Source organism: Azorhizobium sp. AG788 (assembly GCF_004364705.1).
Taxonomy (GTDB): Bacteria; Pseudomonadota; Alphaproteobacteria; order Rhizobiales; family Xanthobacteraceae; genus Azorhizobium; species Azorhizobium caulinodans.
Genome location: NZ_SOBM01000005.1, coordinates 55794 through 113464, shown reverse-complemented (window position 1 = coordinate 113464; position 57671 = coordinate 55794). Strand labels below are relative to the sequence as shown.

General features: G+C 67.3%; 48 protein-coding genes (2 of these 48 cut by a window edge). 21 read left to right on the top strand and 27 right to left on the bottom strand.

The window, feature by feature from the left end:
- The 3 genes from DFO45_RS14105 to DFO45_RS14095 form a co-directional block, all read left to right on the top strand.
- Positions 1-671, top strand: partial view of a Na/Pi symporter gene (locus tag DFO45_RS14105; RefSeq protein WP_133865370.1) — the 3' portion only. 943 nt of this gene lie to the left of the window's left edge; only the last 671 of its 1614 coding nucleotides appear in the window; its start codon lies beyond the left edge, outside the window; its stop codon occupies positions 669-671.
- Between the two features lie 87 nt (positions 672-758).
- On the top strand, positions 759-1970 hold the full coding sequence (locus DFO45_RS14100; protein ID WP_133865369.1) for a putative DNA modification/repair radical SAM protein: 1212 nt from the start codon (positions 759-761) through the stop codon (positions 1968-1970).
- Between the two features lie 7 nt (positions 1971-1977).
- Positions 1978-3396 carry a UdgX family uracil-DNA binding protein gene (locus tag DFO45_RS14095; RefSeq protein WP_133865368.1) on the top strand — a complete coding sequence of 473 codons (1419 nt, stop codon included), beginning with the start codon at positions 1978-1980 and terminating at the stop codon, positions 3394-3396.
- A 2-nt stretch (positions 3397-3398) separates the two neighbouring features.
- Here DFO45_RS14095 and DFO45_RS14090 read toward each other — a convergent pair whose 3' ends face one another.
- Complete coding sequence (locus tag DFO45_RS14090) at positions 3399-4094, bottom strand: ABC transporter ATP-binding protein (RefSeq protein WP_012171529.1); 696 nt, start codon at positions 4092-4094, stop codon at positions 3399-3401.
- Positions 4095-4213: 119 nt separating this feature from the next.
- Here DFO45_RS14090 and DFO45_RS14085 point away from each other — a divergent pair, with 119 nt between their 5' ends.
- Positions 4214-5611, top strand: a complete 1398-nt coding sequence (locus DFO45_RS14085; RefSeq protein WP_133865367.1) for an FkbM family methyltransferase — start codon at positions 4214-4216, stop codon at positions 5609-5611.
- A 38-nt stretch (positions 5612-5649) separates the two neighbouring features.
- Here the strand turns inward: DFO45_RS14085 and DFO45_RS14080 are convergent, their stop codons facing one another.
- The 6 genes from DFO45_RS14080 to DFO45_RS14055 form a co-directional block, all read right to left on the bottom strand.
- Positions 5650-6411 carry an ABC transporter ATP-binding protein gene (locus tag DFO45_RS14080; protein ID WP_133865366.1) on the bottom strand — a complete coding sequence of 254 codons (762 nt, stop codon included), beginning with the start codon at positions 6409-6411 and terminating at the stop codon, positions 5650-5652.
- Complete coding sequence (locus tag DFO45_RS14075; protein WP_012171526.1) at positions 6408-7292, bottom strand: branched-chain amino acid ABC transporter permease; 885 nt, start codon at positions 7290-7292, stop codon at positions 6408-6410. Before DFO45_RS14075 ends, DFO45_RS14080 begins: the two co-directional genes overlap by 4 nt.
- On the bottom strand, positions 7292-8158 hold the full coding sequence (locus tag DFO45_RS14070) for a branched-chain amino acid ABC transporter permease (RefSeq protein ID WP_043879447.1): 867 nt from the start codon (positions 8156-8158) through the stop codon (positions 7292-7294). Before DFO45_RS14070 ends, DFO45_RS14075 begins: the two co-directional genes overlap by 1 nt.
- Positions 8159-8438: 280 nt before the next feature.
- Positions 8439-9659 carry an ABC transporter substrate-binding protein gene (locus DFO45_RS14065; protein WP_133865365.1) on the bottom strand — a complete coding sequence of 407 codons (1221 nt, stop codon included), beginning with the start codon at positions 9657-9659 and terminating at the stop codon, positions 8439-8441.
- A gap of 38 nt (positions 9660-9697) precedes the next feature.
- The gene (locus DFO45_RS14060; protein ID WP_133865364.1) at positions 9698-10930 is read right to left on the bottom strand and encodes an amidohydrolase family protein; all 1233 of its coding nucleotides are present in this window, start codon (positions 10928-10930) and stop codon (positions 9698-9700) included.
- A 20-nt stretch (positions 10931-10950) separates the two neighbouring features.
- Positions 10951-11670 (bottom strand): TetR/AcrR family transcriptional regulator, encoded by a 720-nt coding sequence (locus tag DFO45_RS14055; protein ID WP_133865363.1) that lies wholly within the window; start codon positions 11668-11670, stop codon positions 10951-10953.
- 344 nt (positions 11671-12014) lie between these two features.
- On the opposite strand from DFO45_RS14055, the gene DFO45_RS14050 reads away from it, so the two are divergent.
- The 8 genes from DFO45_RS14050 (at position 12015) to DFO45_RS14015 (ending at position 21185) form a co-directional block, all read left to right on the top strand.
- The gene (locus DFO45_RS14050) at positions 12015-12914 is read left to right on the top strand and encodes a MurR/RpiR family transcriptional regulator (protein ID WP_133865362.1); all 900 of its coding nucleotides are present in this window, start codon (positions 12015-12017) and stop codon (positions 12912-12914) included.
- Positions 12911-14797, top strand: coding sequence for a dipeptide ABC transporter ATP-binding protein (locus DFO45_RS14045; RefSeq protein WP_133865361.1), 1887 nt, complete (start codon positions 12911-12913; stop codon positions 14795-14797). The genes DFO45_RS14050 and DFO45_RS14045 overlap by 4 nt, the downstream gene beginning before the upstream one ends.
- 40 nt (positions 14798-14837) lie before the next feature.
- The gene (locus tag DFO45_RS14040; RefSeq protein ID WP_012171519.1) at positions 14838-16364 is read left to right on the top strand and encodes a glutathione ABC transporter substrate-binding protein; all 1527 of its coding nucleotides are present in this window, start codon (positions 14838-14840) and stop codon (positions 16362-16364) included.
- A 177-nt stretch (positions 16365-16541) separates the two neighbouring features.
- Complete coding sequence (gene gsiC, locus DFO45_RS14035; protein ID WP_012171518.1) at positions 16542-17462, top strand: glutathione ABC transporter permease GsiC; 921 nt, start codon at positions 16542-16544, stop codon at positions 17460-17462.
- A complete protein-coding gene (locus tag DFO45_RS14030; RefSeq protein ID WP_133865360.1) occupies positions 17459-18352 on the top strand; it encodes an ABC transporter permease subunit in 894 nt (297 codons plus the stop codon). The genes gsiC and DFO45_RS14030 overlap by 4 nt, the downstream gene beginning before the upstream one ends.
- 1 nt (position 18353) lies before the next feature.
- Entirely contained in the window at positions 18354-19400 is a 1047-nt protein-coding gene (locus DFO45_RS14025; RefSeq protein WP_133865359.1) for a P1 family peptidase, read from the top strand.
- Positions 19401-19426: 26 nt separating this feature from the next.
- Complete coding sequence (locus DFO45_RS14020; protein WP_133865358.1) at positions 19427-20245, top strand: M55 family metallopeptidase; 819 nt, start codon at positions 19427-19429, stop codon at positions 20243-20245.
- 10 nt (positions 20246-20255) lie between these two features.
- The gene (locus DFO45_RS14015; protein WP_133865357.1) at positions 20256-21185 is read left to right on the top strand and encodes an isoaspartyl peptidase/L-asparaginase; all 930 of its coding nucleotides are present in this window, start codon (positions 20256-20258) and stop codon (positions 21183-21185) included.
- 221 nt (positions 21186-21406) lie between these two features.
- Here DFO45_RS14015 and DFO45_RS14010 read toward each other — a convergent pair whose 3' ends face one another.
- From DFO45_RS14010 to DFO45_RS13985, 6 genes are all read right to left on the bottom strand, one after another.
- The gene (locus DFO45_RS14010; protein ID WP_133865356.1) at positions 21407-22462 is read right to left on the bottom strand and encodes an aldo/keto reductase; all 1056 of its coding nucleotides are present in this window, start codon (positions 22460-22462) and stop codon (positions 21407-21409) included.
- A 114-nt stretch (positions 22463-22576) separates the two neighbouring features.
- Positions 22577-23851, bottom strand: coding sequence for an ABC transporter permease (locus DFO45_RS14005; RefSeq protein ID WP_133865355.1), 1275 nt, complete (start codon positions 23849-23851; stop codon positions 22577-22579).
- A gap of 7 nt (positions 23852-23858) precedes the next feature.
- The gene (locus DFO45_RS14000) at positions 23859-24524 is read right to left on the bottom strand and encodes an ABC transporter ATP-binding protein (RefSeq protein WP_133865354.1); all 666 of its coding nucleotides are present in this window, start codon (positions 24522-24524) and stop codon (positions 23859-23861) included.
- 3 nt (positions 24525-24527) lie between these two features.
- Complete coding sequence (locus DFO45_RS13995; protein ID WP_208299797.1) at positions 24528-25010, bottom strand: hypothetical protein; 483 nt, start codon at positions 25008-25010, stop codon at positions 24528-24530.
- Between the two features lie 171 nt (positions 25011-25181).
- Positions 25182-26924, bottom strand: a complete 1743-nt coding sequence (locus DFO45_RS13990) for an alkaline phosphatase (RefSeq protein WP_133865353.1) — start codon at positions 26922-26924, stop codon at positions 25182-25184.
- 104 nt (positions 26925-27028) lie between these two features.
- Complete coding sequence (locus tag DFO45_RS13985; protein WP_012171508.1) at positions 27029-27652, bottom strand: flavin reductase family protein; 624 nt, start codon at positions 27650-27652, stop codon at positions 27029-27031.
- A gap of 253 nt (positions 27653-27905) precedes the next feature.
- Here DFO45_RS13985 and mgtA point away from each other — a divergent pair, with 253 nt between their 5' ends.
- A complete protein-coding gene (gene mgtA / locus DFO45_RS13980) occupies positions 27906-30509 on the top strand; it encodes a magnesium-translocating P-type ATPase (protein ID WP_133865352.1) in 2604 nt (867 codons plus the stop codon).
- A 5-nt stretch (positions 30510-30514) separates the two neighbouring features.
- Here the strand turns inward: mgtA and DFO45_RS13975 are convergent, their stop codons facing one another.
- Entirely contained in the window at positions 30515-30751 is a 237-nt protein-coding gene (locus tag DFO45_RS13975) for a hypothetical protein (RefSeq protein ID WP_133865351.1), read from the bottom strand.
- Positions 30752-31269: 518 nt separating this feature from the next.
- Between DFO45_RS13975 and DFO45_RS13970 the strand changes: the two genes are divergently transcribed.
- Positions 31270-32967 carry a HAMP domain-containing methyl-accepting chemotaxis protein gene (locus tag DFO45_RS13970; protein WP_133865350.1) on the top strand — a complete coding sequence of 566 codons (1698 nt, stop codon included), beginning with the start codon at positions 31270-31272 and terminating at the stop codon, positions 32965-32967.
- A 120-nt stretch (positions 32968-33087) separates the two neighbouring features.
- Positions 33088-34341 carry a tetratricopeptide repeat-containing protein gene (locus DFO45_RS13965; protein ID WP_208299796.1) on the top strand — a complete coding sequence of 418 codons (1254 nt, stop codon included), beginning with the start codon at positions 33088-33090 and terminating at the stop codon, positions 34339-34341.
- A gap of 58 nt (positions 34342-34399) precedes the next feature.
- Here the strand turns inward: DFO45_RS13965 and DFO45_RS13960 are convergent, their stop codons facing one another.
- Both DFO45_RS13960 and DFO45_RS13955 read right to left on the bottom strand, forming a co-directional pair.
- Positions 34400-35275 carry a hypothetical protein gene (locus tag DFO45_RS13960; protein ID WP_133865349.1) on the bottom strand — a complete coding sequence of 292 codons (876 nt, stop codon included), beginning with the start codon at positions 35273-35275 and terminating at the stop codon, positions 34400-34402.
- Positions 35276-35787: 512 nt separating this feature from the next.
- Positions 35788-37095 carry an MFS transporter gene (locus DFO45_RS13955; protein ID WP_043879442.1) on the bottom strand — a complete coding sequence of 436 codons (1308 nt, stop codon included), beginning with the start codon at positions 37093-37095 and terminating at the stop codon, positions 35788-35790.
- Between the two features lie 239 nt (positions 37096-37334).
- Here DFO45_RS13955 and DFO45_RS13950 point away from each other — a divergent pair, with 239 nt between their 5' ends.
- The gene (locus DFO45_RS13950; protein ID WP_012171501.1) at positions 37335-37760 is read left to right on the top strand and encodes an organic hydroperoxide resistance protein; all 426 of its coding nucleotides are present in this window, start codon (positions 37335-37337) and stop codon (positions 37758-37760) included.
- Positions 37761-38015: 255 nt separating this feature from the next.
- Here DFO45_RS13950 and DFO45_RS13945 read toward each other — a convergent pair whose 3' ends face one another.
- From DFO45_RS13945 to DFO45_RS13920, 6 genes are all read right to left on the bottom strand, one after another.
- The gene (locus DFO45_RS13945) at positions 38016-38555 is read right to left on the bottom strand and encodes a hypothetical protein (protein ID WP_012171500.1); all 540 of its coding nucleotides are present in this window, start codon (positions 38553-38555) and stop codon (positions 38016-38018) included.
- A 279-nt stretch (positions 38556-38834) separates the two neighbouring features.
- Entirely contained in the window at positions 38835-39143 is a 309-nt protein-coding gene (locus DFO45_RS13940) for an SCP2 sterol-binding domain-containing protein (protein ID WP_012171499.1), read from the bottom strand.
- A gap of 59 nt (positions 39144-39202) precedes the next feature.
- Positions 39203-40993: an acyl-CoA dehydrogenase C-terminal domain-containing protein gene (locus DFO45_RS13935; protein ID WP_133865348.1), complete on the bottom strand. Its 1791-nt coding sequence runs from the start codon at positions 40991-40993 to the stop codon at positions 39203-39205.
- A gap of 201 nt (positions 40994-41194) precedes the next feature.
- Complete coding sequence (locus DFO45_RS13930; RefSeq protein WP_133865347.1) at positions 41195-43519, bottom strand: 3-hydroxyacyl-CoA dehydrogenase/enoyl-CoA hydratase family protein; 2325 nt, start codon at positions 43517-43519, stop codon at positions 41195-41197.
- A gap of 14 nt (positions 43520-43533) precedes the next feature.
- Entirely contained in the window at positions 43534-44670 is a 1137-nt protein-coding gene (locus DFO45_RS13925; protein ID WP_133865346.1) for a thiolase family protein, read from the bottom strand.
- 82 nt (positions 44671-44752) lie between these two features.
- Positions 44753-45235: a MerR family DNA-binding transcriptional regulator gene (locus DFO45_RS13920; RefSeq protein WP_133865345.1), complete on the bottom strand. Its 483-nt coding sequence runs from the start codon at positions 45233-45235 to the stop codon at positions 44753-44755.
- 445 nt (positions 45236-45680) lie between these two features.
- Here DFO45_RS13920 and DFO45_RS13915 point away from each other — a divergent pair, with 445 nt between their 5' ends.
- The 4 genes from DFO45_RS13915 to DFO45_RS13900 all read left to right on the top strand — a co-directional run bounded on the left by DFO45_RS13915 (position 45681) and on the right by DFO45_RS13900 (position 51515).
- Positions 45681-47012, top strand: a complete 1332-nt coding sequence (locus DFO45_RS13915) for an outer membrane protein transport protein (RefSeq protein ID WP_166657130.1) — start codon at positions 45681-45683, stop codon at positions 47010-47012.
- Positions 47013-47186: 174 nt separating this feature from the next.
- Entirely contained in the window at positions 47187-48836 is a 1650-nt protein-coding gene (locus DFO45_RS13910) for a long-chain fatty acid--CoA ligase (protein WP_133865343.1), read from the top strand.
- Between the two features lie 86 nt (positions 48837-48922).
- Positions 48923-49921: an AI-2E family transporter gene (locus DFO45_RS13905; RefSeq protein WP_133865342.1), complete on the top strand. Its 999-nt coding sequence runs from the start codon at positions 48923-48925 to the stop codon at positions 49919-49921.
- Between the two features lie 223 nt (positions 49922-50144).
- Positions 50145-51515, top strand: coding sequence for a glutamate--cysteine ligase (locus tag DFO45_RS13900; protein ID WP_133865341.1), 1371 nt, complete (start codon positions 50145-50147; stop codon positions 51513-51515).
- Between the two features lie 36 nt (positions 51516-51551).
- On the opposite strand, the gene DFO45_RS13895 is transcribed toward DFO45_RS13900, so the two are convergent.
- On the bottom strand, positions 51552-52433 hold the full coding sequence (locus DFO45_RS13895) for a LysR substrate-binding domain-containing protein (RefSeq protein WP_012171490.1): 882 nt from the start codon (positions 52431-52433) through the stop codon (positions 51552-51554).
- Between the two features lie 172 nt (positions 52434-52605).
- Here DFO45_RS13895 and DFO45_RS13890 point away from each other — a divergent pair, with 172 nt between their 5' ends.
- Positions 52606-52935 carry a DUF1127 domain-containing protein gene (locus tag DFO45_RS13890; RefSeq protein WP_158304124.1) on the top strand — a complete coding sequence of 110 codons (330 nt, stop codon included), beginning with the start codon at positions 52606-52608 and terminating at the stop codon, positions 52933-52935.
- Between the two features lie 99 nt (positions 52936-53034).
- On the opposite strand, the gene DFO45_RS13885 is transcribed toward DFO45_RS13890, so the two are convergent.
- From DFO45_RS13885 to DFO45_RS13870, 4 genes are all read right to left on the bottom strand, one after another.
- A complete protein-coding gene (locus tag DFO45_RS13885) occupies positions 53035-53967 on the bottom strand; it encodes a DUF937 domain-containing protein (protein ID WP_133865340.1) in 933 nt (310 codons plus the stop codon).
- A gap of 46 nt (positions 53968-54013) precedes the next feature.
- Positions 54014-55432, bottom strand: coding sequence for an MATE family efflux transporter (locus tag DFO45_RS13880; RefSeq protein WP_133865339.1), 1419 nt, complete (start codon positions 55430-55432; stop codon positions 54014-54016).
- A gap of 135 nt (positions 55433-55567) precedes the next feature.
- The gene (locus DFO45_RS13875) at positions 55568-57406 is read right to left on the bottom strand and encodes a monovalent cation:proton antiporter-2 (CPA2) family protein (RefSeq protein ID WP_043879439.1); all 1839 of its coding nucleotides are present in this window, start codon (positions 57404-57406) and stop codon (positions 55568-55570) included.
- Between the two features lie 235 nt (positions 57407-57641).
- Positions 57642-57671 carry the 3' portion of an invasion associated locus B family protein gene (locus tag DFO45_RS13870; RefSeq protein ID WP_245518094.1) on the bottom strand. Its footprint extends 513 nt past the window's final position, so only the last 30 of its 543 coding nucleotides appear in the window; its start codon lies beyond the right edge, outside the window; it ends in the stop codon at positions 57642-57644.

The following is a 57671-nucleotide window of genomic DNA, read 5'->3' as shown; positions in this document are numbered from 1 at the left end:
CCGAGACGGCGCAGGAGGCGCTCGGCAAGCCGCGCTACATCCAGTTCAACGACGCCGTGGAGCCGCTGGCCGCCATCGGCATGGTGGAGCAGGAGCAGATGCGCTTGCTGCGCCGGCTGCCCTTCTTCCTTTCCAAGGTGCGCAGCGAGAAGGATGACGATCTGGAGGGTGTCGAGCCGCAGGTGGTGGGCGCCTCGCCCAAGGTACTCAAACAGGCGGGACAGGAACTGACCGCCACCATCGACAGCTTCCTGAAGAAGCGGCTCCAGATGCCCGGCGATCAGGAGCAGCTCGATGAGCTCATGCGGCTATGGAACGCCAACCAGATCCTCAAGACCCTGAACGACAGCCTCGCCGCCCTGGCGCAGGGGCTCTCCGGCCTCAAGGCGGCCCCCGCAGCCAAGGGCTTTGCCGGTGCGCTGGCGGAGAGCGCCCATGCGCTGACCGCGACGGTCGTCACCGAGGCTGAGAGCGTCGATGCCGACACGCTGGAGACCCTTTCGACCCTGACAGGCGATCGCTCGGCGCTGATGAAGAAGCTGCGCGAGGATCTCTGGACCCGCGCCCCGGACCTGTCCGCTGCCGACCGGCAGGCGGTCTGGTCCACCGCCAACATGTTCGAGCACGCCGTCTGGCAGCTCAATCACTATGTGGGCAACCTCGCCCGCTGAGCTTGCCTAGCGAATTCTCCCACCCATCGCAGCGCCGGGTCATCCGGCGTTGTTGCATATGGAACAAAACGTGAACATACTATCCGCATGGATCTCCGTCGCAAGCTTTCCATTCTCGCGGATGCGGCCAAATATGACGCCTCCTGCGCCTCCAGCGGCACCACTCGCCGCGATTCCCTGTCCGGGCGCGGCATCGGCTCGACGGAAGGAGCGATCTGCCATTCCTACGCCCCTGACGGGCGCTGCATCTCGCTGCTCAAGATCCTGCTGACGAACGCCTGCGCCTTCGACTGCCTTTATTGCGTGAACCGCTCGTCCTCCAACGTTCCGCGCGCCCGCTTCACGGTCGCGGAGGTGGTGGACCTCACCCTCGACTTTTATCGCCGCAACTATATCGAGGGTCTGTTCCTCTCGTCCGGCATCATCCGCTCGCCGGACTACACCATGGAGCAGGTGGTGGCGGTGGCGCGCACGCTGCGCATGGAGCACGACTTCCGCGGCTACATCCATCTGAAGACCATTCCCGATGCCAGCCCGGAACTGCTGGCAGAGGCGGGCCTTTATGCGGACCGGCTCTCCATCAATATCGAGCTGCCGTCCGAGACCAGCCTGAAGACGCTGGCGCCAGAGAAGGACGTGCGGGCCATCCGCCGCTCCATGGGGCGCATGCGGGCGCGCATCGAGGAGGCGCAAGCGGAAAAGCGCGCGCCCGCCTTCGCGCCCGCCGGCCAGAGCACGCAGATGATCGTGGGCGCGGACGGCATGGACGACCGCACCATCCTCGCCACCAGCGCCAATCTCTATGGCGCCTACCGCCTCAAGCGGGTCTATTATTCCGCCTTCAGCCCCATTCCCGATGCCAGCCGCCTCTTGCCGCCGGAGCCGCCGCCTCTCGTGCGCGAGCATCGACTCTATCAGGCGGACTGGCTGATGCGCTTCTACGGCTTCGAGCCGAAGGAGATCGTGGCGGAGGGAGAGGGCAACCTGCCGCTCCACATGGACCCCAAGCTCGCCTGGGCCCTGCGCAACCGCGCGCGGTTTCCCCTCGACGTGAACCGGGCGGAGAAGGGCGAACTGCTGCGCGTGCCGGGCTTCGGCCGCACGGCGGTGGAACGCATTATCGCCGCCCGGCGCGTGCGGGCGGTGCGGCTGGAGGATCTGACGCGGCTCAAGGTGCCGCTCGCCAAGGCCATGCCCTTCATCATCTGCGCTGACCATCGGCCCGGCGCCCTTCTGGACCGGACGGATCTGGAAGTCCGGCTCGCGCCGAAGCCGCGCCAGCTCGAGCTCGCCTTGTGAGGCGGCGATGATCCATGTGCGACTGGAGAGCGAGACGGATTTCGCCGGTTGGCGGAAGGCGGCGCGAACCCTCATCGGTGCGGCCGTTGCGCCGCGCGACGTGGTGTGGAGCGTCGGCGGGGCGGCGGACCTGTTCGGCGCGGGCGCCCCGCTCCCCGATGACACGCCTGTCGCCCAGTTCACCGTGCCCCGCGGCTTCCTGCGGCTGGCGGAAACCGCCTTCCTGCACCGGGACCGGGAGCGCTTCGGACTGCTCTATCGCCTGCTGGTGCGCCTGCGGGCTGAACCTGGCCTGCTCTCCATCGCCATGGACAGCGATGTGGCGCGGGTGGAGGGCATGGCGAAATCCGTGCGGCGCGACATTCACAAGATGCGCGCCTTCGTCCGCTTCCGGCAGGTGGAGGTGGCGGGGGCGGAGTGGTTCGTCGCATGGTTCGAGCCTGAGCATCACATTCTGGAAACCAACGCCCCCTTCTTCCAGCGGCGGTTCGCCGGCATGAAATGGTCGATCCTGACGCCGGAGGCGAGCGCCCATTGGGATGGCGAAACGCTCACCTTCGGTCCCGGCGGCACGCGGGCCGAGGCGCCGGCGGACGATGCCATGGAGACGCTGTGGCGGGATTATTACGCCAGCATCTTCAATCCGGCCCGGCTGAAGATCAGCGCCATGAAGTCCGAAATGCCGGTGAAATACTGGCGCAACCTGCCGGAGGCCGCGCTGATCGCCCCTCTCATCGCCGATGCCGAGCGCCGGGCGGGCGAGATGATTGCCCATGCTGCGACACCCGCCAACCCGCGCCCCCACCGCCTCGAAAAGGCGGCCTCCGATGCGGCACCAGCCGATGACCTTGAGGCGCTGAAGGCGCAGGCGAGCGGCTGCCGGGCCTGCCCGCTCTGGGCGCCGGCGACGCAGACGGTCTTCGGCGAGGGGCCGGCCGATGCGCCGGTGATGTTCGTGGGCGAGCAGCCGGGCGATCAGGAGGATCTGGACGGGCGCCCCTTCGTCGGGCCGGCCGGGCGGCTGTTCGATCAGGCCCTGCAGGATGCTGGGCTGGAGCGGGCGCGGGCCTATGTCACCAATGCGGTGAAGCACTTCAAGTTCGAGCCGCGGGGCAAGCGGCGCCTCCATCAGTCGCCCAATCCCGTCGAGATCCGCGCCTGCAACACGTGGCTCGCGCGGGAGATCGCTCTGGTGCGGCCGCGCCTTGTGGTGGCGCTGGGCGCCAGCGCCGCGCAGGCGGTGTCCGGCCGCGCGGTGCGCGTGGGCGAAAGTCGCGGGCGTATCATGCCACTTGAGGGGCGGGACGCGCTGGTGAGCGTTCATCCCTCCTATCTGCTGCGCCTGCCGGATGCGGAAGCCCGGGCGCGCGAATATGACCGCTTCGTCGCGGACCTGCGTCTGGCGGCGCCCTATCTCGCCGGCTGAGATCAGCCGTGGCCGAGATAGAGCTTGGCCGCCCGCTCGTCCGCCAGCAGGCTCGCCGCATCGCCGGAGAGTGCCACCTTTCCGCCGTCGAGGATGGCGCCCCGGTGGGAAATGGCCAGCGCCTGCCGCGCGCGCTGCTCGATGAGGAAGACGGCGGTGCCGGTCTTCGCCAGCGCCGCGATCCGCTGGAAGCTCTCGTCCACCTTGGCCGGGGACAGAGCGGCCGTGGGCTCGTCCAGCACGATGACGCCGGGCCGCGTCATCAGCGCGCGGGCAAAGGCCAGTTGCTGGCGCTCACCGCCCGAGAGGCTGCCCGCCCGCGAACGGCGCCGCTCGGCAAGCGCAGGAAACATCTCCATCATTTCGGCAATGCGCGCGCCCTTGTCGGCCACGCCCTCCACCACGGCGAGATTGTCGTGGATCGAGAGGGAGGGGAAGACGTTCGCCACCTGCGGCACATAGCCGATGCCGGCCCGCGCCCGCTGCTCGGCGGGCATGAGGGTGATGTCGCGCCCCTCCAGCAGCACCTTGCCGGTCACGCGGGGCAAGAGCCCCACCACCGCCTTGGCGAGCGTGGACTTGCCGGCTCCGTTGGTCCCCGCCACCGTCAGGATCTCTCCCGCCGAAAGGGTGAGATCGATGCCGTTGAGGATATTCACTTCGCCATAGCCGCCGGCGAGCGTTTCGATGGTGAGCATGTGCGTTGATCTTCCGGAAGCTTGCTGCGGTGCGGGGCAAAACGGGTTCGGGCTTAAGTCTTTGCGGCCAACCTGCCCCGTTGACTCCGTGCCGGACTGTGGCCTTTCTGTGTTGCAGAGTGACGCTGGGGCGGGCTCGTCGCGTTGGAGTGGGGGTGGGTATGTCGCTCGTGTCGTTGGCGCAGAACTTCGAAGACGTCATGCTGTGGCGGGCCCTGCGCGACGTGAGCGAGGGCTTCTACATCGACGTCGGCGCAAACGACCCGTTGATGCACTCCGTGACGCATGTCTTCTATGCGCGCGGCTGGCACGGCATCAATGTGGAGGCCAATCGCGGCTATTTTGACCTGCTGCAGAAGGAGCGGACGCGCGACATCAACATCCACGCCGCCGCGACCAATTATGATGGCCGCATCCAGTTCTTCGACATTGACGATACCGGCCTTTCGACGACGGACGCGGAGGTGTGTGAAGCGCACGCGCGCATCGGCTTCTTCGGCTCGGCGGTTGAAGTCGAAGCACTGACGCTGGCCAGCATCTGCCGCGCCCATGTCACGGGCGACATCCACTTCCTCAAGATCGACGTCGAGGGCGGTACGCGCGCCGTCATCGAGGGCATGGATTTCGCAGCATTCCGGCCGTGGATCGTGCTCTGCGAGGCCACAAAGCCCATGACGCAGGAGCAGGATTTCGCCGACTGGGAGGGCCTCCTGCTGGAGGCTGGATACCAGTTCGTCTATGCGGACGGCCTCAATCGCTTCTACCTCGCAAATGAGCAGGCGCATCTGCGGGGGCGCTTCGAATACCCGCCCAACGTCTTCGACGGCTTTCAGTATGGGACCGGCAGCGAGATTTCCGCCCGCGTCCTCGACGCCGAGCGCGAGCAATTTCGGGCGCGGGCCGAGAGCGCGGAGGCGCACGCCGCGCACCTGCAGGCGTTCGCCACCCATGTGCAGGGCGCCCTCGACGCCCAACTGCAGGCCTATGCCGAGCGCGACGCGACCGCGCGCGGTCTTGAGGCGGAGCGGGACGCGCTGCGCTCGGCGCTGATCGAGGTGACCCGGGCAAGTGAGGAGCGCGCTGCGGCCCGTGAAGCCGAGAGCGGCCGCCTGCGGGCCATGCTCGACGAACAGGCAGGCTTCCTCGCTGCCACCCGCCAGCAGGTGGATGCGCTGTCTGTCAGCCTGCAAGCGGCGGAACAGCAGCGCGACACGCTTCAGCAGCAGCTCGAAGTTTCCACCGGCCGCCTTGCGGAGGAGACGGCGGCCCTGGTCCGCGAGCGAGCCGCATTCGAGCAGGAAACGGCCGTGCTGCTGGCGGACAAGGCGCGATTGCAGGCGGAAAAGTTCGCCCTCGAACAGGACAAGGTCCGCCTGGAGGTCGCCGGCGCAGAAATAGCCGATCGCGCCGCGCGAGCCGAGACTCATGCGGCGCGGCTGGAAGCGACGCTCCGGCGCATCACGTCGAGCCCCGCGTGGCGTATGACGGCGCCCTTCCGTGCGCTGAGCCGCGGCTAGCGCAGAATGGCGTCGGGAAACGGCGCCGTCCGCCCCCATCAGGCCGCCGCGCCTCCGAGATAGGCATCGCGCACGCGCGGGTTGGCGAGCACCTCGGCGGGCGTGCCGGAGGCAATGAGCTGGCCTCGGTCCATCACGTGAAGCGTCGAGACCAGCTTGTTCAGGGCCGGCAAGTCGTGTTCGATGATGAGGAAGCCGATGCCCCGCGCATTGAGTTCGCGGATGCGCACGGACAATTCCTCGATCAGGACCGGATTGACGCCCGCGAAGGGCTCGTCGAGCAGGATCATGCGTGCGCCAGTCATCAGCGCGCGCCCGAGTTCCACCAGCTTTTTCTGTCCGCCCGAGAGGCGGCCGGCGGGCACATCGGCCACCTTCTGAAGCCGCAGGAAGGCGATGGTCTCCTCCACCTCGCGGGCGATGGCGGCTTCCTCGGCCTTCACCCGGCCGGGACGAAAGAAGGTGTCGATGAGCCGCTCGCCCGACTGCTTGGGATAAGCGGCCATCAGATTCTCGCGCACGGTCAGGTGGGAGAATTCGCGCGGCACCTGGAAGGTGCGCACCATGCCCGCGCGCGCCCGCTCCATGGGGCTCGCCCGGCCGAGGGCGCGGCCCTCGAAGGCGACGTTGCCGCCATCGGCAGCGAGGAAGCCTGTGATGAGCGAGAAGAGCGTGGACTTGCCGGCGCCGTTGGGGCCGATCACGCCCACGAGCGCGCCGGAAGGCACCTCGAAGCGCACCTCGTCCACCACGCGCAGGCCGCCATAGGCCTTGGTCAGTCCTTGGATCGAGAGGGTCATTTGCGGGTGAAATCCCCCATCAGGCCCTGCGGGCGGTACATGGTGAAGAGGATGAGTGCCAGACCCACCACGCCGAGCCGGACGCTCGCCATGGAGACTTCCGAGATGAAGGGCAGGAGATCGCGCAGGAAGCGCGAGCCCTCCAGGAAGAACATCAGGATCACCGCGCCAACCAGCGCGCCGGAGATGCGCCCCACGCCGCCCATGATGATGGCCATCCAGATCTGGAAGGTCATGAGCGGGACGAACTGCTCGGGCGCGATGAAGCCGATGTAATGGGCATAGACCGCGCCCGCGATGCCCGCGAGGCCGGCGCCCAGCACCAGAACCTGGATCTTGAAGCCGGCTGGGTCCTTGCCCAGCGCCTTCACCGCCTCCTCATTGTCGCGGATGGCCTCGATCATGCGCCCGAAGGGCGAGCGCACGATGCGCCACATGGCGGCGATGGCGATGAGGTTCAGCACCACCAGAAGCCCGAGCACCGCCAGAGCCTGGGGCGTGCCGGTGAGCATGCCAAACATCTTGGGGATGCCGGCGATGCCCTGCACGCCATTGGTCAGCCAGCGCTCGCTGGTCGCGACGAGCCGCACCACTTCCGAGAAGCCGAGCGAGACGATGGCAAAATAGTCTTCCCTGAGGCGGATGCTGACGAGCCCCAGCGGCCAGGCGGCCAGCATGGCGAGCAGCGCCGCGAGCGGGAATGTCACGACCATCGGCACACCGTGCTCGCACAGGATGGCGGTGGTGTAGGCACCCACGCAGAAGAAGCCCACATGGCCGAAATTGACGATGCCGGTGAGGCCGTACTGGAGGTTCAGTCCCAGGGCCAGCAGCACGTAGAGCGCGCCGATGATGGCGATGGCGATGAGATAGGCGTCCATCAGCGCACCCCCTCCACGCGGCCGAACAGGCCCTTGGGCCGCACCAGCAGCACCACCAGCAGGATGACGAAGGCGAGCGCCAGCTTGTAGGTGAAGCCCACATAAGGCGTGGCGATCTCCTGCAATACGCCGAGCATGACGCCGGCCAGCACCGCGCCCACCGGGTGGCCGATGCCGCCGAGAACGGCGGCGGCGAAGACCGGGATGAGCATCTCCCAGCCCATCTCGGGCGAGACCACGGTCTTGATGCCGAGCAGCACGCCGGCGAGGGCGGCCACGGCGCCGCCCAGCGCCCAGAGCGCCAGCATCACCTGACGGGGCGCGATGCCGGAGACGCGGGCCAGCATCGGATCGTCGGCGACCGCGCGCATGCGCCGGCCGATGGGGGTGGCGTGGAGGATGAGAAAGACCGCGACAAGGACCGCCAGCGCGGTGATGCCGATCTTCAGGTCGTTGGGCTGGATGCGCAGGTCGAAATAGCGCCAGGGGCGCACCAGCGGCAGCTGGAACACCTGCTGGCCGTGGCCATAGAAGAGACCGAGCACCGCGCGGATGAAGAAGCCGACGCCGATGGAAGCGAGCAGGGCCGAGACGGAGGGACGTCCCTCCAGCTTGCGGAACACCAGCAGATAGGAGAGGACGCCCGCAATGGCGCCGGCCGCGAGGCCCGCAATGCCGCCCACGACGATGGAGCCGGACGCGGCAAAGCCGGCCAGTGCCGCATAGGCGCCGCAGGTCATGAAATCGCCGGTGGCCGCATTGGCGAAACGGGCGACGCCGAAGACCAGGGTCAGCGCCAGCGCCGCAAGGCCGATGACCAGCCCGGACATGAGGCCGCTGATCGCGAGTTCCAGAAACGCGCTCATGCGAACCTCCCGGAGCGGGCGGGCGGCAGCGCCATGTGGCGGAAAGGTGGGGGCACGAGCGTCACGTTTGTCTGGTCCTCTGCCGTCGCCAAAGGCGGGCGGGGAAGGGCGGTCTTCGCCCCGGAGGTGATCGGCCTCCCGGCATGGGCCGGTGGATCGCAGATGGGTTGTCCCGCCCGGCGGGGAGACCGGGCGGGACGTCACCGGCCCGGTCCTGCCGCCGCCCGGGGAGAGGGAGAGGGGCGGCGGCGGAACGGACCGGCGACGTTCGGGATCGTGGTCAGAGCTTCACGATATACTTGCGGTCGAACTTGCCCTTGTTGATGAAGGACACCGCGAAGTCCGGGGTCACGTCGCCATACTGGTCGAAGTCCAGGATGGAGGAGGCGCCCTGGTAGTCGATCTTGCCGGACTTCAGCGCCGCCTTGCCTTCGGCGAAGGTGGAGACCGTCTTGCCACCGGGACCCGCGACTTCGCGCAGCTTGGCGGAGATGGCGGCAACGTCCGCATTGGGGCCGGCGGCCTCCATGGCGAGGGCCAGCACCACCACCATGTCCCAGGTCATGGCCGCATAGACATTGTTGAGGCCGGACTGGCCCATGGCCTTCTGGTAGGCCGCATCGAACGACTTGAAGGCGTCCGAGCCTTCGTTGGAGATGCTGTCCACCGAGATGATGCCTTCCGTCACCTCGGGGCCGAGGGCCTTCACGAGGTCCGGATTGGCGGCCCAGGCGGGAATGATGAATTTGGTGGTCTCGCCGGTCTGGAACCACTCGCGCAGGATGATGGTGGTGTCGGCGAGATAAGAGCCCATCACGATCACGTCGGGCTTCGCCGCCAGCACCTTCTGCAGCTCCGCGCGATAGCTCGGCTGGTTGGGCTCATAGACCACGTTCTCGACCACCTTGCCGCCCTTGGCCTCCCACGCCTTGCGGAAGCCCTCGGTGTTGCCGATGCCCGAGGCGTTGTTGAAGGCCATGGTGGCCGGGCGCTTGAAGCCTTCCTTCTGCGCGATCTCCGCGAAGGCGCGGCCGAAGCGGTCGTTGGTTGCCTGGAAGCGGTAGAGCAGGCCCTTGGCATTGGCCGGCGGCACGGAGAGGGCGGGCGCGCCGGAGGTGTGCATCAGGAGGATGCCGGCGTCATTGGTGAGGGGGGCCACGGCGAGCGAGACGCCCGAGGCCCAGGTGCCGAGGATGGCCTGCACCTTGTTGACCTCGATGAGCTTCTTTGCGGCGAGAACCGCCGCCTGCGGCTGGGTCTGGGTGTCCTCGGCGGAGACCTCGAGCTTGCGGCCGCCGGCGCCGCCGTCCGCATTCACCATCTCGGCGGCGGCGAGGATCATCTTCTGCATGCCGGTGCCGTAAGGCGCGCCGGCACCGGTGATCGGGTTCAGCGCGCCGATGCGGAAGGTCGCCGTCTGGGCGAGGGCCTCGCGGGAAAGCGTGGGCAGAAGCAGGGCTCCGGCAAGGCCGGCGAGCGTCTGGCGGCGGGAGAGGGTCACGGCTTCGATCCCTTCGGTCTGGAGGTTGTGCTTGTTTTTCAGTTGAGCGCGGTACGCTTCACGCAGACGCCGCCCTTCATGATGAGCGGCATGTGCTGGCCCTGGCCCGTGAGCAGGGACAGGTCCTTCAGGGGATCGCCATCGACGGCGATGAGGTCGGCGAAAGCGCCGGGGGCAACGGTGCCGATCTGGCCTTCCATGCGCAGCAGCCTGGCGGCGATGGTGGTGGCGGAGGCGATCACCTCATGCGCCGGCAGCACACGGCCGCGGATGACGAACTCCTCCGACTGGTGGCGGTGCATTTCGCCCAGCAGATCCGAGCCATAGGCCATGGGCAGGCCGGCGGCGCGCATGACGGCGATGGATTCCATGCCGGCGAGGCGGACGTTGTCGATCTTGGCCACCGAGCCCGCGGGGAAGCCCATGGCGGCGCCCTCGCTCGACAGCTTGTCGTAGGTCACGAGCGTCGGCACGGCGATGGCGCCCTGTTCGGCAGCGAACTTGGCGGTGTCGGCCTTGATGAGGTTGCAGTGCTCCAGCGAATGGACGCCGCATTCCACCGCACGGCGGATGCCTTCATCCGTGTAGAGATGGGCGGAGACATAGGTGCCGGCGTTCTGAGCCTCTTCCACCACGGCGAGGAGTTCCTCGCGGGCGAAGCCGAGGAAGTGGATCGGATCGGTCGGCGAGGCGACGCCGCCATTGGCCATGATCTTGATGAAATCCGCCCCGCCCTTGATCTCTTCGCGGGCGGCGCGGCGCATTTCCGGCACGCCGTCCACCACCCGGCCGAGGGCGCCGAGGCGGAAGCCGGTGCGGGTCGTCTCGCGGTCGTCATAGGGGCCGCGGAAATCGCAATGGCCGCCGGTCTGGCTCAGCGCCTTGCCGCAGATGACGATGCGGGGGGCAGGGAGGAAGCCCTCGGCCGCCGCCACCTTGAGGCCGCGGTCGGCGCCGCCGAGATCGCGCACGGTGGTGAAGCCGCGCATCAGCATCTCGCCCAGCAGCTTCATGGCGCGCACGGCAACCAGGCTGTCCGGCAGCTTGGCGTTGGCGCCAAGGTCCGCGAGACAGGCGATCGTATGGACATGGGCGTCGATGAGGCCGGGCATCAGCGTGCGGCCCTTGAGGTCGATCACCTCGGCGGAGGCGGCGGCGATCTTCGGTGCAACCTCGCGGATGACATCGCCCTCGACGAGAACGTCCACCTTCTCGCCACGCTCCGCAGAGGTGCCGTCGACGATGTGCGCGTTGGTGATCAGCAGGGCCATGTCTCGATACTCCGGAAGGTCTATTTGCCCGCCACCGTCGCGGCCGAAGCGCGCGCGGCCGGGGATTGGGAACGGGAAGGGGAGGCAAGGCGCGTCTCGCTCGCGATCTCCTCCGGGAAATGCTGCGCCACCTGGGCCTTCCAGAAGGCGAGCATCTCATTGAAATAGCTGGGGTCCTCGCGCAAGACCGTCTGGGCGATCATGCCGCGCACGAGGCACATGGTGGTGTTCATCACCGTGCGGGTCTTTTCCGGATCGGCCCCGCGACGGGCGGCGAGGGCCATCCAGATGGCATCAAGGCCGGCATGGAACTTCTTCACCACCGGGATCAGGCGTTCCTTGAACTCGTCGTTGTGGCGGGCCTCGGGCAGATATTCCATCGTCACGTAGAAGAGCCGATCGGACATCATCTGCCAGATGTAATCGACGATCTCGTCGCTGGAGCCGCCGCGTCGTGCGATGTCTTCCGCGAAGCGGTGGAGGTCCGCCGTCACGCGCTCCAGCATGTCGTTGATGGCATCGGTGATCAGCTCCTCCTTGCTGGAGAAGTGATGCGTGAGCGCTCCGCGCGAGACGCCCGCATGCGCGGCGATCTGCGGCGTGGAGAGGCGGGAGAAGCCGTTGTCGTGCAGCAGGTCGATAGTCGCGTTGAGCAGGCGCGCGGACGTTTCCGCCGTCCGCTCATGCTGGGATCGCCTGCGCCGCTCCGCCACCGCCTTGACCTCGACCGTTGAAAGCATGGCTAGCAAGGCATTGCACTTACAAACAGTCAAGTCTGTTTATTACTGCATTGCGAAGAGGCATCTGCCCGCCGTTTGTCCAGCGGAGACGCCGGTTTGCGCGGGAAGGGCGGGCGCAATGTCGCGGGCGATCCGCGCGCCGCGCCCATCCACCCTCGCGCATATACCTGATTGCGTTCGCAAATCCCCTATCGGGGGCACAGCGGCATCTGGTCAGATTGCAGGCGATGTTGCGACTTGCCCACACGCTGGGCATGTGAGTGAAAATTATCGTTGCATGCCCGTCATATTCTGACACATATTTTTTCAACTCCTTCGCTCACGCCTCAGGATTGCGCGTTTCCGTGACACCGCTTTCGCTCGTGGATCTCGTCCGCGCCCATCGTGCCGGCATGACGCCGCTGCACGGCCGCGTGGCCGACTTCGTGCTGCGCCACCCTCTGCAGGCGGCGACCATGGGCATTGAGGATCTGGCGGCCGCGGCGGAAGTGTCGGTCGCCACCATCAACCGTTTCGTGCGTGGGCTCGGCCTTGAGGGCTTCTCGCAGTTCCGGGCTTTGGCGGTGGCGAGCTTCCGGCCCTTGAGCCCGGTCGAGAAGCTGGAGGCGCAGGCGGCGGCCTCCGGCCGCGATACCGATCATGTGCAGGCTTCCCTCGACTCCGGCCTTGCCAATCTGCGCGCCGCCCGTGCGGTTGCCGATGCGGATGTCTTCCGGCAGGCGGCGGAGGCGGTGTCGTCGGCGGACCGGGTGGTGTTCCTGGGCTTCGGCCTCAGCGCGCCTCTGGTCGGGCTGCTGGCCGACATGCTGATTCCCTTCTGCCGGGCCCAGATGATCCTTGACGGGCAGGGTGGGCAAGAGCGCATGATCCGCCGCGCTTTCAACGTGAGGGCCGGTGACGTGGTGATCGCCCTGGCCCTGCCGCGCTACTCCCTCTCCACCATCGAACTCGCCCGCGGCATGCGCTCGCAGGGCGCTCGGATAATCGGCATCACCGACAGCCTGTCGTCTCCGCTGGCGCTGGAAGCCGACCTCCTTCTGCTCGGCCCCGCCGAGCATCCCCTCCTTCACGCATCCGCCACCGCGCTCGTTGCGCTCTTCGAGGCGCTCGTGGCGCTGCTCACGGCCCGGCGCCAGAGCGCGGGTGATGCGGCCGAACTCACGCGGCGCATCGCGCCCTTCCTCCATGATGCGGTGGCCGAAGCGCCCGACCGCCCGATCCTTGCCGGAAGGCTCCTGCCATGACCGTGACCCCGCTTTCCGCTGCGCCCACGTCCGCCGCCGCGTCCGCGCTGGTGCGGGTGGAAGGGCTGTGCGTGGATTTCCCCGGCGAGGACGGCACCTTCCGCGCCGTGGATGACCTGTCCTTTCATATCAATCCCGGCGAGACGCTGGCGGTGGTGGGCGAGAGCGGCTCCGGCAAGTCCGTCACCTCCCTGTCGCTCATGCGGCTGGTGGAGTTCGGCGGCGGGCGCATCTCCTCTGGTGCCCTCCATTTCCGGGGCCGGGACGGCCAGGTGCGCGATCTCGCCAAGCTGCCCTTGCCGGCCATGAATGCGGTCCGCGGCAACGAGATCGCCATGATCTTCCAGGAGCCGATGACTTCGCTGAACCCCGTGTTCACCATCGGCGAGCAGATCGCCGAGGCGGTGCGGCTGCATCAGGGCGCGAGCCGGGCGGCGGCACGGGCCGAGGCGCTGGCCATGCTGGAGAAGGTGCGCATTCCCGGCGCCAAGAGCCTGCTGGACCGCCACCCCCACCAACTCTCCGGCGGCATGCGCCAGCGCGTGATGATCGCCATGGCGCTCGCCTGCCGGCCCAAGCTTCTGGTGGCGGACGAGCCCACCACGGCCCTCGATGTCACCATCCAGGCCCAGATCCTGCGCCTCATCCGCATCCTTCAGGATGAGATGGGCATGGCCGTCCTGTTCATCACCCATGACATGGGCGTGGTGGCGGAGGTGGCCGACCGCGTGCTGGTGATGCGCCACGGTCGCAAGGTGGAGGAGGGCATCTCCGAAGAGGTGTTCGCAAAGCCGCAGCATCCCTACACCCGCGCGCTTCTCTCCGCCGTGCCGCGTCTCGGCGCCTTGGCCGGCGAGCCGCTGCCGCGCCGCTTCCCGCTGGTGGTGCTGAACGATGCCGGCGGCAGCGCCTATACGGAGGCTCCGCCGCAGGACACGGTTGAGGGCGACACGCCGGTACTGGAGGTGAAGAACCTCGTGACCCGCTTCGATGTGCGCAAGGGCATGTTCGGCCGCCTGTCGGGCCGCGTCCATGCGGTGGAGCAGGTGAATTTCAACGTGAAGGGCGGCGAGACGCTGGCGCTGGTGGGCGAGAGCGGCTGCGGCAAGTCCACCACCGGCCGCACCATCATGCAGTTGCAGGAGGCAACGTCCGGGGAAATCCTGTTCCATGGCCGCAATCTGCTGGCCATGGGTGCCGAGGAGCGCCGGCGCATCCGCCAGAAGATTCAGTACGTCTTCCAGGATCCCTTCGCGTCCCTTGATCCGCGGCTCACCGTCGGCTTCTCCATCGCCGAGCCGCTCACCACCCACGGCCTCGCCAAGGGGCGCGAGGTCGAGGAACGCGTGGCGGACCTGCTGCGCGATGTGGGCCTCTCGCCTGAGCATGCCCGACGCTACCCGCATGAATTCTCCGGCGGCCAGCGCCAGCGCATCTGCATCGCCCGCGCCCTCGCCTCCGAGCCGGAACTGCTGATCGCCGACGAGGCGGTGGCGGCGCTCGACGTATCCATTCAGGCGCAGATCGTGAACCTGCTCATGGAATTGCAGGAGAAGAGGCGTCTGTCCTACATCTTCATCAGCCATGACATGGCGGTGGTGGAGCGTGTGAGCCACCGCGTGGCGGTGATGTATCTCGGCCAGATCGTCGAGATCGGCCCCCGTCAGGCGGTGTTTGACCGTCCGGCCCATCCCTATACCCGTCGCCTCATGGCGGCGGTTCCGATCGCTGATCCGGCGCGGCGCGATCGTGCGCGCCCGCTGCTGGAGGGCGAAATCCCGAGCGCGGTGCGCGCGCTGGGGGACCTGCCGGTGGTTGAGCCGCTGGTCGAAGTGGGGGAGGGCCATTTCGTGGCCCGTCACCCGATCGGTGACTTCTCCTGAAGTTTTCCAACAACACCTTCCCAGACAAGAGGAAAACCGGATGCGTCTCAAATCCCTCATGACTGCCGGCCTGCTGGCGGCGCTGGCCATGGCGCCGGGGCTGGCGCTGGCGAAGCCGCTCGTGGTCGTCGTGCCGGACAATCTCACCGGCCTCGATCCCATGAACGCCAACGACACCCTGTCCCAGACGGCCATGCGAACCGTCTATCAGGGTCTCTTCGGCTTTGATCGCGACATGAAGATCGTGCCCGTGCTCGCCGAGAGCTACGAGGCCAATGACAATGCGACGGAATTCACCATCCGCCTGCGCAAGGGTGTGAAGTTCCACGACGGCACCGACTTCAACGCCGCTGCGGTGAAGGCGAGCCTCGAACGCCTTGCGAACCCCGACAACAAGCTCTCCCGCCGTTCGCTCATCTCCATGCTCGACCGCGTGGACGTGGTGGACGACAGCACGGTCAAGATCGTGCTGAAGACGCCCTTCGGCGCGCTCATCAACACGCTCGCCCATCCGGCGCTGGTGATGATCTCGCCTGCCGCCATGGAAAAGTACGGCAAGGACATTGCTCGCAATCCCGTGGGCACCGGCGCCTTCAAGTTCAAGCGCTGGGCGGCGGACACCTTCGAGGTGGAGAAGAACGACAATTACTGGAAGGCCGGCTGGCCCAAGGTGGAGGCCGTGACCATCCGCTCCGTGCCGGAGAACGGCAGCCGCTTTGCCATGCTGCAGGCCGGCGAGGCGCAATATGCGACGGTGTTCCCGCCGGAACTGGTGCCGGTGGCGGAAAAGCTGCCGAACCTCGAAGTGGTGCGCCGCCCGTCCATCGTCGGCTGGTACGTGGCGATGAACACGATGAAGAAGCCGTTCAACGACCCGCGCGTGCGCCAGGCGATGAACTATGCCGTGGACAAGGCCGCCTACTGCAAGGTGGTCGAGAACGGCTACTGCACGCCCTCGCTCTCGCCGCTGCCCGACCTGCTCGGCTTCTACGAGCCGCAGAAGCCCTATGCCTATGATGTGGCCAAGGCCAAGGCGCTGCTCGCGGAAGCGGGCTATCCGAACGGGTTCGAGACCGAGATCTTCTCCCGCAACAACACCACCTTCATCCGTGCCATGCAGTTCATCCAGCAGCAGCTGGCGCAGGTGGGCGTGAAGGTGACGGTCACGCCGCTTGAGGCCGGTGTCGAGGCGCAGCGCATCTGGTCGGTGCAGAAGCCCGAGGATGCGACCGTGCAGATGCAATACACCGGCTGGTCGTCCTCCACGGGCGATGCCGACTGGGCGCTGCGTCCGCTGCTGTGGGGCAAGGGTTTCCCGCCGAACCTCTTCAACGTCGCCTACTACAAGAACGAGAAGGTGGACGCTGACTTCGAAGGCGCGCTGGAAACCGCCGATCCGGCCAAGCGCGGCGCCTTCTATAAGGACGCGCAGCAGCGCATCTGGGAGGATGCGCCGTGGATCTTCCTCGGGGCCTCGCAGCTCATCACGGTCCAGTCGAAGTCCCTCTCCGGCGTCTACATGCTGCCGGATCGCGGCTTCGTGGTGGAAACCGCCGAGTTCAAGTGACACTCGGCCGGGGCCGGGAGCGCTGAACGCCCTCCCGCTGCCCCCTAACCGCATCCGCCCACCGCCCTCGTGGTGGAGGGCGGTGCTCCTCCCGGCTGTCCCCCGCCGGCCGGGAGGAGCGCACATCAGCCGCCGGGCGCCCGCGCCCCGCCCGTTTCGCGTCCGCCGGATGCCGCCATGCTGGAATATCTCGTCAAGCGCCTCCTGGGCATCATTCCGGTGATCTTCGCGATCTCCGTGGTGGTGTTCGCCTTCGTCCATCTGCTGCCGGGCGACCCCGCGCGTCTCGTTGCGGGCGTGGATGCCTCGCCGGAGGACGTGGCGGCGGTGCGCCAGTCTCTCGGCCTCGAGGGGCCGCTGTGGCAGCAGTATGTGCGCTTCGCGGGCAATGCGTTGCAGGGTGATTTCGGCATCTCGCTCAAGACCCGTCGCCCGGTCATCACGGAGATCGGCGAGCGGCTCATGCCCACCGTCTGGCTCACCGTCTTCGCGATGATCTGGGCCACCATCTTCGGCCTGCTCATCGGCGTGCTTTCGGCAGTGAAGCGCGGCCGCTGGCAGGACTATGGCGGCATGATCATCGCCGTCTCGGGCATTTCCTTCCCCTCCTTCTGGCTCGGCCTGCTGCTGATCGACCTCTTCTCCGTGCGCCTCGGCTGGCTGCCAACCGGCGGCTACGGCACCTGGGCGCATTTCGTGATGCCGTCCTTCACGCTCGGTCTTGGCGTTGCGGCGGTGATGGCCCGCTTCACCCGTTCTGCCTTCGTGGAGATCGCCCGCGAGGATTATGTGCGCACCGCCAGAGCCAAGGGCGTGCCCGAGAAGACCGTCATCTGGAAGCACACGCTGCGCAATGCGCTGGTGCCGGTCATCACCATGACGGGCCTGCAATTCGGCTTCCTACTGGGCGGCTCCATCGTGGTGGAGACGGTATTCAGCTGGCCCGGCCTCGGGCGCCTTCTCGTCGATAGCGTCTCCTATCGCGACTATCCGGTGATCCAGGCGGAGATTTTGCTGTTCTCGCTGGAGTTCATCTTCATCAACCTCGCGGTAGACGTGCTCTACGCCTTCGCCAATCCGGAGATCCGCTACAAATGAGCGCCGCGACCTCCGCCCCCGCTTCTCCCGCCGCGCCGCGCGCCATGCGCACGCCGGTCAGCGAGTTCTGGCGCCGCTTCCGCAAGCAGAAGGTGGCGCTCGTCGCCGGCGCCTTCCTGCTGGCGCTCCTTCTGGTCGCGATCTTCGCGCCGTGGGTTGCGCCCTATGATCCCTCGACGCCAGATTACATGGCCATCCTCCAAGGCCCCAGTGCAGCCCATTGGGCCGGCACGGATGCCTATGGGCGCGATGTCTTCTCGCGCATTATCTTCGGTGCCCGCATCTCGCTGGCGGTGGGCTTCCTCTCCGTGTCGCTGGGTGGCCTCGTGGGCGTCACGCTCGGTGTCGTCTCGGGCTATTACGGCGGCCTCATCGACAGCGTCATCATGCGCGTATGCGATGTGCTGCTGGCCTTCCCCGGCATCCTGCTGGCCATCGGCGTCATCGCCATCCTCGGGCCGGGCATCGATAACGTCATCTACGCGGTGGCGGTGTTCTCCGTGCCGATCTTCGCCCGCCTCGCGCGCGGCTCCACCCTCTCGCTGAAGCGGGCGGTCTATGTGGATGCGGCCCGCGCCATCGGCGTGAAGGACCGCGTCATCATGATGCGCCATCTGCTGCCGGGCGCGCTGCCGAACGTCATCGTCTATTTCTCCATGCGCATCGGCACTTCCATTCTCACCGCCGCGAGCCTGAGCTTCATCGGGCTTGGCGCGCAGCCGCCGAGCCCGGAATGGGGCGCCATGCTGGCGGATGGGCGCAGCTACATCGGCGTCGCCGACAATGTGACGCTGTTCCCCGGCATCGCCATCTTCATCACCGTGCTGGCCTTCAACCTTTTGGGAGACGGCCTGCGCGATGCGCTCGATCCCAAGCTGAAGATGGCCTGAGGTGAAGCGCGCCCGCGATTTCGGCCTCGTCTGCGGCAGCCTGCCGACGGGGCCGCTCAACGCCATTACCGACGTGCCGGGCGTGCGCGTCGGCCACCGGACCCTGGTGGATGGCGACGTGCGCACCGGCTTCACCGCGCTGGTGCCGCACGAGGGCGATCTGTTCCGGGAGAAGCTGCCGGCGGCGGTCGAAGTGATCAACGGCTTCGGCAAGAGCTGTGGGCTGATCCAGGTGGAGGAACTGGGCCAGCTGGAGACTCCCATCCTGCTCGGCAACACGCTCTCCGTCGGCACCGGCTTCGAGGCGCTGGTGCGCAGGGCGCTGGCCGCCAATCCCGACATCGGGCGCGAGACCGGCACCGTGAACCCGGTGGTGATGGAGTGCAACGACGGCTGGCTCTCCGACATCCGGGCCCTCGCCCTGACCGTGGACGACGCCTATGCCGCGCTCGATGCCGCCGTGTCCGGACCGGTGCCGGAAGGGGCTGTGGGCGCTGGAGCCGGCATGAGTGCCTTCGGCTTCAAGGGCGGCATCGGCACCGCGTCCCGCCTGCTGACGCTCGATGGGCAGGATTACACGCTGGGCGTGCTGGTGCTCGCCAATTTCGGCCGCGCCGGCGATCTCGTGCTGCCGGATGGCCGGCGGCCGGACGTGCCGAAGCTCCGCAAGTCCGATTTCGCGTCCGTAGATGCGCCCGAGCGGGGCTCGGTCATCATCGTGCTCGCCACCGACATTCCGCTGGAGAGCCGGCAACTGAAGCGCATCGCGCGGCGGTGCGGGGCAGGGCTGGCGAAACTCGGCGCCTTCTGGGGCAATGGCTCGGGCGACATCGCGCTCGCCTTCTCCACCGCCGCCCGCATCGCCCATCACGAGACAGCCGATCTCGTGCCGCGCGTGGTGCTGAACGAGAACCGCATCGACCTGCCGTTCCGCGCGGCCGCCGATGCCACGCAGGAGGCGGTGCTGAACGCGCTTCTCGCCGCCCCGAAAACGCGCGGCCGCGACGGCCACATGCGCCCCTCCCTGGCCGACGTTCTGGCCGGCTGAGCGACAGGACACGAAGGTTCACGGACATGAAGGTTTACATCTCCGCCGACATCGAGGGTGTGGCGGGCGTGGTCTCTCCCCAGCAGGGGCAGCCGGGCAATGCGGAATATGAGCGCGCCCGCCGGCTGATGACCGAGGAGGTAAATGCCGCCATCGCCGGTGCCTTCGAGGGCGGGGTGACCGAGGTGCTGGTGAACGACAGCCACGGCCCCATGAGCAACATCATTCCCGAGCAGCTCGATCCGCGGGCCGACCTCATCCTCGGCAAGCCCAAGCCCTTCAACATGGCGGCCGGGCTTACCCGCGATTTCGCCGCCGTCTTCCTCGTCGGCCATCATGCGGCGGCCTCCAATTTCGGCGTGCTGGCGCACACCACCAATTCTTTCGCCTTCCGCGAGGTGCGCCTTGCCGGCCGCGCGCTGGGCGAGCCGGGCATCTATGGCGCCTATGCCGGCCAGCTCGGCGTGCCCGTGGCGCTGGTGACGGGCGATGATCGATTGGTGGAGGAGGCGCGCGACCTCTTCCCGCAGGCCGAGGCGGTGTGCGTGAAGACGGCGCTCTCCAATCGCGCCGCGCGCCAGATCGGGGTGGAGAAGGCCCGCGCCGCCATCGCCGCCGGCGCCCGGCAGGCGCTCGCGAACCTTCGAGCCATGCGGCCCTTCACCATTCCGGGACCGTTCGTGGCGGAATTCGTGATGAACAGCCCGGCGCTCGCCGATCAGGGCGCGGTGCTGCCGCCCGCCCGCCGGCAGGATGCGACGACGCTGGCTTTCGCCTGCGCCGATGCGGCCGAGGCGGTGGGCTGGATGACGGCGCTCTCCGCCATGTCCGCCGTGCTGCGCTGAGGAGGTGACGATGCCCGACTTCCAGCCCGTTCTCGCGCTCCATGGTGGCGCCGGCACCATCCGCCGCACGGCCATGACGCCGGAACGCGAGGCGGCCTATACGGCGGGCCTGCTCGCCGCCCTTTCCGCTGGCCGCGAGGTTCTGGAGGCGGGCGGGACGGCGCTCGATGCCGTCACGGCGACCGTGATGGCGCTGGAGGACGAGCCGCTGTTCAATGCCGGGCGCGGCGCGGTGCTCACCAGTGCCGGCACGCTGGAGATGGATGCGGCCATCATGGACGGACGGGACCGCCGGGCCGGCGCGGTGGCGGGCATCTTCGGCCCGCGCAATCCCATCCTCGCCGCCCGCGCCGTGATGGAAAAGACCGAGCATGTGATGCTGACCGGGAGCGGCGCCAACGCCTTCTGCCGCGAGATCGGCCTTGAGATCATGCCGGAGGACTATTTCTTGACCTCCGCCCGGCAGGAGGCACTCGCCCGCGAGCTGGAGCGCCGCCGCACCGGCGCGCCCGATGATGGCGACGCGGCCCGCAAGCACGGCACGGTTGGCGCCGTGGCCCTCGACTGCCATGGCCATCTGGCCGCCGCCACCTCCACCGGCGGCATGACGGCGAAGCTGCCCGGCCGCGTGGGCGACAGCCCCGTTTTCGGCGCGGGCACATGGGCGGATGACGCCACCTGCGCCGTATCGGCGACGGGGCATGGCGAATATTTCATCCGCTATGCGGTGGGCCACGAGATCGACGCGCGGATGCGCTGGGCCGGGCAGAGCCTCAAGGCGGCCAGCGAAGGCATCGTGCGGGAGCTTGCGCCCTTGGGCGGCTCGGGCGGCCTCATCGCCGTGGACCGGACGGGGGCCATTTCGCTGCCCTTCAACAGCGAGGGCATGTACCGCGCCTGGATGCAGGCCGACGGCTCCATGCACACGGCGATTTTCTGAGAGCCTTTTCCCCCTCCCCAACCCTCCCCCGCAGGCGGGAGAGGGGGGCCTGTGGCACTCACGGCAACGACAGCGTCAAAATCCTGACGGGGAAAGCCCTCTCCCGCTTGCGGGGGAGGGTTGGGAGGGGGCAGACGCGCGAAGGTAAGAGCGTACGCTCGATCTTTCCAAGCGGGATATGAGAGGATCGGCGCGCGGCAAGCCCGCGCGCCATTTATGGATCAGGGCGCCGGGCTGCCGCGCAGCTGGAAAATGGCGTTCACCTTCTCTTCGATCTCCGGCGTGATGGCGACATCAACCGTGGCGAGGTTTTCCTGAAGCTGGGCGATGCTGGTCGCGCCGATGATGTTGGCGGTCACGAAGGGCCGCGACGTCACCCAGGCGAGCGAGAGCTGCACGAGCGAGAGGCCAAGCTCCGCCGCCAGCGCCGCGTAATCCTCGATGGCTTCCGCCGTTCCGGGCTTCTCATAGCGCTGGGCGCGATTGAACAGCGTCATGCGCGCGCCCTCGGGTCGGGCGCCGTGCCGATACTTCCCCGTCAGGAATCCCTGCCCCAGGGGGGAATAGGCGAGCAGGCCGACATCATCCCGCTCGGCAAATTCGGCCAGCCCCACCTCGTAGGTGCGGTTGATGAGGTTGTAGGCGTTCTGAACCGAGACGATACGCGGACCATGCCCGCGTTCGGCTTCCAGCAGGAATTTGTGCGCGCCCCAGGCGGTCTCGTTGGAGAGGCCGATGTGGCGGATCTTGCCCGCCTGCACCAGATCCTCCAGCACGCCCAGCGTCTCGGCGACCGGCACTTCCGTGCCGTCCCCGCCGCCGCGCGCCCGCGTGCCGGCCGAATTGCCGAAGAGCGGCACGGCGCGGTCCGGCCAGTGGAGCTGGTAGAGGTCGATATAGTCCGTCTGGAGGCGCTTCAGGGAGTTCTCGACCGCCTCGGTGATGTTCGCCCGGTCGAGCTTCGTGCCTTCGCCGGATGCACGGAAATAGGTGCTATCGGAGCGCCCCACCACCTTCGAGGCGAGGATCACCTTGTCGCGATTTTTGCGGCTCTTGAACCACTGACCAATGATCCGCTCGGTGGAGCCCTGCGTCTCCGCCATGGGCGGAATGGAATAGAGTTCGGCGGTGTCGATGAAGTTGATGCCGGCATCGAGCGCGAGGTCGAGCTGGGCGTGGCCTTCGGCTTCCGTATTCTGCTGGCCCCAAGTCATGGTGCCGAGCATGATGGACGACACCTTGAGGTCGGTGCGTCCGAGCCTGCGATACTCAAGCATGTGGCGGAAAACTCCGTGGGCGGGGCGCCGGCGCGGCCGGCTGATGCCGCTTTGTAGCAGCTTCGCCTTGGCCCTTGGCAAGCGGACGCAACGGCAGTTGCCCGCTGGCCTCGCTCAACCGCGCAGGGCCTGCGCCGGCGATTGGCGATAGGCGAGCAGGGCCGGGATGAGCGCCACCAGCCCGCCGACCGCGAACAGCAGCGCCAGAGCCGTGCCGTCACCCGGCAGGAAGGCGACGGGCAGAGCGATGCCGCTCGCCTGTTCCAGGGTGCGCGAGATGAGGCGGGCGGCGGCATAGCCGATGGCAAAGCCCGCCACGAGCCCGGTGGCGAGCAGTGCCAGCACCTCCAGCCAGACGATGCCGAAAACGGCGATGCGCGGCGCCCCGAAAGCCCGGAGCGCGCCGATCTGCTTGCGGCGCTGGAGCACGTGGATGACTACCACCAGAAGGATGGCGGCCCCCACCAGCGCCTGCGCACCGATGGCCACCAGCGCGATCACCTGCCGGGCATCGCCCAGCGTCGCGTAGAGGCGGGTGAGCACTTCGCCGGGGAAGACGGCGAGCGAATGGTCCGAGCGATAGTCACGGCGCAGCTTGTAGGCATCCGCAATGGTCTTCGGCTTCACCACGATGGCCGGCAGGCCCGGCGCGCCAGGGGCGGCGACGGCATCGGGGTTGATGGCATCGTCGAGGTCCGGCGCCATGTCGCGGTGTGCCTGATGGGCGTCGGATAGGCTGCGGGGGCGGCCGGTCTCCGGGGCGTCATGGTCATGATGGCCGGTGGCGGCCTCCGCCCGGTGTACACGCCACACCGCCTCGATGGGCACCAGCACCGCCCGGTCCCAGGGCGTGCCAGTGGGGGCGAGGCGGCCCACCACGCGATAGGTGATGCGGCCATGCACCTCCGCCGGCCCGCCCACCTGTCCATGCATGGGATGGAAGGCGGCGCCCAGCGCCTTGGGCACGGCGGCGCCCACAACCGCCTCGTCGAGCCGGGCGAAACTGCGGCCCTCGGTCACCTTCGTGAGGCCGTCGACGAGCGGCTGTGTGGTGCCGACGATGGGATAGTCATCCACGAAATCGCCGAAGCCCACCGGCGCTGCCCAGGCGACGCGCGGGTCCGCAACGAGCCCGGCCAGCACCTCGCCACCCATCAGCGGCAGAGGCGCGGGCTGGAGGAAGACGGCCGAGAGCACCAGTTGCGTCTCGCTGCCCGGCGCGCCCACCACCAGATCGAACGCCTGCGCCGCCCGCGCGCTGCCGAGCCGCAGGGCGCGCTCCTGAAGGGTGACGACCACCCCCAACGCCACCGCCAGCGCAATGATGAGGGTGACAGCGAGAACGCCGATCCATTGCCGCCGGAGATCCGCTGCGATGAAGCGAAACATGGGTGCCTCAGGCGGCGAGCCGCCCGGCATCCAGCCGGAGCGTGCGGGAGAGGCGGCCGGCGAGGCGCGGATCATGGGTCGCGACGATGAGCGTCGCCTGCGCTTCCTGCGCCAGATCCAGCAGCAGATCGGCCACCGCCGCTCCCGCCTCCGCATCGAGGCTGGCGGTCGGTTCGTCGGCGATCAGGATTTCGGGGCGTGCGATGAGGGCGCGGGCGACGGCCACGCGCTGCATCTGGCCGCGGGAGAGCGTCTCCACCGGCTGGCGCGGATTGGGCAGGCCCACGCGCTCCAGGAGGCGCAGCGCTTCCAAACGTTTGGATGGCTGGAGGCGCCAGCAGCCGAGGCGCTGGGGCAGCAGCACATTCTCCAGCGCCGAGAGGCCGGGGAAGAGATGGAAATCCTGCATCACGAGGCCTACGTGTGCCGCGCGCCAGCGGTCGCGCGCGCCTTCGCCGAGGCGGGACAGGTCCGTATCGGCCCATGCCACATGGCCGTGGCCGACCTTCTCAAGGCCGGAGAGGACGTTGAGGAGGGTGGTCTTGCCGCAGCCGGATGGCCCGCTCACCGCCACGCGGGCCCCCCGGTCGAGGTCCAGCGCGGGAATGGCCAGCGCCGGCTGGGCGAGGCCGGGAAAGCGCACCTCAAGGTCGCGGATGCTGAGGGCGGCCACGTCTCACGCCTTGCGGAAGCTGGCGCGGCGCAGGCGCAGCAGGCTGACGAAGCCGGTATTTGGATCGGTCCACGAGCCCACTTCCAGCGTGCCGCGCACCTCGATGAGGGCGTTGGCCTGTTCGAAGGTCTGGGCGCGGTCGAGATAGATGACGACGATATTGTCCGGCCAGTCCGCATCCGAAGAACAGAAGGGGCAGATGGACATGGGAATTTCAGTCAGGACGAAGAAATCCGCCTCCGCCTTCAGCGGAGGGGCCATGAAGCCGCGCATGGCGACCTCCTGCCCCTTCAGCGCCTTCACCTTGTCGGAGAAAGAGAGGCCCAGCACGCTCACCTTGCCGTAAAGCTCGCTGAAATCGAGCGGGGTGGGGGCGGCATAAGCGGGCCGCATGGCAACCGGCAGGGCGAGCGCGCCCGCCATCGCCAGCAACTGGCGACGGGAGAGGGGCAGAGCGCTTTGCGCGAGGATCGGGTCTGCGGCCATCGTCCGGTCTGAAACGGAAAGCTGCCCCGGAAGGGCAGGAAGAGAATAGCTCAGGTCTGGGTGTCGGGGCTCGTAAAGGGCATCACTTCGGGCGTGGTGCCGGCCCCCGGGCGTTCTACCTCCCACCCAACCCTCCCACGCAAGGGGGGAGGGCTTTTAAGGGGGATGGGCTCAGTTCTTGGCCGGGGCGAGGGCCATCACGTCCACCAGAACGCGATAGACGTCGCTCTCTTCCATGTAGCCCTTGAAGCCGTCGGCACCGGCGCCGGTGGCCTGCAGCACCACGTCATCCACCGCATGGACGGCGGTGTCGGCGGAGCGGGGGAGGTTCCCTTCCCGGAAGGTGGCGCCGGGCACATTCTTGTAGGCCTCATTGGCCACGTACTGCTTCTTCTCGTTCTGCACCGCCGGATCGAACGGGCCGTTCATCTTCGGGCGCCAGGTCTCGTAATAGTCCGGATAGTTGGACGCGAAGACCGCGAGACGGCGGGAGACGTCCACCTTGTCGGGGAAACCGTCGCCGTTCTTGTCCTCATAGTTCGGGAAGCCGGCGTCCGCATAGACGCCCACCTTGTCCCGCATGTCCAGGCCGGGCTTGTTGTCGTCGATGGTGCCGATGATGGAGATGCCGTGGGTGTGGTCGCCGGTCACGACGATGAGCGTGTCCGGATGGGTCTTCAGGAATTCGATGCCGACGCCCACCGCCTGATCGAACTCGATGGTTTCGAACAGCGCCCGCTCCCAGTCCATGGGATGGGACATCTTGTCGATGGAGGCGCCTTCCACCATCAGGAAGAAGCCGTCCGGATTCTTGGCGAGCTGGTTCAGCGCGACCTTGGTCATTTCCACGAGGCCAGGCTGGTTCGGGAACTTCTCCACCGTGCCCTTCTTCAGGAACTCGCGGTCGAGCGTCACGTCCATGTTGGCGGGGTGGAACAGGCCGAGGATCTTGCCGGTGTTGGTGCCGGCGGCAGCGGTGAGCTCCGTCTTGTCGGTGGCGAGGGTGTAGCCCGCATCCTTGAAGAGCTGGATATAGTCCTTGTCGTCCTTGCGCTTGGAGCCGGGCGTCGTCTTCGGCAGGAAGTAGGCCGAGCCGCCGCCCAGCACCACGTCCGGCTTCACATCCAGCATCATGCCGACGATGTCGGCCTTGTCGGCGCGGGCGCGGGTGTGGGCGACCACGGCGGCGGGGGTGGCATCCTCCACCTCGGCGCCGGTGACGATGCCCACCGACTTCTTGGACGTGCGGCGGATGGCTTCCGCGATGGTCTCCACCTTGGGATCGTCCAGCGTGGACTTGGTGCGGTCCGCATAGACGCCGAGCGCGTTCACCGCCGTCTTGTGGCCCGTCATATAGGCCGACATGGTGTTGGCGCTGTCGGTGGCGATGGCGTTGGTCGACGACGTGCCGATGAAGGCCATCCGGTCGAAATCGTCGATGTTCAGGCGACCATTCGCCTTGCCCTCGGTCATGCCTTTGGACATGAGGCGGGCGCCCGTGCGGTGCGCCACGGAGAGGCCGTCACCGAGGAAGAAGATGACGTTCTTGGCCTTCGGGGTCGCCGCCGTGGCATAGACGTCCCAGGTCACGGTCTTGGTTTCGCCGCCGGCCTTCGCTTCCACCTTGTAGGTACCGGGCTTGGGGAAGGCGGCGGCGCGCAGGAGCACGGCCGAGGCGTTGACGCCCTCTTCCTTGGCGATGAAGTCGGGCTTCTTGCCCAGCACCTGCTCAACGGGCTGGCCGTTGATGGTGATGCTCACGTCCTGCGGCTGCACTTCCTTGTCGAACTCCACCTTTAGATCGAAGGGCGAGCCGGCGAGGATGGTGGCGCGGTCGAGCGGATAGATGGCGGTCGCGCCGGCGGTGCCGGCGAGAGCGGTGCTGAGGGCGAGAACTGCAAGAAGCCGGCGCATCGACGGGTTCTCCTAGGGGATGGCGCTGCGGCATCCCCTAGGCCGGTTGCATGACAGTTGCGTGAACATTGCGGCGTGCAAACGCTGCCTGCCGCTACGTCGTGTCAGGCCTTTGGGCGCTCCAGATCGAAGCGGGTCTCGGGCGTGACGGCTGCATAGGCGGTCGGTCCGCCCGCGCGAAGCACGATGCCGGCGCCGAACGTGTCGAAGATGCCGTCCTTCAGCAGATGCGGAGCAATGTGCACGCCGATCACCTCACCCAGAACGAGCCAGGCCTGGATGGGGGCGCCGGAGGCGCTGCGCAACTGGTGGATGTCGGCCACCTTGCACTCGAACTGCACCGGGCTTTCCGCGACGCGCGGCACATTGACGAGACGCGATTCGATCTTGGTGAGCCCCGCGCGCTCAAACTCGTCCTGGCCATAGGGCAGCGGGGCGCTGGTGTCGTTCATGCGGCCGACGAGGTCGCGCGTGACGATGTTCCAGACGAATTCACCCGTCTCCTGCACATTGCGCAGGCTGTCCTTCGGGCTGGTGCTGGAGAAGCCGATGATCGGCGGCTTGTAGTTGAAGGCATTGAAGAAGCTGTAGGGCGCGAGATTGATGCTGCCGTCCTTGCCGCGCGTCGAAACCCAGCCGATGGGGCGCGGGCCGATGATGGCGTTGAGGGGATCGTGGGGCAGGCCATGGCCCTTTGTGGGCTCGTAGAAGTGCGTGGCGTCGGTCATGGGGGCCTCCGGTCCGGCTGAGCCGGATCCGCAGAGAGGGATGAGGATGACGGACCATCGCCCAGCTTGACCGCTGGGGAAAGCCCCGAGCCGAGCGAGGCGCGCAGACCAGTGTCGCGCCCGTTGGTGCTTGTTTCCCGCCAGGTGACCGCCCCGACGTGCAAAAGCAGCAACGGAGGTTGAGCGGGCGCAAGGACGCGCAGAGCCGGAGCCGTCAAATAGGGGCCTCTTCCCATTTGCGGATCGGCCGCCCATGACCGCGCTTCCTTCCACCGCCCATCTGCGTGCCGGCGCCGCTCCCACGGGTGCGCATTCCGAGGCGCCCTTCTGGGTGCGGGGCGCGGCTGCCCAATTGGAGATGCTCGCCTCCCGGCCCGAGGGGCTGACGGCCGCCGAGGCGGCGGAGCGGCTGGCCAGCCATGGTCCCAACGTGGCGGTTGCCGCCGGGCGCAAGTCGCTCCTCGCCAAGCTCGTGAAGCGGCTGACGGAGCCGCTGGTCGCCATTCTGCTGATTGCCGCCGGCGTCTCGGGTGCGACGGGGGACTGGCAGAGCTTCGTCATCATCCTGCTCATCGTCCTCTTTTCCATCGGTCTCGACCTGTTCCAGGAGGAAAAGGCGGAAGCGGCCGTTGAAGCGCTCAAGCGGTCCGTGGCCGTCTCGGCCCGTGTGCGGCGGGGTGGGCAGGCCATCGCCATCCCCGTACGGGAGGTGGTGCCGGGCGACGTGGTGGAACTGACGGCCGGTGATCTGGTGCCCGCCGACGGCATCCTGCTCTCCAGCCGCGGCGCGCTGGCCAACGAGGTGGCCCTGACCGGCGAAGCCTATGGGGCGGAGAAGGCGGCGGGGGATTGCGCGGCCCTCGACATCGCCGAGGCGACGAACGCGCTGTTTGCCGGCACCAGCATCGTCGGCGGCGTGGCGGTGATGCTGGTGACCGCCACGGGAGCCGACACCCGCTTCGGGCATGTGGCGGCCTCTGTGCAGGCCAAGGTGGCGCCGGGCGCCTTCGAGCGTGGCATCCATGGCCTCGGGATGCTCATCCTGCGGCTCACCGGCTTTCTGGTGCTGTTTGTTCTGCTGACGCAACTTCTCAAGCAGGGCCTCACGCTGGAAGCCTTCCTGTTCGCGGTGGCGCTCGCGGTCGGCCTGACGCCGGAACTGCTGCCCATGGTGACCACCGTCACGCTCTCGCGGGGCGCGGTGCGCATGGCGGCGCGGCAGGTGGTGGTGAAGCGGCTGGCGGCCATCCATGACCTCGGCGCCATGGATGTGCTCTGCACCGACAAGACGGGGACGCTGACGCAGGCGCGTATCGCGCTGGTGGGCAGCTTCGATGCGGAAGGGCTGGAGAGCCCGCGGGCGGTCGAGGCGGGGCGGCTCAACAGCCGCTTCGTCAGCGGCCTGCATAGCAATCTGGACGACGCTCTTCTCGCCGACGCGCCTGCGGATGCTGGATCCCTGCGCTGTCTTGCCGACCGCCCCTTCGACTTCGATACGCGTCGGGCGACCGTCCTGCTGTCAGAGGGCCCCTCCCGCCGTCTCGTCACCAAGGGCGCGGCGGAGATGGTGCTGCCGCTGTGCCATGCCTATGCGCGGCAGGATGGCACGCTGGCGCCGCTCGATGCCGGCGCACGCGCGCGCCTCTCGGAGAGGATGGAGGCCAAGGGGCGAGAGGGCTTCCGCCTCCTCGCCGTGGCTTCGGCGCCTGCCGATGATGCGCTGGCGGACGTCGAGGAGGCGGGCGCGCCCTATGTCTTCCTCGGCTGCCTCGTCTTTCTCGATCCGCCGAAAGACAGCGCGACGGAGGCGATCGCCCGGCTCGCGGCGGCGGGTGTGCGGGTGAAGATCGTTTCCGGCGACGCGGGGGCCGTCGTCCGGCATCTGGTGGAGACACTGCACCTGCCGGCCTCCGGCCTGCTCACCGGCGCCGAGATGGAGGACATGAGCGACCTTGCGCTTGCGGCGGCGGTGGAGAAGACGGATCTCTTCGTGCGTGTGTCGCCCGAGCAGAAGAGCCGCATCGTCCGCGCGCTTCGGGCCCGAGGGCATACGGTCGGCTTCATCGGCGACGGCATCAATGACGCCCCCGCGATCCATGCGGCGGATGTGGGGCTCTCCGTGGATGGCGGCACGGATGTGGCGCGCGAGGCGGCGGACATCATCCTCCTCGCTCCGGACCTCGGCGTGCTGGCAGATGGCGTGCGCGAGGGGCGGCGCACCTATGCGAACATCATGAAATATGTGCGCATGGGGACGAGCTCCAACTTCGGCAACATGCTCTCCATGGCTGCTGCCTCGCTGGTGCTGCCCTTCCTGCCGCTGGCCCCCTTGCAGATCCTGCTCAACAACCTGCTCTACGACCTCTCCGAGATCGGCATCCCCTTCGATCAGGCGGACGAGGCCGATCTGATACGCCCGCAGGCGTGGGATATGGGCGCTGTGCTGCGCTTCACTCTCATCATGGGGCCGCTGTCATCCGTCTTCGATCTGGTGACCTTCGCGGTCCTGAGCCTGGGCTTCTCGGCCCCGCCGGATGAGTTCCGGACGGCATGGTTCGTGGAATCCATCGCCACCCAGATCCTGGTGATCTTCCTCATCCGCACGCGCGGCCCTGCCTGGGCGAGCCGGCCCGACCGGGTTCTTGCCGCCACATCCCTCGGGGCGCTCGCGGTGGCGCTACTGATCGCCTTGACGCCGCTCGGGTCCGTGGTCGGCTTCGTGCCGCTGCCGGCATCGCTGCTCGGGGCGATCGCGGTGCTGACCGTCCTTTATCTGGCGTGCGCGGAGGGGCTGAAGCGGTTCGCCATCAAACCCTCTGCGCACGGCCCGCGACCCGCAGGCCGCAGGGCCACGTGAACGGCCTACTGATAGACGAAGGCCGTGCAGTGGGTGAAATAGGAGCAATAGTAGAACATGATGATGTAGGCGAGGAAGGCGAACATCGTGATGAAAGCCATGGTGGCCAGAACGATGATCGCGATGTTGTAATAGATCGTATTCCCGCTCACGGCCGCGAAGCCTGCGCGGCGACGCATCAGGAGCGTGACGGCAACCACGAGTGCCAGAAGCAGAGCCGCGAATAAAGCCGTGTTCGTCATGAGGATGACTCACTTTCAGTGGTCGGCGGGGACCTTCTGTCATAGGAATATAAAGGTCTGACGACGGCCTTCGCGGATCGAATTCTTGTACTGCGTGTCGGTTCAACGACTTCGCGCACCGCGTGCAAGGATGGTCGACATAGTCGATGTCTTCCCTTGCGGCATGTGGTGCCTTTGTCTGCATGGCCTCTGCTTGCAGCCTGTCACCGGCGCCGCAATAAGCAGTTGAGCAGTGTCTCTTGGTGGTCACCTCGCCGAGACGAGGTTACCTGAAGGTTCGAGTACGACAGTTGGTCGCGGGCGACGCCATCACCGGGCCGGCCTCCCGTCTATGGTGCGCGATACGGCTTCGCGCTGCTCCTGAGACGACGGTGAGGCAGTCAACATTCTGGAAAAATTCAAAAAATGCGAAGGCGACCGCCGCCCACACACGGGTTCCGCTTCGGCAAGTTTGGCGCAAGATGGGGGTAATAGGGGAGGGAGGTCTCTCTGAGGTTGTATGAAGTCCGGAGGCTTTCTTGCTCTACAATAATCTGAAGATGATCTGGAAGATCGTCGCCCTTCTTGTGCTGCTTGGCGCTGTCAGCATCGGCGGTGCCCTCTATGGCGCCAGCCAGTCCACGGCGATCAACGACCTGTTGTCCGGCATCATCGAAGGGCCGGCCGCTGCCGCGACGCGGATGGCCCGCGCCAATCGATTCATGGTGAGAACGGAGCTTGCCATCTATCAGTTGATCAACGCGCCCGACGATGCGTCGGTCGCCGCCGCCGACAAGGCGATGAAAGAAGTCGTCGAGACCGCCCGCGGCATCTTTTCCGATGCGGCCAAGCTCGCTCCGGCCTTCTCGTCGCGCATCGAGAGCATCGGCAGCAGTTTTTCGCGGACCATGGAAACGGCCTGCGCCTCCACGATCAAGCTGTCGCTGGTGGCCCGCACGCCCGTGGAGAATGCACGTGCCGCGGCATTGATGCGGTCCGAATGCGAGCCGGCGATCGAGAGGATCAGCCAGGACTCCGTCGCGCTCACTGCCGAGATGCAGACCTACATGGCCGATGAGAACAAGCGGGCCGATGACGTGACGGCCAGCGCCAATGCGACCTCCATCTCGGTGATCGTCGCCGCCACCGTGCTGGTCATCGGCCTGGCGCTCTTCCTCGTGCGCCGGAGCATCGTGCGCCCGCTCGAGGCGATGATGGGCGTGATGGAGGCCATGGGCCACGGCGATCTCAGCCGCAAGCCTGACGAGACCGGACGGGCGGACGAGATCGGCGCCATGTCCCGCACGCTCACTGTCCTTGGCGAGCAGTTGCAGGCTGCGGAAGTGGCCCGTCAGCAGCAGGCGGAGCGGGAAGCCGCCGAGCGGCTTCAGATCCAGAAGCGGCAGAAGCTCGCCGAGGCATTCGTCGCCGAGATCCAGCAGATCGCCGCGACCTTTGCCGATTCGTCGGCGCAGGTGGCCGATTCCGCCCGCAACCTGTCGGCCACGGCGGAGCAGACCTCCCGCCAGGCCCAGGCGGTCGCGAGCGCGGCCGAGGAGGCGGCGACCAATGTCCAGACGGTGGCGGCCTCTTCCGAGGAACTGGCGGCCTCCGTGCGCGAGATCACCGGGCAGGTGAGCCATTCGGCCTCGGTCGCGGAAGTGGCCTTCCGCGAGGCGGAAACCTCCAACGAGCGCATCGTGGAACTCGCCCGCTCTGCCCAGGCCATCGGTGACGTGATCGTCCTGATCAAGGGCATTGCGGACCAGACCAATCTCCTTGCGCTCAACGCGACCATCGAATCCGCCCGCGCCGGCGAGGCCGGCAAGGGCTTTGCCGTGGTGGCGTCCGAGGTGAAGGAACTGGCGGCCCAGACCGGCAAGGCGACGGACGAGATCGCCAGCAAGATCGCCGAAATCCAGCAGGCGACACAGGGCACCGTCAGCTCCATGGGCGAGATCATCCGCGTGGTGGGCAACATCAAGCAGATCTCCTCCTCCATCGCCGGCGCGGTGGAGCAGCAGGGCGCGGCCACCGGTGAAATCGCCCAGAACTGCCAGCAGGCCGCCACCGGCACCCAGCAGGTGACGGAGAATATCGGCGGCGTGGGGCAGGCGGCCGAACTCACCGGCTCGGCCTCCAGCCAGTTGCTGACCCTCTCGCAGGGCCTGTCTACCCAAGCGGTCGACCTGCGGCGGACGGTGGAACGGTTCGTGTCGGACCTCCACGCCGCCTGAGGCGCGGAACGGGGCGGGTGCTGGCTTCAGCGCCCGCCTTCCCGCGCAAGCCCAAGGCAAGGTCGGGGCGCGAGTGTGCCCCATGCGCCCGCGGGCGATCCCTTGCTGTCACAGGCGTTCATGACAATTGCGGCTTCCTCTCCGGTACGACCGGCCCTTTCCGTTCCCGCCCGCCATCCGCTGATCGGTGTCGCCGCCATGGTCCGGGGGCTGGAAGCCCGGCAGGACATGGCGCCCGTGTGGGATGGGCTTGTCACCCGACTCGATGCCGACCCCGAGGACGCCGCGGCCCTTCTCGACATGTCGGCCCTGCTCATGGCCCGCAAGGCGAGCGTGAAGGCCGAACAGGCGCAGGCGGCTGCGCTCTCCCTCTGCCGGCAGTTCCATCGGACGTATGGCGGCGGTGGCGGGCTGCGGCTTCTTGCCTTCGTCACCGCCGGAGATCTGATGGCCAATACGCCGCTGGATTTCCTGCTCACGGGTTCCGATTTCGAGCTCGACTACGTCTATCTGGACCCGGATGTGAGCGACCTCTCCGGCCTGCCGGCCCACGATCTCGCCATCGTCGCCATCGCCGAGTCGCCCGAGAATGATCCCATCCTGCTGCGTCTCGATGCGCTGCTGGCCGACTGGCCGGTGCCGGTGCTCAATGCTCCGGCGGGCCGCATCGCGTCCCTGACCCGCGACGGCGTGTGCGCCCTGTTCGCCGATGAGCCGACCGTGCTGTCGCCGGCCGCCGTGCGCGTGCCGCGCGCGGATCTCGAAGACCACATGCGCAACGAGATCGGCTCAAGACTGCCCTTCAGCTATCCGATGGTGGTGCGCCCCATCGGCAGCCACGCGGGCAACGGCCTTGAGCGCATCACCAGCCGCGATCAGTTCACGCTCTATTTGCTTCTGCAGAAGGAGGCGGAGTTCTTCATCAGCCCCTTCATCGATTACAGCCGCGAAGACGGGCTGTTCCGCAAGCAGCGCATCGCCTTCATCGATGGCGCCGCTTATGCGGTCCATGGCGCCACGTCCCAGGACTGGATGATCCATTACGTGAATGCCGGCATGCGCCAGCATGCGGAACGCCGGGCCGAGGAAGCCGTCTTCATGGGAGGCTTTGAGGCAGATTATGCCGTGCGCCATGCCGCCGCCTTCCGCGCTCTCACTGAGCGCATCGGCCTCGATTATTTCGCCATCGACTGCGCGGAGCTTGCGGACGGTCGCCTGCTGCTGTTCGAGGCCGACATCGCCATGGTCATCCATGATGCGGATGATCCGCAGATGTTCCCCTACAAGGTGGAACCGATCCGCCGCCTGTTCGCGGCCTTTCAGGACCTGCTGATCCGCCGGGCCAGCAAAGGAAGCACGCGCAACGTCGCCTGAGCCCGCTCTACGGACGGAGCGGCACCGGCCTCTGAGCAGGCGTCGAAAACCCGGATTTTCAGGGCATCGGAGAGGGCACCCACGCCTGTTCCAGGTGTGGGTGCCCTTGCGATGCGCGCCGTTGCGGGCCGGCGCGCAATCCCTGCGGTTCGCCGCGCTGCGGCGTCCCCGCTGATGGTCTGGAGGTGTCCGCGGCGCCGATCCGGGCGGAGGGGAGGCCTGGAGGCACCGGCATCGTCTCCGCCTGAACCGAACGCACCTTGTGGTCCACCGCCGCCGCGAGATCGGCCGCCTGCGTGGCCCGCGAAAGGCCGGCCGGCCCGCGCGCCGCGGAGAGGCGCATCAGAACGATGACCACCAGGGAGAGGGTCGCTGCCAAGGCGGCGATCAGGGTGATGCGCGTGTTGGCGGCCGCATCCCGCTCCAGTTCCTCGCGGTGCGCGAGGGTCACGTCCGCAAGTTCGTTCCGCAGCACAGACAGGCCGTCATGGACGCGCCGGAGAGCGGGGGCGCAGAGCCCCGCGTCAGGTCCTTCCTCGGCGCCGCCCCGGCTGCACGCGCGCCGGACAGCACGGTTGAAGTCGTCTTCAATGTCCTTGAGGCGGTCGGCGAGAATGGGCGTCAGGCGCGCCGTCGCGATAAGCTGCATCGAGAAGCGATGTGCGGCTTCCGCCGTCCGGACTGTCCCGCCCCGCCCGCCAGCCTGGGCGGGGAAGCGATCCTGCCGATAAAGTTCGCTGAGACCGTCCATGAGCAGGCGGTCGGCATCCGTCAGCAGGCGCATGGCATGTGCCGGCCCTTCCGAGACGGCCTGAGCCCCGCGTGCGATGGCAAGAGCCTGCACCGAACTGTAGATCCCCCCGCCAATGCTGGCCGCGCCGAGGCCCAGCGCAAGGGCGACTGCAAGCCAGGGGGCGGGGAGACGGTTGGTCATGAGCAAGCCTTTTCTTCGAGAACCTACCCGGCGACGCGGCCCACGGAGGTCGCGTTGGCGAAATCGGCATGAGGACGAAAATGAGAAGAAAAGGATAAAGGAGTGTTTTCTGGCTCGCGGCTGGATGACCGCTGGCCAAGGCTGAGTTTCATGAATGGGATAAATCAAGCCTGGTCCGGATAATCTTGATCTCCGAACCTATTTCTCGTCCCCCGTTTCCATTGCTAGCAGAGTGTAGGGTTAATCTTGCTTCAAGCTTGCCGAACATGAACGGGAATTAACCCTGTCGATTCCTGTCCCGACTTTCACGGGCTGTCGGCAATGCTGCACGCATGGCGTGTGTGCCGGCGCAGCATGAGCGTGCTGCGGGAAGGGCGGCGGATGCGGGAGGGAGGGCGCGCGTCCTCCTGCCGGAAGGGCGATGGGCCGGGGCAGGGCGCGGGCTCGATTCCAAGAAAAATGCCTCCGACCATGGGAGGCCGGAGGCATCGCAAGAGAGATGCGGTGATGGATCAGTTCGTCCGCACGGCGGGCTTTGCCACCATGGCGCCCTGGCGCCCGTAGAGGATGAAGGTCGCGATGAGGCCGCAGGCGCCGGCGAAGATCAGCCAGTAGCCCGGCGCGGCCTTGTCGCCCGTCTGCTCGATGAGCCAGGTGGACACCGCCGGCGTGAAGCCGCCGAACAGCGCCGTGGCGAGGCTGTAGGCGAGCGAGAAGCCCGTGGTGCGCACGTGCGCCGGCATCACCTCGGTGAGCGCCACCACCATCGCGCCGTTGTAGCTGGCGTAGAGGAAGGACAGCCAGAGTTCGACCGCCAGCATCTTGCCGAAGGTGACGTTGGCCACCAGCCACGCGAGCGCGGGATAGGCGGTGAGCAGCGTCAGGGCGGTGAAGATGATGAGGATCGGCTTGCGGCCGATGCGATCCGACAGAGCACCCATGACGGGCAGCCAGAAGAAGTTGGAAATGCCGACGCACAGCGTCACCAGCAGCGCGTCTGTCTGGGAGAGCTTGAGCACCGCCCGCCCGAAGGTCGGGGTGTAGACGGTGATCATGTAGAAGGACACGGTGGTCATCACCACAAGCATCATGCCCGCCAGAACGATCTTCCAGTTGCCTGCGATGGTGCGGAACATCTCCCCGAGCTCGGGGCGATGCTTGCGGGCGAGGAACTCCTCCGTCTCCTCGAGCGAGCGACGCAGGAGGAACAGCAGGGGCACGATGAGGCAGCCGATGAAGAAGGGAATGCGCCAGGCCCAGTCGGAGACGGCCTGCGGCGCCATCCAGGCATTGAGGGCATAGCCGAGGAGGGCAGCCACGATGATCGCCACCTGCTGGCTGCCCGACTGCCAGCTAACATAGAAGCCCTTGTTCCCGGGCGTCGCGATCTCCGCGAGATAGACGGAGACGCCGCCCAGTTCCACGCCCGCGGAAAAGCCCTGAAGCAGCCGGCCGAGCAGCACCAGAAGCGGCGCGGCCATGCCGATGGTGGCGTAGCCGGGAACGAAGGCGATGAGGACGGTGCCCAGCGACATGATGCCGAGCGTGAGGATCAGACCCTGCCGGCGGCCGAGGCGGTCCACATAAGCGCCGAGAATGATCGCCCCCAGGGGGCGCATGAGAAAGCCGGCGCCGAAGGTGCCGAAGGTCAGCATGAGCGAGGCATAGGCATCACTGACCGGAAAGAAGGCGTGCGCGATGTGCGTCGCATAGAATCCGAACAGGAAGAAATCGAACATCTCCAGGAAGTTGCCGCTGGTGACGCGGAGCACTGTCATGGCCTTGGAGGAGGGCGCTGCCTGAGGCTGCGGGGCGGGCATTGGGGGCCTCTCGGGTCGGAAAATGGGCGGCACTATGGCGCACAAAGCGTCAGATGCCTACATGCCGCTAGGGAATTAGCAATTCATATCAAAGGGTTAGTGTTCCGTTGCGGAAGGTTGGGTGATGCCGACGGCGGTCTGCAAAATAAATTTGACACAATCAAATTGTGTGCTACTTAAATGGCACGGAAGCGGCTTGGCCGTTTCTCATCGATTTCTCAAGGTACGAGGATCAAGCGATGTCCGTCGATGTGAAGTACACCACCAAGGCCACTGCCAACGGGGGCCGTGACGGCCGCTCGGTCACCGAGGACGGCAAGCTCTCCGTGAAGCTCGACACGCCGAAGGAACTGGGCGGCGCCGGCGGCGAGGGCACCAATCCCGAGCAACTGTTCGCGGCCGGCTATTCGGCCTGCTTCCTCGGCGCGCTGAAGTTCGTCGCCGGTCTGGAGAAGGTGCGCATTCCGGCAGAGGCGACCGTGACCGCCACCATCGGCATCGGTCCGCGCTCGGAAGGCGGCTTCGGCATCACCGCCGCGCTCGCCGTCTCGCTGCCGGGCATCGAGCGGGCTCAGGCCGAGGATCTGGTCGCCAAGGCCCATCAGGTCTGCCCCTATTCCAACGCCACCCGCGGCAATGTGGATGTCGGCCTGACGGTCGTCTGACGGCGAGGCTGCGAGGTGGCTTCAGCGGGAATCGCATCGGCCGGACGTAAGAATTCGGCCGGCCATTGTCCCGCGCCGCCGCCTGAAGCGTTCCCGGCCCGCCTGACCGGCGGATCGGTGTGCGCGCCGGATGTGGGGCGCTCTCCCCCCACGCCCGCATCCGGCGCGCGTCTTCCCGTCCCTCCGGACAAACAAAACCCCGCCGCGGCGCCGCCGGGCGGGGTTTCGTTTCAGGCCTCGACGGCGATCGTCAGATCACCAGCCCGGACGGCAGTGCAGGCCGCCGTAGGGGCCACGCCAGCAGTAGCCGGGGTGCCAGTAGGGGCCGTAGCCGTACCACCAGTCGATGAACAGGCTGGCGTTGGTGCCGGAAACCGGCTTGTCGTCGCTCAGCACCTTGTACTTGTAGACGAGGGTGTCGCCGTTGATCACCGGATCGGTCAGTTCGACCACGGCGGTCTGGGGCTTGCCGTCCACGGTCACCGCGAGGGTGGCGTTCGGCGGATCCTTCTGGAAGCTGTCCTTGCCGGTGTTCCAGAACTTCACGAAATTCGCCGTGGGCGCATCGCCCGTCATGCGCTCGGGGCGATCCGAGAACATGAGGGTCTGCGGAGCCACACCCTTGAGGGTGATGGTGGTCGCATCGACCGTCACGGAATCGGCCACCTGCACGAACAGCCAGTTCGCGGGCTTCATCTCTTCAACATTGGCGGGCTTGGCAGGCGCCGTCTGGGCCTGTGCGCCGGTGATGGCGCACGCCACCGCCAGCAGCGCACCATAGAAAGCGGACTTCATAGAAATCTCCCAAAGCTGGGGTCCGTCACCACGGCGCGCACTCTACCATTTTGCCGCCAGACCGCCAGAGCCTTCACAGACGATTAACCCTATTTCAGGTAATCGCAGGCGTAGCTGTTCTCGCGGCCAAGTTGAGGTTGGAGATTTTTTGGCGACCTCGGCAGCTCAGGATTGCAGAGGCCGTCACAAATATTTCGTGCATGATCGGCTGTTGCGCCGCCACCTTGGCATCAGGCCAGAAACGGCGATCGGGGCCCCGGCTGTTCAGTTCAGCCGAGTTCAAGAATCCAGAAGGCCGGCAAGCTTGAGCGCCACGCCCTGTGATCCCTCCAGCCGCAGACGGCCGGTGGAGAAGGCGAGCATCGGGCCGATCCGCCCGGTAATCAACTTGTCCAGCGTGTCCGAGGACAGCTTCAGGACAGCTTCGGCCTCGGCATCGCTCTCAGTCACGGACACGCCGCCGCCGGTGGCGTCGAGATGGATGGACTGGCCGCTGTCTGTGAGATCGAAGCGAACGGTGTGGTTGAGCGCGGACAGGGCGCTGGCGCGCTCTTCAAGGGCGTCGATGAGGGTGGCGATTTCGGCCATGACTGCTCCGGCGGGGACGAGGGCCGCGCCCGGGCAAGCGGGCGCGGCGGGGGAGGGGATCAGAAGGCGTCGTCTGGAAGGGCCATCATGGACGACTTGCCGGACTTGATGGCGCCCCAGAGGCCGGCCACTTCGGGCAGCAGGCGATCGATGAAGAAGCGGGCGGTGGTGATCTTGGCGTCATAGAAGGCGGCTTCGCCATTGGCGGTGGCCCGCTTCTCGAACGCCACTTCGGCCATGCGCACCCACATGTAGCCGAGCGCCACGAGGCCAAAGAGGCGCAGATAGTCGGTCGCAGCCGCGCCGGCCTCTTCCGCGTCCTTGAGGCCCTTCTCGGCGATGTATCCGGTGGCGAGCTGGAGCGCGCCGAAGGCCTTGCCGAGCGGGCCTACCAGCGGCCCGAGATTCTCGTCGTCCATCTTGGCGTCGATATAAGCGAGCACCGGATGGAAGAAGCTACGCAGGTAGCGCCCGGTGTGGGCGGGCAGCTTGCGGCCCACGAGATCGAGCGCCTGGATGCCGTTGGTACCCTCATAGATCATGGCGATGCGCGCATCGCGCACATACTGTTCCATGCCGTGGTCGCGGATGTAGCCATGGCCGCCATAGACCTGCACGCCGAGCGAGGCATTGGTGAAGCCCAGATCCGTGAACAGCGCCTTCACGATGGGGGTCATGAGGGCGGTGAAGTCCTCCGCCTGCTGGCGCTCTTCCGGATCGTTGGAACGTTCCATCAGGTCAAGATTGCGTGCCACCCAGCCGGAGAGGGCGCGGCACCCCTCGTTATAGGCCCGCATGGTCATGAGCGAGCGCCGCACGTCCGGATGCACGATGATCGGGTCGGCGGCCTTCTCGGGATATTTGGCACCTGAGAGGGCGCGCCCCTGTACGCGGTCGCGGGCATAGGCGACGGCGCTCTGATAGGACGCCTCGCCGATGCCGAGGCCCTGCGTGCCGACCGACAGGCGCTCGGAGTTCATCATGGTGAACATGGCGGCCATGCCCTTGTGGGGCGTGCCCACCAGCCAGCCGGTGGCCTCGTCGAACGACATCTGGCAGGTGGCCGAGCCGTTCAGGCCCATCTTGTGCTCGATGCCGGTGCAGGTGACGCCGTTGCGCGGGCCGGGGCGCCCATCCTCGGTCGGCAGGAACTTCGGCACCAGGAAGAGGCTGATGCCCTTGATGCCCTTCGGCGCGTCCGGAAGGCGGGCGAGCACCAGATGGATGATGTTCTCGGTCAGGTCATGCTCGCCGGCGGAGATGAAGATCTTCGAGCCGGTGATCTTATAGGAGCCATCCGCCTGCGGCTCGGCCTTGGTGCGCAAGAGGCCGAGGTCGGTGCCGCAATGGGGTTCGGTGAGGCACATGGTGCCGGACCATACGCCCTCCACCATCTTCGGCAGGAAGCGTTCCTTCAGTTCCTGCGAGGCATGGCTGTTCAGCGCCTGATAGGCGCCGTGGGTGAGGCCGGGATAGAGGCCGAAGGAGAGATTGGCCGAGCACATCATCTCTTCGACGAATTTGGTGACGCTCGCCGGCAGGCCCTGGCCGCCCCATTCGGGATCACAGGCGATGCCGTTCCAGCCGCCTTCCACATAGGTCTTGTAGGCGTCGGTGAAGCCCGTCGGGGTGCGCACCACGCCATTCTCATAGCGGCAGCCTTCGGCATCGCCCACGACGTTCAGCGGCGCGAGCACCTCGGTGACCAGCTTGCCGGCTTCCTCCAGCACGGCATCGATGAGGTCGGTGGAGATGTCCTCGCACCCCTTGAGATCCTTGAGCGCGTCGCTTCCGTGCAGCTCATGGAGCACGAAGCGCATGTCGCGCAGCGGCGGCTGATAGGTCTGCATGGTCTCAACTCCCTGAACCTGTTCGTTGCGTTTTCCGCCTTCTACGCCTGCCGCCCGCCGATGGGGAGGGGCGGGGCAGGCCGAAGGCGCCCGCATCTCTCCGGCGGATAGGGCATGGCCGGCCGCAGCATGCCGCGCCGGCCATGCCCCTGGCCGCTGCTGTCCGCCCCCGGTCGCAGCGGCCGTTTCCGCGCCCTGCGCTCAGTTGCGCAGCGGGCGTCCCGTTTCCAGCACGGACTCGATCCGCGCCAGTGTCGCGTTGGTGCGGATCAGCTTCATGAAGCCGGCCCGCTCCAGTTCCAGAACCTGCGCCTCGGTGACCGGCTGGATGTGATCCGCCGGGCCGCCGGTGAGCACTTCCGCCAGCGCGGAGGCCACCACCAGATCGTGCTTGGTGGCGATGCCGCGCTTGTGGAAGCTCTCAGCCGCCATCTCCAGCGCCACGCGGCCGGAAGGGCCTGGCAGTGTCAGGTCCACGGGCTTCGGCGGCACATAGTTTTCCGCCAGCGCAAGCGCCTTGGCCTTGGCGTCCGCCAGCAGGCGGTCGCGGTTCATGGTGATGCCGTCGCTCTCGCGCAGGAATTTGTATTCCTTGGCCTCGGCGGCGGATTTCGACACGGTGGCGGTGCTCACCATCTCGAACACCTTGGAGGGCGCGGGCATGGGGCCCTTTGGCAGGGCCGGGTCGGTCTGCCAGCGGGTCAGCATCTCCTTGCAGCCGCCCCAGCCGGGCAGCACGCCGACGCCGCATTCCACGAGGCCGATATAGCTCTCCGCATGGGCCTGCACGGCATCCGAATGCAAGAGGATCTCGCACCCGCCGCCGAGCGCCATGCCGGCGGGGGCCGACACCACGGGGAAGGGGGCGTATTTCAGCGCCTGATAGGCCTGCTGGCCTGCCGCCACCAGCTTCTCCACCTCGCCGAAGGCGGCGATGTTGCAGGCGAACAGCGCGAGGCCGAGATTGGCGCCCACGGAGAAGTTGGAGCCCTCGTTATAGATGACGAGCGCCTTGTGCTTGTCCTTCACGAGCTTGGACGCCTTGCCCAAGAGCGCGATGATGCCCTCGTCCAGCGAATTGGACTTGGAGGTGAATTCGAAGCACAGCACGCCGTCTCCGAGGTCCCACACGGCCGCCGAACCGTTCTTCAGTACCGGCTGGGCGGTGAGCTTGATGTCGGAGAGCAGCAGCACGCCTTCGGGACGCACGATGTCGCGATAGGTGCCGTCTCGGCCGAGATGCTGCCGCTTGCCGTTCTCGACCCGGTAGAAGGTTTTGTCGCGGGCGAGCGTCAGGAATTCCGGCACCGGCTCTCCCATGCCTTCCAGCGCCGTGATGAGGGTGGGGGCGCCGATGCGGTCGATCAGCTCGAACGGCCCCCATTTCCAGTTGTAGCCGAGGCGCATGGCGTCATCGATGGCCACCACGTCGTCCGCCGCCGCCGGCACAAGCCAGGCGGCATAGGCGAGGGTGCGGGCCATGACGGAGACCGCATAGCGACCGGCCGGCGTCGCGGCACCGAGCAGCGCGCCCACGTTCTTGGCGGCTGCTTCCACTTCGGGCAGGCGGGCCTTTTCCTCGCGGCGGTAGCCGCCGCTCGCAAGATCGATGGCTTCCTTCACCTTGCCGCCGCCGTCGCGGTTCAGCCGGTAGAAGCCGCCCTTGCCCTTCCGGCCTATGAGGCCGGTCTCGATCATGGTGCGGATGAGGGGGATGTCACGCACCGTCTTCTGGAACGGATCGTCCTTCGGCAGCGCGCGCTCAAGGCTGCCCTGCACGTGCGGCATCAGGTCGAGGCCGACGAGGTCGAGCAGGCCGAATACGCCGGTCTTGGGAATGCCGAAGGGCCGGCCCATGACGCTGTCGGCTTCCTCGACCGTGAGGCCGAGGGCGAAGGCCTCCCCCACCGCAAGCTGCATCCAGTAGGTGCCGAGGCGGTTGGCGATGAAGCCGGGCGTGTCCTTGCAGGTCACCACCGTCTTGCCGAGCTTCACGTCGGCAAACGCGCTGACGCCGGCGACGGTCGCGGGATCCGTCTCCGGTCCTGAGACGATCTCCAGCAGGCGCATGTAGCGCGGCGGATTGAAGAAATGGGTGATGAGGAAGTCGCGGCGGAAGCCGTCCGACAGCCCCTCGGTCAGCGCCGCAAGCGGAATGGTGGAGGTGTTGGAAGAGACCGCCGTGCCGGGTTTGCGCACAGCGTCTATCTTCCTGTAGAGCGCCTGCTTGACATCGAGGCGCTCCACCACCGCTTCCACGATCCAGTCGCACTCCGCGAGGGCCGCGAGGTCGTCCTCGATATTGCCGGCCTTCACCAGCTTGGCGTTGCGCTTGGACATGAAGGCGGCGGGCTCCGCCTTCAGAAGCCGCTCCACCGCCTTTTCGGCGATGGCGCTGCGGTTGGTTGCGCCCTCGGGCACGATGTCGAGGAGGAGCACCTCCACCCCGGCATTGGCGATGTGGGCGGCAATGCCGGCGCCCATGACGCCGGCGCCGATGACGGCGGCCTTGCGGATCTCGCTCATGGTGGCGCCTCCGCTCACACGCGCTCGAGAACGGTGGCGATGCCCTGGCCGCCGCCGATGCACTGGGTGGCGACCGCATAGCGCCCGCCCTCGCGCTTCAGCAGCGAAGCCGCCTTGCCGACGATGCGCGCGCCGGTGGCGCCGAGCGGATGGCCGAGCGCGATGGCGCCGCCGTCGATGTTGATCGTCTCCGGCTTCACATTGAGATCGCGGGCGCAGGCGATGGCCTGCGAGGCGAAGGCCTCGTTCAGCTCCACCACATCCACGTCCTCGATCTTGATGTTGGCGCGGGACAGCGCCTTGCGGGTCGCGTCCACCGGGCCGATGCCCATGATCTCCGGCGCGCAGCCGGCGACCGCAACCGAGCGCAGGCGCGCCAGAACCTCAAGCCCATGCTTTTCCGCATAGGCTTCCGAACACACGAGCACGGCGGAGGCGCCATCCGTCAAAGGCGAAGAGGTGCCGGCGGTGACGGTGCCGTTCTGGTCGAAGGCCGGCTTCAGGCCGGCGAGGTCGTCCGCCGTGGTCTCGGGCCGGATGCAGCTGTCAGCGTCCACGCTCTTGCCATTGATGCGGATGGGGACGATCTCGTCCTTCAGCTTGCCTTCGGCCTGGGCTTTCGCCGCCTTGCGCTGGCTCTCCACCGCGAAGGCCTCCTGATCGGCGCGGGTGATCTGCCACTTGCGCGCGACATTCTCCGCCGTGTCGCCCATGCCCATGTAGGCGGCGGCATTCTTGGCGTAGAGCGCCGGGTTCGGCATGGGGTTGAAGCCGGTCATGGGCACGCGGCTCATGCTCTCCACGCCCGCGCAGATGAAGGCCTCGCCGGCACCCAGCAGGATCTGGCCGGCGGCCATATGCACGGACTGCATGGAGGAACCGCAGAAGCGGTTGACGGTGACGCCCGCGACCGACTGGGGCAGCTCCGCGATCATGCCGATGAGGCGGGCGATGTTGAAGCCCTGCTCAGCCTCGGGAAAGGCGCAGCCGACGATGAGGTCCTCGATGTCCTCGGGATTGACCTTCGTCCGGGCGATCAGCTCGCGCACCACCTGGGCGGCGAGATCGTCCGGCCGCACGCGGGCAAGATCGCCCTTCTTGGCGGGGGCGAAGGGCGAGCGGGCATATCCCGCGATGACGACGTTCGACATGGGCGCTCCTGCAAGCTTTCAAAATGCCGTTCGGCTTTCGGTCTTCTTGTTTATTCCGGCGCCCGACGGCGCCCCGCGGGACTCAGCCCCGCCGCTTGCCCGCCGCCTTGCGCGGCGAAGCTTCCGCCGCATCGGCGATCGCCAAGGCGGACAGGGTCTGATCCTCGATGTCCTTGAGTTCGGCGATGCTCTCCTCCAGCGCCACGCGCTGATCCTCGAGCATCTCGAGGCGCGTGCGCACCTTCTTCAGCAGCAGGCGGATCTGCTCCACCTGCGTCGGGTCGACATCATAGAGGTCGAGATATTCCTTGATCTCGCGCAGCGAGAAGCCGAGGCGCTTGCCGCGCAGGATCAGCACCATGCGGGCGCGGTCGCGCTTGGTATAGACCCGGATGTTGCCGGCCCGGCGCGGCGAGATGAGGCCCTTGTCCTCATAGAAGCGGACCGTGCGCGGCGTGATGGCGAGGTCACGGGCGAGTTCGGTGACGGAGAAGAAGGTGTCCGTCAGGCCCGCATGCGCGGACGCGCCGGGCGTGTCGGAACCGTGCGATCCATCGAGTGCCATAGGTTGACCTATACGTCATCTAACGGACCCTAGGATACATGCTTCGCATCGCCCTGCAAGTGTGGCGGCAGGCGCGTGTCCAAACAAAATTGGATAGCAGGCTTTGTTTTTGCGGGCGCACAAACGTTATTGCAATGCAATAATCGCTGGGTGAGCGGCGCGTTCAAGAAACCGATCTGGAATCCGGAATGCCGAACACTGTGTTTCTAGGCATGCATGGCGCTGAAACGCCGTGACGCCCTGCGGAAAAGCCTGAAGGTGGTGTTGTAAGCATGTAACACTTGGAGAAACGTGTGTCATAGTGGCGGCGGAATCGAGAGCGCGCGTTGACGGCGGCACGCGGATCGGCATTCTGATGACGTATAGGGCATCCAGCGCACTCATAGGCGCACCGCACAAGAACAGTGATGCCGGGTGGAAATGCTGCAGTGGAGGGGCTTGTTTCATGAGGCACATCAGGAATCTGCGGCGTTTCGCGCCGGGCGTCGTCATCCCCGTCCTGGCCCTCGCCGGGGCTGGAGAAGCCTCTGCCGGCGGGTTCGGCCTGCGTGAGCAGAGTTCCTATTATCAGGGCACGAGCTTCGCCGGTGTTGCGGCCGGCGGATGGGGCCTTGCCTCCATGTACTGGAATCCGGCGGCCATCAGCTTCGTGCCGGGGCTGCAGGTGGAAGGCAACGTCAGCTATGTGGCGCCCCATGCCTCCATCGACGTGAACCGCGCCACCGCCCCCATCACCGGCACCAATCTCGGCACCTTCGGCGTCTCGGACATCGTGGACAATGCCGCCATCCCGGCCATGTATGCCTCCTACGCCTGGGAGCGCTGGGCAGTGGGCGTCTCGGTGAATGCGCCCTTCGGTCTGGTGACCGACGCGCCGTGCAACTGGTCCGGCCGGTTCTACGGCTGCTACAGCCGCATCTATGACGTGAACGTTCAGGGCAACGTGGCCTACAAGGTCAACGACTGGCTGGTCATCGGCGGCGGCGTCTCCGTGAACTACATGGATGCCCGCCTCAATCAGGCGCAGATCAACGGCGTCTCCACCGCCGGGCCCGTGCTCGGCACCGGACAGGTGGATGGCGATGACGTCGGGCTCGGCTTCAGCCTCGGCGCCCTGTTCACCCTCGCGCCCGGCACCACGCTCGGCATCGGCTATCGCTCCTCCATCGACCTCAATCTCACGGGTCAGGTCTCGGTTTACGCCCCGACCGGCCAGAATCTGGCGATGTTCCCGGCCAATGCCGGCCTGACGCTGCCCGATCAGGTCACGGCCAGCTTCCGGTCGCAGCTCAATCCGCAGTGGACCGTGAGCGGCACGGTGGAGTGGACGAACTGGTCCAGCCTCCAGAAGCTGGTGGTGGTGCCGCAGGGCGCCAGCATCTCCGTGCTTGACCTCGGCTGGCGGGACGGCTGGTTCTTCTCCGGCGGCGTCGAGTATCAGTGGGATCCGCGCCTCGCGCTGCGCACCGGTCTCGCCTATGAGATCTCGCCGGTCACCGACGATGTGCGCAATCCGCGCCTGCCGGACTCCAACCGCATTTGGCTGTCGGTCGGCGCCACCTATGCCTGGACCAATCAGCTCAGCATGGATCTCGCCTATACCCACATCTTCGGCCAGAGCGGCAGTATGAACCTGAGCCCGGCCGATCCGGCCAATGCGCTGCGCGGCTCGCTCTCGGCCCAGGTGAGCGATGCCTATGTGGACATCGTCTCCGTCGCCCTGCGCTACAAGTTCGACGCCCCCCAGCCGACCGCCGTGGCGCTGATCACCAAGTGACGGCGGGTCCCGGTGGCCCTGCCGCCGGGACTTCACCATAATTGCGTGATGAGCTGACGCTTCCGCATCCGCCGTGAGGCGCTGCGGAAGCTCAAAGAACAAGCCGCGTCATGCGGCGCCCCGGCGGCGCGAACCGTCGGACCCGTCGCAGGTGCGGGAGAGGGGAGGAGAGCCATGCTCCAGCGCATGGAACAGGCGCGGGCCGCGAGCCCCATTACCGAACTGCTCGACCGCAGCGTCGCCGCCTATGGCGGCAAGACCGCCCTGAATTTTCTCGGACGCTGCTGGACCTACGCCCAGCTTGGCGATCTCGTGGACCGCGCGGCGGCCGGCCTCCAGCGCCTCGGCGTCGTGCCCGGCACGCGGGTCGGGCTGTGCCTGCCCAACACGCCCTATTCGGTCATCTTCTATTTCGCCGTGCTCAAGGCCGGCGGCATCGTGGTGAACTTCTCGCCGCTCTATGTGGAACGCGAGCTGAAACACCAGATCCGCGATTCCGGCACGACCATCATGGTGGTGCCGGACCTCAGGATCATCCATTCCCGCGTCGCGGCCGTGGCCGAGGAAGCGGGGCTCAAGACGATCATCGTCTGCCCTTTCGCCGGCATTCTCTCCCCGCTCAAGGGGCTGCTGTTCAACCTGTTCAAGCGCAAGGACAAGGCGGTCTACGACACGTCGGACGGCCGGCACGTCACGCTGAAGACGCTGACCGCCGATGTTCCGGCGCTGAAGCCCGTTCTGGTGGATGCCGAGCGCGAGGTGGCGGTGCTGCAATATACCGGTGGCACCACCGGCGTCCCCAAGGGCGCCATGCTCACCCATGCCGCCGTGGCTTCCAACGCCCGTCAGGTCATCGACCATGTGGACTGCCTGACGCCGGGCGGCGAGCGGGTGCTCGGCGTGCTGCCGCTGTTCCATGTCTTCGCCATGACCACGGTCATGAACATTCCCATCGCGCTCGGCGCCGAGATCATCCTGGTGCCGCGCTTCCAGCTCGCGGACCTGCTGAAGACCATCGCCCGCACGCGGCCGACGCTGTTCCCCGGCGTGCCCACCATCTATGGCGCCATCAACAACGCGCCCGAGACCCAGCCGCAGGATCTCGCCTCCCTCAAGCTCTGCATTTCCGGCGGCGCGCCGCTGCCGGTGGAGGTGCGTCATCGCTTCGAGGCGCTCACAGGCTGCAAGCTGGTGGAGGGCTATGGCCTCAGCGAGACCTCGCCGGTGCTCACCGCCAACCCGCCGACCGGCATCATCAAGGACGGCTCGGTGGGCAAGGCGGTGCCGCAGACGGTGCTGGAGATTCGCAGCCTGGAAGACCCCACGCGCATTCTCGGCGTCGGCGAGAAGGGCGAGGTCTGCGCCCGCGGGCCGCAGGTCATGCTGGGCTACTGGAACCGCCCGGAAGAGACGCGGTCGGCCTTCGTGGACGGCGCCTTCCGCACCGGCGATGTCGGCTATGTGGATGCGGACGGCTATCTCTTCCTCGTGGACCGCATCAAGGACGTGATCCTTTGCGGTGGCTTCAACGTCTATCCGCGGATGATCGAGGAGGCGTTGTATCTCCACCCGGCCGTGGCCGAGGCGGTGGTCATCGGGGTGCCCGATCCCTATCGCGGGCAGGCGCCCAAGGCCTTCGTCACGCTCAAGGCCGGGGAAACGGTGACGGGCGATGATCTGCGGGCCTTCCTGACCAAGCAAGTCTCCAAGGTGGAAATGCCCAAGGAAGTCGAGGTGCGCGACAGCCTGCCGCGCACGCTGGTGGGCAAGCTCTCCAAGAAGGAACTGGTGGACGAGGAGCGCCAGCGGCACCCGCAGAGCTGAAACGCTGCGGCTGCTCCCGGCGGCGGGGCGTGGTATGGGGCGGGCGGCGCCGGCCGGCGCCGAACCGGTCCCACCCGAGGTTCGCCATGCTCTCCGACTGGTCCGTCGCGCGCGCGGCTGCCATTGCCTGCGCGGTCATTGCCCTGTTTCTCGCCGCCTGGGCCATCTCGGACGTGCTCCTGCTCGCCTTTGCTGCGATCCTCGTGGCGATCGGCCTGCACGGGCTCGCGGGCGCCGTCACCCGGTACACCGGCTGCCCGCCTCGCGCGGCCCTCGCCGTGGTGTGCCTGCTGGTGGCCGGCCTTCTCGGCGTCGTGGCCTATCTGTTCGGCAACATCATCAGCGCGCAGGTGCGCGAGCTGTTCCACCGCCTGCCGGCCGCGTGGGAGACATTCCAGGACGAATTCCACCTGCGCGGCATGGTGGATGACCTCATGCGCCGCGCCGAGGCGGCGGCCACGCCCTCCGGTGCCACGGTGCTCTCGGCGGTGCGCGGGGTAACGTCCAACATCGCCAACGTGCTGGTCGGAATCTTCCTGATCGTCGTCGGCGGGCTCTATTTCGCGATGCAGCCCCACTTCTACCGGCGCCTGCTGATTTCTCTCTTTTCCCCGCAGCATCAGGACGCGGCCGGACGCCGGGTGGATGGCATCGGCCAGTCGCTCCGCTGCTTCCTCCAGGCCCAGCTCATCGCCATGATCGTGGTGGGGCTGCTCTGCGGCATCGGCCTTGCCGTACTCGGCGTGCCTGCGGCATTGGCGCTCGGGCTTTTTGCCGGCCTCGCGGAATTCGTGCCCATGGTGGGGCCGGTGATGGCGGCCATTCCCGCGCTTCTGCTGGCGCTGACCGTGGGGATGGAGACCACTTTCTACACGCTGCTGCTCTTCCTCGTCGTCCAGCAGGTGGAGAGCAATATCATTTCGCCCTTGCTGCAGCAGGAACTGGTGTCGCTGCCGGCCGCCGTGACGCTGTTCTCGGTGGTCGCGTTCGGCACGCTGCTCGGCCCGCTCGGCCTGCTGCTGGCGACGCCGCTGACGGTTCTGGTCTTTGCGCTCTGCCGCCCCGACGACCACTGCGCCATCTGAGATGTCGGGGGGCGTTTGCGGGCGCCCCCGCGGCGTGTATGTTCGCGCGCCCTGCGGCTTCCGCTTCGGCCGGATCCCGTATCCGCTGCCGGAACGAGACGCGCGGGGCGGCGGCCTTGCCGCCGGGCCGGCCCGCCTGGGCCTGCCGCTTGGTTTTGAACCGGCCGCGTTGCCGCTGGCGCCCTGCCAGCGCGGCGGCTGAGGGCACGGGGATTAGAGTTTCATGGCCCGCGACACCACCGATGCGACGCCGATCCGCTCGCGCGACGAGCTCGTTGCCTATCTTGAAGCCGGCAACAAGCCGGAAGCGGCGTTCCGCATCGGGACCGAGCACGAGAAGATCCCCTTCACCCTCGGCCGGCACGAGCCGGTTCCCTATGAAGGCGACAAGGGAATCCGGGCGATTCTCGAAGGCATGCGGGACGTGCTCGGCTGGGACCCCATCATGGAAGGCCCGACCATCATCGGCCTTGCGGACCCCCGCGCCGGCGGCGCCATCTCGCTGGAGCCCGGCGGCCAGTTCGAGCTTTCGGGCGCGCCGCTTGTGTCCATCCATGAGACCTGTTCGGAGCTGAACACCCATCTTGCGCAGCTGCGCACGGTGGCCGAGCCGCTCGGCGTCGGCTTCCTCGGCCTCGGCATGAGCCCCAAGTGGAGCCGGGCGGAAACGCCCGTCATGCCCAAGGGCCGCTACAAGATCATGTCCGGCTACATGCCCAAGGTGGGCAAGCTCGGCCTCGACATGATGTTCCGCACCTGCACCGTGCAGGTGAACCTCGACTTCTCCTCCGAAGCCGACATGGTGCAGAAGCTGCGCGTCAGCCTCGCGCTCCAGCCCATCGCCACGGCGCTCTTTGCCAATTCGCCCTTCACCGAAGGGCGGCCGAACGGCTTCCTGACCTTCCGCTCCGAGATCTGGCGCGACACGGACAATGCGCGCTCCGGAATGCTGCCCTTCGCCTTCGAGGACGGCATGGGCTTCGAGCGCTATGTGGACTATGCGCTCGACGTGCCGATGTATTTCATCAAGCGCGGCGATGCCTATATCGACGTGGCCGGCTCGTCCTTCCGCGATCTGCTCGCCGGCCGCCATCCGGCGGTGCCGGGAGAGACCGCGACGCTTGCGGACTGGATCAACCACCTCTCCACCATCTTCCCCGAAGTCCGCCTCAAGCGGTATCTGGAGATGCGCGGCGCCGACGCGGGGCCGTGGGCCAAGCTCTGCGCGCTGCCGGCTCTCTGGGTCGGGCTGCTCTATGACCGGCAGAGCCTTGATGCCGCCTGGCAGCTCGCCAAGGACTGGACGGCCGAGGAGCGCCAGACCCTGCGTGATGAGGTGCCGCGGCTTGGGCTGAAGGCCACCATCGGCGGCCGCACCGTGCAGGACATCGCCCGCGACCTTCTTGCGCTTTCGCGCGCGGGTCTCGTCCGCCGCCGCCAGCTCGACAGCCAGGGCCGGGATGAAACGCGCTTCCTCGCGCCGCTGGAAGAGGTGGTCGCCACCGGCCGTACGCCTGCCGACGATCTGCTGTCGCGCTATCACGGCGTCTGGCAGGGCTCGGTGGAGCCGGTGTTCGAGGAACTCGCCTACTGATCCTGCTTTGGATCGCGTTCTGAAGGATCGGCGCGGCTATTCCGCCGCGTCGGCCTCGGTGAGATTGTCCAGCCCCTGAATGATGTGATGGGCGAGCGCCTCCGCGAGCGCCGAGGGCTCATGCGGGTTGCGCAGCAGGCCGATGTCGCAGGGCGGAAGCGGCGGGAAGCCTTCGGCCGCCCCCAGCACCCGCATGCCGGGGCGCAGGGCCGATTCGGGCACGACCGAGATGGCAAGGCCTGCCAGCACCGCGGCGGAAACCGCCCCATGGTTGGGGCTGCTGTAGAGAATGCGATAGCCGCGCTTTGACTTATGCAGGCCCGCCACCGCCACATCCCGCCACTGGCAGGTGGGCTGGCCGAGGGCGAGCGGCGTCGGCTCCTCCAGATGTGCGGAATGGCGGAGCGATCCCACCCACAGCAGGCGCTCGCGCCGGATTACCTGCACATTGCGGTTGGAGATGTCGGTGGCGGTGATGATGGCAAGGTCGATGGCCCCGGCCGCGATGCTCTCGTTCAGCCTTTGACTTGGCTCGCACACCACCGTCAGCTCGACGGAGGGATGGGTGCGGGAAAACCGGGCCATGATGTCGGGGAGATAGCGGTCGGCGTAATCGTCCGGCACGCCGAGGCAGACGCGGCCGGAGAGAGTCTGGTCGGTGAAGGCCGAGACCGCTTCCAAATTGAGCTTCACGATACGCCGGGCATAGTCCAGCAGCTTTTCGCCGTCCGGCGTCAGCCGCGAGGCGCGGCCGTCACGGGCAAAAAGCGGCCGTCCCACCCGGTCCTCCAGCCGCTTCATCTGCATGGAGACAGCGGACTGGGTCTTGTGTACGACCTCGGCCGCCTTGGTGAAGCTGCCGGTCTCCGCAATGGCGGCGAAGGTCCGCAAATGGTCGGCATCGAGCAGAACGGTCATGGCGCCAGCGTCCCGAAGTCATCACACACGATGATATGAGCGATGAATAACATTCGCTAGTCTGATTCATCGCTCTCGGACACAAGAGGAGCCAACCGCGGCGCAGCGAAATCGGGTGGCCCTCACCCGAGGCCTGGAGGAGTGATGGCGCGCCCCGGTGATGGAGAGCGACATGGCAACCTTCGGTGAAAACAGCAGCGCCTTCTATGCGCCCGTCAGCGTCCGTTTCGGCCTGGCGGCCCGTGCCCTCGTGCGGACGGTGCGCAATATCACCCGTGCCATGATCCATCGCCGGGATGTGGCCACCCTCGGGGAGATGAGCGACGCGATGCTGAAAGACATCGGCCTCGACCGCAGTGACCTGCGCGACGCGGCGGCATCCCCCTGGTGGAGCGATCCGACCGACGTCCTGGTGACCCGCTCCGTGGAGCGGCAGGCCGCCCGGCGACTCGTGCAGCGGGAGCTTCTGCGCCATCGCGGCCTGCCCGAAAAGGGCTGGTGATCGCGCGCACCGTTCCAGAATTCCAATGAGATTGCGGTCGCGCCCCTCGGGACCGCCGCCTTGCCCGCACCGTCCGGTGCGGGCTTTTTCGTATCCGCCTCAGCCCTTGCGGCCGCTGCTCCGGTCGAGCATCTGCGCCCAGACATCGAACGGGTAGAAGCCCGTCGGCCCCGAACTGCGGCTCGGATCAAAGGCGTTGAAGGCCGGCGGGCAGCCCTGCGTGAACAGCTTGGCGAAGAAGTCCTGGAACGGCAAAGCGGGATTCGCCGGTTCGGGCGGCGGGGGAGGGGGCGCCGGGGCGGCCTTCGGGGGCGGTGCCGCGGTCCAGCCCTGAGCCGGGATCTGGAAGGCTGCCATGGACGCGCTGATGGTTTCCGCCAGCGCCTGCCAGGGGTTGTTGCTGCGGGCGTTGGCGCCGCGCAGGCCGAAGGGCGACTGCACCATCATTTGGGCAAACGCATCCACCCACGGATTTCCCGTGGACTGGGGCGCCTGCTGGGCCTGCGGCGGCGAGATGAAATTGTTCAGCGCATCGACCCACGGATTGCCCGTGGGCAGTTGCTGCCCGCTGGCCCGCGCGAGGGAGGCCGCGAGCATCTGGCTCATGGCACCGGAGGCGGCCAGCGATTTGGCAAGACCGCCGAGCAGGAGCGTCGCAAAGGACGGCATCACCTGCTTCACCACGGCGGCAGCGAGGCCGGAGGACGAGGCCGCGTGGTCGGCGACCGCCTTGGCCACGTCGGGACTGCCGAACACGGCTTCCAGCACCGGATCGCCCGGCTTGGCGAGTTCCACGGGCTTCTGCGGCGGGTGCTCGTAGAGCCCGCCGTAGGGGCCGCTCATCATCAGGATGGTGAGATTCGCGAGGCTCTCGGGCGATTGCATGGCCCGCTGGAGCGCCACGGAGAAGGCCGGAATCAGCGCTTCCATCACGCGCTGCGTCTGCTGGGCCGAGAGGCCGTACAGGTTGGCGAGGTTCTCGACGCCGTGCCCGCCTTGGGCGGACTTCAGCAACTGGGTGAACTGATCCATGTATGGCCTCCCCTGAAGGAGACCCTACGCCATCACAGCGCCAAAATCACGGGTCGATGGCCGCCGCATCCTGCGGCGAGGACAAAGGCGGCATTTCCGCTGGCGCCGGGTGGCGGCCGGGCGCGGCCGGTGCACCTGAACGACCGATCTTCTCGATGAGCCGGAACGCGAACACCATGCCCGCGAGCCCGAAGGCCACGGCGCCGAGGCTCTGGCCGAGGATGACCCCGTTCGGCCCCATGAGCTGTCCCCCCGCCCAGGCGAAGGGCACCGTGCCAAGTGTCGCCCGGCCCCAGTTGAACAGCGTGGAGAACAGGGGCGCGCCGAGATTGTTGAAGGCGGCGTTGGAGACGAACAGGGCACCGAGGAACATGAAGCTGCCCGCCGAGACGAGGCAGAAGAACTCCACGATGCCGCGCCCCGCATCTGTCAGCCCGAAACCGGAGGCGATGGGGCCGCGGCCGAGCGCCATGGCCAGCCAGACGAGCAGGACGTAGCAGAGGATCAGCAGCAGGCTGTCGCGCAGCGTGGTGCGCAGCCGGTCGTAGCGGCCGGCACCGAGATTCTGGCCGAAGATGGGGCCGACAGCCCCAGTCAGCGCGAACAGCGGCCCGAACGCCACGGGAATGACGCGCCCGATCACCGCCCAGGCCGCCACCGCCTCGTCTCCGAAGGGGGCGAGGGCGGAGGTGACATAGGCATTGCCCACCGGGGTGGCCACATTGGTGAGGATGGCCGGCCAGGCGATGGACGCGATGGGGCGGAAGTTCTCGGCGATCATCCGCCGGGTCGGCCGCGTCAGCAGGCGATGGTGCTTGCCGCACCAGTAGAGGCCGGCGATGGCCATGAAGAGGCGGGAGGCCGAGCTCGCATAGGCAGCGCCATCAACCCCCAGATGGAGCACGAGGATCAGCAGCGGGTCCAGCAATGCGGTGACGATGCCGCCGCCGAGCGTCACCCACATGGAGCGGCTGGCATCGCCCGTCGCCCGCAGGATGCCGGAGGCGACCATGCCGAGGCCGAGCAGCGGCGTCGAGAGCGTGACCATGAACAGGAAGCGCTCGGCGATGGCGGCGGTGTGTCCGGTGGCGCCGAGGAGGCGGAGGAGGGGATGCAGCAGCGGCAGCGTCACCGCCGTCAGGATGAGGCAGGTGGCGAGCATCAGCACCGCCGCCGTAGTGGCGCGCTGGCGTGCCTCCCGCCGCCGCCCGGCGCCGAGCGCCCGCGAGACGGTGGCGGAGGCCGCGATCATGAGGCCGATGGTGACGGAGGTGACGAAGAACATCACCGTGCCCGCATAGCCGATGGCCGCCGCCAGTTCCGCCTCGCCCAGCAGCGAGATGTAGAAGAGGTTGAGCAGGTCCACCATGAACACGGCGACCAGCCCCACCGAGCCGGTGCCCGTCATGACCGCCACGTGGCGCATGATGGAACCGTGGGTGAAGGTGGGATGGGAACGGGCCATGGGAACCTTGGGGCGGGCGGGGGGCGGGTTCCGGATGCGATCAGGCTGACCGCGCCCGATCCGGCTCCGTGGGCCGGCGGGGGCGGACCATGCCCCAGACCGATGCGGAAGAACACCGCTGACGGCGGCGACCCGTCAGCCGGAGAATTCGGTCTCGTGGGTGAGCACGTCCTGCGCCTCGGGGTTGAGCGGGCGGGCGGGCTTCTCAGGCCGGGTAAGCGGCTCCGGCTCCACCTTGCGGGGCGTGAACTGGTCGAGGCCGGCGTAAAGGCCCTCCTCCATCTGGCGCAGCAGCCGCGCCCGGTCGCGCTCGCGCACCTCGGCGACGCGCTGGCGGGCGGTTTCCGTATCCAGCCCCAGCGATTCCAAGGTCCGCGTGCCGAAGGCGAAGGCCGATTCCAGCGTCTCACGGATCTCGAAATCCACGCCCTTGCGCAGGAGATCCATGGTGTGCACGCGGTCGAAGCTGCGCACGAAGAGGCGGGCCTGCGGCATGGAGGCCTTCACGATCTCCACGATGCGGGTGGCCGTGTCCTTGTCGTCCACGCACACCGCGATGACCTCGGCGGTCTCGGCGCCGGCGGCGCGCAGCACGTCGAGCCGCGTGCCGTCGCCATAATAGATATGCACGCCGAAGCGGCCGGCGCTCTGGATCATCTCCACATCGTTGTCGATGATGGTGACGCCGACATTCTCGGCGAGCAGGCACTGGGAGACCACCTGCCCGAAACGGCCGAAGCCGATCACGAGCACGCTGCCGTTGGCATCCGTGAAATCGTCCGGCTCGGGCTCCGGCGCATCCTTGCGCAGGCGCGGCAGCAGCACCTCAATGCCGGCGAAGGCGAGCGGACCGATCATCATCGTCACCGCGGCCGTAGCGGTGAGGAGAGAGGTCTGCTGCTGGTCGAGGATGCCGTTCGAGAGGGCGAGCGGGAACAGCACGAAGGCGAACTCGCCCGCCGGCATCAGCACGGCGCCCGCCCTGAGCCCGTCCGCGAGATCGCGGTGGTCGCCCCGATAGAGCACGAACACCACGGCGAACTTGATCGCCGTGATGACGAGAGCGCCGGAGAGCACGGGACCGAGGTAGGGAATGACAACCTTCAGGTCCAGCGACATGCCGACGCCCATGAAGAACAGCGCCAGCAGCAGCCCGCGGAAGGCGTCGATATTGGCTTCTAGCTCGTGCCGGAAGGTGCTTTCCGACAGCAGCAGGCCGGCAAGGAAGGCGCCCAGCGCCATGGACAGGCCGGCAAACGCCATGAGGCCCGCAGCGCCCATCACCACGAGGAGGGCGGCCGCCGTCATCGCCTCGCGCGCGCCGGTGCGGGCCAGCAGGCGGAACAGCGGATTGAGGAGATAGCGCCCCGCCACCACCACCACGGCGATGGCGCCGATCATGGCGCCGGCCTGGAGCAGCACGCCGGTAGGATTGCGCGGTGTCGCGGATTCGCCCGGCGCCAGCAGGGGCACCAGTGCCAGCAGCGGCACGATGGCGATGTCCTGCAACAGCAGGATGGAGAAGGCCCGCTGGCCATAGCCGGACGAGACGTCGCCACGCTCCGAGAGCAACTGGAGCGCGATGGAGGTGGCCGACATGGCGAGCGCGAGGCCCGAGATGACCGCCGCCGCCCAGCCGAAGCCGAGCAGCATTTCCACCACTGCGATCACTGCGCCGGTGAGCAGAAGCTGCGCCGTGCCGAGGCCGAAGATGTAGCGCCCCATGGAAAGGAGGCGGGAGGGCTGGAGCTCGAGGCCGATGAGGAAGAGCAGCAGGACGACGCCGAGCTCGGCCACCGTGATGACGGTGGAGGGGTCTGCCACGCTGAGGCCGGCCGGGCCGATGGCGACGCCGGCGGCGAGATAGCCGACCACCGGCGAAAGGCCGAGGCGGCGGGCGATGGGAACGGAAACGACGGCCGCGGCGAGGAAGGCGAGGGCGCTCAGGAAGAGCGTGTGTTCATCGCCATGCATCCGCTCCGTCTCCCCGCGGCCCGCCAGAGCATCCGTGGCGCCTCCCGCACTGCAGGGCGGCACCGGCCAGCGCTCTCTCTACCAAAGAATCGGAGACGGTGTCACGGCTTGGGACCAATGATCCCGCCGGTCGGCTCCATGGGCGTGCCTTTTGGAACCCAAGCATGGCCAAACCGTGCCGGCGGCGGAAAATCCGGCCCGCCGCGTGTGGATGGCGGGGGGCCGATGGCCCGGCTTATTTCAGGGCGTCGAAGCCGGGACCGAA

Excerpts from the sequence above, each read along its gene's own strand:
- DFO45_RS14030 (WP_133865360.1), top strand. The coding sequence starts at position 17,459 with ATGAGCGCCGCGACCTCCGCCCCCGCTTCTCCCGCCGCGCCGCGCGCC.
- DFO45_RS14020 (WP_133865358.1), top strand. The coding sequence starts at position 19,427 with ATGAAGGTTTACATCTCCGCCGACATCGAGGGTGTGGCGGGCGTGGTC.
- DFO45_RS14010 (WP_133865356.1), bottom strand. The coding sequence starts at position 22,462 with ATGCTTGAGTATCGCAGGCTCGGACGCACCGACCTCAAGGTGTCGTCC.
- DFO45_RS13920 (WP_133865345.1), bottom strand. The coding sequence starts at position 45,235 with ATGGCACTCGATGGATCGCACGGTTCCGACACGCCCGGCGCGTCCGCG.
- DFO45_RS14090 (WP_012171529.1), bottom strand. The coding sequence starts at position 4,094 with ATGCTCACCATCGAAACGCTCGCCGGCGGCTATGGCGAAGTGAATATC.
- DFO45_RS13880 (WP_133865339.1), bottom strand. The coding sequence starts at position 55,432 with ATGGCCCGTTCCCATCCCACCTTCACCCACGGTTCCATCATGCGCCAC.
- DFO45_RS14015 (WP_133865357.1), top strand. The coding sequence starts at position 20,256 with ATGCCCGACTTCCAGCCCGTTCTCGCGCTCCATGGTGGCGCCGGCACC.
- DFO45_RS13940 (WP_012171499.1), bottom strand. The coding sequence starts at position 39,143 with ATGGCCGAAATCGCCACCCTCATCGACGCCCTTGAAGAGCGCGCCAGC.
- mgtA (WP_133865352.1), top strand. The coding sequence starts at position 27,906 with ATGACCGCGCTTCCTTCCACCGCCCATCTGCGTGCCGGCGCCGCTCCC.
- DFO45_RS13985 (WP_012171508.1), bottom strand. The coding sequence starts at position 27,652 with ATGACCGACGCCACGCACTTCTACGAGCCCACAAAGGGCCATGGCCTG.
- DFO45_RS13895 (WP_012171490.1), bottom strand. The coding sequence starts at position 52,433 with ATGACCGTTCTGCTCGATGCCGACCATTTGCGGACCTTCGCCGCCATT.
- DFO45_RS13975 (WP_133865351.1), bottom strand. The coding sequence starts at position 30,751 with ATGACGAACACGGCTTTATTCGCGGCTCTGCTTCTGGCACTCGTGGTT.
- DFO45_RS14070 (WP_043879447.1), bottom strand. The coding sequence starts at position 8,158 with ATGAGCGCGTTTCTGGAACTCGCGATCAGCGGCCTCATGTCCGGGCTG.
- DFO45_RS13990 (WP_133865353.1), bottom strand. The coding sequence starts at position 26,924 with ATGCGCCGGCTTCTTGCAGTTCTCGCCCTCAGCACCGCTCTCGCCGGC.
- DFO45_RS13900 (WP_133865341.1), top strand. The coding sequence starts at position 50,145 with ATGGCCCGCGACACCACCGATGCGACGCCGATCCGCTCGCGCGACGAG.
- DFO45_RS13915 (WP_166657130.1), top strand. The coding sequence starts at position 45,681 with ATGAGGCACATCAGGAATCTGCGGCGTTTCGCGCCGGGCGTCGTCATC.
- DFO45_RS13930 (WP_133865347.1), bottom strand. The coding sequence starts at position 43,519 with ATGAGCGAGATCCGCAAGGCCGCCGTCATCGGCGCCGGCGTCATGGGC.
- DFO45_RS14040 (WP_012171519.1), top strand. The coding sequence starts at position 14,838 with ATGCGTCTCAAATCCCTCATGACTGCCGGCCTGCTGGCGGCGCTGGCC.
- DFO45_RS14095 (WP_133865368.1), top strand. The coding sequence starts at position 1,978 with ATGATCCATGTGCGACTGGAGAGCGAGACGGATTTCGCCGGTTGGCGG.
- DFO45_RS13960 (WP_133865349.1), bottom strand. The coding sequence starts at position 35,275 with ATGACCAACCGTCTCCCCGCCCCCTGGCTTGCAGTCGCCCTTGCGCTG.
- DFO45_RS14005 (WP_133865355.1), bottom strand. The coding sequence starts at position 23,851 with ATGTTTCGCTTCATCGCAGCGGATCTCCGGCGGCAATGGATCGGCGTT.
- DFO45_RS13955 (WP_043879442.1), bottom strand. The coding sequence starts at position 37,095 with ATGCCCGCCCCGCAGCCTCAGGCAGCGCCCTCCTCCAAGGCCATGACA.
- DFO45_RS13965 (WP_208299796.1), top strand. The coding sequence starts at position 33,088 with ATGACAATTGCGGCTTCCTCTCCGGTACGACCGGCCCTTTCCGTTCCC.
- DFO45_RS13910 (WP_133865343.1), top strand. The coding sequence starts at position 47,187 with ATGCTCCAGCGCATGGAACAGGCGCGGGCCGCGAGCCCCATTACCGAA.
- DFO45_RS14075 (WP_012171526.1), bottom strand. The coding sequence starts at position 7,292 with ATGGACGCCTATCTCATCGCCATCGCCATCATCGGCGCGCTCTACGTG.
- DFO45_RS14060 (WP_133865364.1), bottom strand. The coding sequence starts at position 10,930 with ATGGCCCTGCTGATCACCAACGCGCACATCGTCGACGGCACCTCTGCG.
- DFO45_RS13935 (WP_133865348.1), bottom strand. The coding sequence starts at position 40,993 with ATGCAGACCTATCAGCCGCCGCTGCGCGACATGCGCTTCGTGCTCCAT.
- DFO45_RS14055 (WP_133865363.1), bottom strand. The coding sequence starts at position 11,670 with ATGCTTTCAACGGTCGAGGTCAAGGCGGTGGCGGAGCGGCGCAGGCGA.
- DFO45_RS13885 (WP_133865340.1), bottom strand. The coding sequence starts at position 53,967 with ATGGATCAGTTCACCCAGTTGCTGAAGTCCGCCCAAGGCGGGCACGGC.
- DFO45_RS13945 (WP_012171500.1), bottom strand. The coding sequence starts at position 38,555 with ATGAAGTCCGCTTTCTATGGTGCGCTGCTGGCGGTGGCGTGCGCCATC.
- DFO45_RS13925 (WP_133865346.1), bottom strand. The coding sequence starts at position 44,670 with ATGTCGAACGTCGTCATCGCGGGATATGCCCGCTCGCCCTTCGCCCCC.
- DFO45_RS13890 (WP_158304124.1), top strand. The coding sequence starts at position 52,606 with ATGGCAACCTTCGGTGAAAACAGCAGCGCCTTCTATGCGCCCGTCAGC.
- gsiC (WP_012171518.1), top strand. The coding sequence starts at position 16,542 with ATGCTGGAATATCTCGTCAAGCGCCTCCTGGGCATCATTCCGGTGATC.
- DFO45_RS13905 (WP_133865342.1), top strand. The coding sequence starts at position 48,923 with ATGCTCTCCGACTGGTCCGTCGCGCGCGCGGCTGCCATTGCCTGCGCG.
- DFO45_RS14045 (WP_133865361.1), top strand. The coding sequence starts at position 12,911 with ATGACCGTGACCCCGCTTTCCGCTGCGCCCACGTCCGCCGCCGCGTCC.
- DFO45_RS13995 (WP_208299797.1), bottom strand. The coding sequence starts at position 25,010 with ATGGCCGCAGACCCGATCCTCGCGCAAAGCGCTCTGCCCCTCTCCCGT.
- DFO45_RS13950 (WP_012171501.1), top strand. The coding sequence starts at position 37,335 with ATGTCCGTCGATGTGAAGTACACCACCAAGGCCACTGCCAACGGGGGC.
- DFO45_RS14100 (WP_133865369.1), top strand. The coding sequence starts at position 759 with ATGGATCTCCGTCGCAAGCTTTCCATTCTCGCGGATGCGGCCAAATAT.
- DFO45_RS14080 (WP_133865366.1), bottom strand. The coding sequence starts at position 6,411 with ATGACCCTCTCGATCCAAGGACTGACCAAGGCCTATGGCGGCCTGCGC.
- DFO45_RS13875 (WP_043879439.1), bottom strand. The coding sequence starts at position 57,406 with ATGCATGGCGATGAACACACGCTCTTCCTGAGCGCCCTCGCCTTCCTC.